This window comes from Erwinia sp. E_sp_B01_1 (assembly GCF_036865545.1).
Taxonomy (GTDB): domain Bacteria; phylum Pseudomonadota; class Gammaproteobacteria; order Enterobacterales; family Enterobacteriaceae; genus Erwinia.
Genome location: NZ_CP142208.1, coordinates 4,485,245 through 4,542,915, shown reverse-complemented (window position 1 = coordinate 4,542,915; position 57,671 = coordinate 4,485,245). Strand labels below are relative to the sequence as shown.

The 57,671-nt window shown below is 52.7% G+C and carries 43 protein-coding genes, 5 tRNA genes, 3 rRNA genes and 1 pseudogene (2 of these 52 running past the window's edge); 42 read left to right on the top strand and 10 right to left on the bottom strand.

What is annotated here, in order from left to right; genetic code table 11:
* Both recQ and rhtC read left to right on the top strand, forming a co-directional pair.
* A protein-coding gene (gene recQ / locus VRC33_RS21070; RefSeq protein WP_338559149.1) for an ATP-dependent DNA helicase RecQ crosses the window boundary here: on the top strand, positions 1-1,625 show its 3' portion. The gene continues 202 nt to the left of window position 1, outside the view; only the last 1,625 of its 1,827 coding nucleotides appear in the window; its start codon lies beyond the left edge, outside the window; the stop codon is at positions 1,623-1,625.
* Between the two features lie 36 nt (positions 1,626-1,661).
* Positions 1,662-2,288 (top strand): threonine export protein RhtC, encoded by a 627-nt coding sequence (gene rhtC / locus VRC33_RS21065; RefSeq protein ID WP_338559146.1) that lies wholly within the window; start codon positions 1,662-1,664, stop codon positions 2,286-2,288.
* A 43-nt stretch (positions 2,289-2,331) separates the two neighbouring features.
* On the opposite strand, the gene rhtB is transcribed toward rhtC, so the two are convergent.
* Positions 2,332-2,955, bottom strand: a complete 624-nt coding sequence (rhtB, locus tag VRC33_RS21060; protein ID WP_338559144.1) for a homoserine/homoserine lactone efflux protein — start codon at positions 2,953-2,955, stop codon at positions 2,332-2,334.
* 115 nt (positions 2,956-3,070) lie between these two features.
* Here rhtB and pldB point away from each other — a divergent pair.
* Positions 3,071-4,062 (top strand): annotated as a pseudogene (gene pldB, locus VRC33_RS21055) (lysophospholipase L2).
* 63 nt (positions 4,063-4,125) lie between these two features.
* The gene (yigL, locus tag VRC33_RS21050) at positions 4,126-4,926 is read left to right on the top strand and encodes a sugar/pyridoxal phosphate phosphatase YigL (RefSeq protein ID WP_338559142.1); all 801 of its coding nucleotides are present in this window, start codon (positions 4,126-4,128) and stop codon (positions 4,924-4,926) included.
* A 92-nt stretch (positions 4,927-5,018) separates the two neighbouring features.
* On the opposite strand, the gene glpT is transcribed toward yigL, so the two are convergent.
* Positions 5,019-6,368: a glycerol-3-phosphate transporter gene (gene glpT, locus VRC33_RS21045; protein WP_338559140.1), complete on the bottom strand. Its 1,350-nt coding sequence runs from the start codon at positions 6,366-6,368 to the stop codon at positions 5,019-5,021.
* A 387-nt stretch (positions 6,369-6,755) separates the two neighbouring features.
* Between glpT and VRC33_RS21040 the strand changes: the two genes are divergently transcribed.
* On the top strand, positions 6,756-7,607 hold the full coding sequence (locus tag VRC33_RS21040; RefSeq protein WP_338559138.1) for a carboxylate/amino acid/amine transporter: 852 nt from the start codon (positions 6,756-6,758) through the stop codon (positions 7,605-7,607).
* A 43-nt stretch (positions 7,608-7,650) separates the two neighbouring features.
* Here the strand turns inward: VRC33_RS21040 and VRC33_RS21035 are convergent, their stop codons facing one another.
* Positions 7,651-8,121: a DUF1456 family protein gene (locus tag VRC33_RS21035; RefSeq protein ID WP_338559136.1), complete on the bottom strand. Its 471-nt coding sequence runs from the start codon at positions 8,119-8,121 to the stop codon at positions 7,651-7,653.
* 98 nt (positions 8,122-8,219) lie between these two features.
* Positions 8,220-9,161, bottom strand: coding sequence for an HTH-type transcriptional regulator MetR (gene metR, locus VRC33_RS21030; protein WP_338559133.1), 942 nt, complete (start codon positions 9,159-9,161; stop codon positions 8,220-8,222).
* Positions 9,162-9,296: 135 nt separating this feature from the next.
* Between metR and metE the strand changes: the two genes are divergently transcribed.
* The gene (gene metE, locus VRC33_RS21025) at positions 9,297-11,567 is read left to right on the top strand and encodes a 5-methyltetrahydropteroyltriglutamate--homocysteine S-methyltransferase (RefSeq protein ID WP_338559131.1); all 2,271 of its coding nucleotides are present in this window, start codon (positions 9,297-9,299) and stop codon (positions 11,565-11,567) included.
* A gap of 95 nt (positions 11,568-11,662) precedes the next feature.
* On the opposite strand, the gene VRC33_RS21020 is transcribed toward metE, so the two are convergent.
* Positions 11,663-12,490, bottom strand: coding sequence for a dienelactone hydrolase family protein (locus tag VRC33_RS21020; RefSeq protein ID WP_338559129.1), 828 nt, complete (start codon positions 12,488-12,490; stop codon positions 11,663-11,665).
* A 289-nt stretch (positions 12,491-12,779) separates the two neighbouring features.
* Here VRC33_RS21020 and udp point away from each other — a divergent pair, with 289 nt between their 5' ends.
* The 9 genes from udp (at position 12,780) to tatD (ending at position 21,037) form a co-directional block, all read left to right on the top strand.
* Entirely contained in the window at positions 12,780-13,541 is a 762-nt protein-coding gene (gene udp, locus VRC33_RS21015) for a uridine phosphorylase (protein ID WP_338559126.1), read from the top strand.
* A gap of 188 nt (positions 13,542-13,729) precedes the next feature.
* Positions 13,730-15,265, top strand: a complete 1,536-nt coding sequence (gene rmuC / locus VRC33_RS21010) for a DNA recombination protein RmuC (RefSeq protein ID WP_338559124.1) — start codon at positions 13,730-13,732, stop codon at positions 15,263-15,265.
* Positions 15,266-15,340: 75 nt separating this feature from the next.
* Positions 15,341-16,096, top strand: a complete 756-nt coding sequence (ubiE, locus tag VRC33_RS21005; protein WP_338559122.1) for a bifunctional demethylmenaquinone methyltransferase/2-methoxy-6-polyprenyl-1,4-benzoquinol methylase UbiE — start codon at positions 15,341-15,343, stop codon at positions 16,094-16,096.
* Positions 16,097-16,108: 12 nt separating this feature from the next.
* Positions 16,109-16,714: an SCP2 domain-containing protein gene (locus tag VRC33_RS21000; protein WP_338559120.1), complete on the top strand. Its 606-nt coding sequence runs from the start codon at positions 16,109-16,111 to the stop codon at positions 16,712-16,714.
* Entirely contained in the window at positions 16,711-18,348 is a 1,638-nt protein-coding gene (gene ubiB / locus VRC33_RS20995) for a ubiquinone biosynthesis regulatory protein kinase UbiB (RefSeq protein WP_338559118.1), read from the top strand. The genes VRC33_RS21000 and ubiB overlap by 4 nt, the downstream gene beginning before the upstream one ends.
* A 121-nt stretch (positions 18,349-18,469) precedes the next feature.
* Positions 18,470-18,715: a Sec-independent protein translocase subunit TatA gene (tatA, locus tag VRC33_RS20990; RefSeq protein ID WP_338559116.1), complete on the top strand. Its 246-nt coding sequence runs from the start codon at positions 18,470-18,472 to the stop codon at positions 18,713-18,715.
* Positions 18,716-18,718: 3 nt separating this feature from the next.
* Complete coding sequence (gene tatB, locus VRC33_RS20985) at positions 18,719-19,414, top strand: Sec-independent protein translocase protein TatB (RefSeq protein ID WP_338559113.1); 696 nt, start codon at positions 18,719-18,721, stop codon at positions 19,412-19,414.
* A gap of 2 nt (positions 19,415-19,416) precedes the next feature.
* The gene (gene tatC, locus VRC33_RS20980) at positions 19,417-20,175 is read left to right on the top strand and encodes a Sec-independent protein translocase subunit TatC (protein WP_338559110.1); all 759 of its coding nucleotides are present in this window, start codon (positions 19,417-19,419) and stop codon (positions 20,173-20,175) included.
* Positions 20,176-20,251: 76 nt separating this feature from the next.
* On the top strand, positions 20,252-21,037 hold the full coding sequence (tatD, locus tag VRC33_RS20975; RefSeq protein WP_338564379.1) for a 3'-5' ssDNA/RNA exonuclease TatD: 786 nt from the start codon (positions 20,252-20,254) through the stop codon (positions 21,035-21,037).
* Between the two features lie 31 nt (positions 21,038-21,068).
* Here the strand turns inward: tatD and rfaH are convergent, their stop codons facing one another.
* Positions 21,069-21,557 carry a transcription/translation regulatory transformer protein RfaH gene (gene rfaH, locus VRC33_RS20970; RefSeq protein WP_338559108.1) on the bottom strand — a complete coding sequence of 163 codons (489 nt, stop codon included), beginning with the start codon at positions 21,555-21,557 and terminating at the stop codon, positions 21,069-21,071.
* A gap of 186 nt (positions 21,558-21,743) precedes the next feature.
* Here rfaH and ubiD point away from each other — a divergent pair, with 186 nt between their 5' ends.
* Together ubiD and fre are read left to right on the top strand one after the other, a co-directional pair.
* Positions 21,744-23,246, top strand: a complete 1,503-nt coding sequence (ubiD, locus tag VRC33_RS20965) for a 4-hydroxy-3-polyprenylbenzoate decarboxylase (RefSeq protein WP_338559106.1) — start codon at positions 21,744-21,746, stop codon at positions 23,244-23,246.
* A 25-nt stretch (positions 23,247-23,271) separates the two neighbouring features.
* Positions 23,272-23,973: an NAD(P)H-flavin reductase gene (gene fre, locus VRC33_RS20960; RefSeq protein ID WP_338559104.1), complete on the top strand. Its 702-nt coding sequence runs from the start codon at positions 23,272-23,274 to the stop codon at positions 23,971-23,973.
* Positions 23,974-24,066: 93 nt separating this feature from the next.
* Here the strand turns inward: fre and fadA are convergent, their stop codons facing one another.
* Together fadA and fadB are read right to left on the bottom strand one after the other, a co-directional pair.
* Positions 24,067-25,230, bottom strand: coding sequence for an acetyl-CoA C-acyltransferase FadA (gene fadA / locus VRC33_RS20955; RefSeq protein ID WP_338559102.1), 1,164 nt, complete (start codon positions 25,228-25,230; stop codon positions 24,067-24,069).
* A gap of 10 nt (positions 25,231-25,240) precedes the next feature.
* Positions 25,241-27,427 carry a fatty acid oxidation complex subunit alpha FadB gene (fadB, locus tag VRC33_RS20950; RefSeq protein WP_338564378.1) on the bottom strand — a complete coding sequence of 729 codons (2,187 nt, stop codon included), beginning with the start codon at positions 27,425-27,427 and terminating at the stop codon, positions 25,241-25,243.
* A gap of 187 nt (positions 27,428-27,614) precedes the next feature.
* Here fadB and pepQ point away from each other — a divergent pair, with 187 nt between their 5' ends.
* From pepQ to birA, 10 genes are all read left to right on the top strand, one after another.
* Positions 27,615-28,946 (top strand): Xaa-Pro dipeptidase, encoded by a 1,332-nt coding sequence (pepQ, locus tag VRC33_RS20945; RefSeq protein ID WP_338559100.1) that lies wholly within the window; start codon positions 27,615-27,617, stop codon positions 28,944-28,946.
* On the top strand, positions 28,946-29,557 hold the full coding sequence (locus VRC33_RS20940) for an IMPACT family protein (protein WP_338559098.1): 612 nt from the start codon (positions 28,946-28,948) through the stop codon (positions 29,555-29,557). Before pepQ ends, VRC33_RS20940 begins: the two co-directional genes overlap by 1 nt.
* A gap of 28 nt (positions 29,558-29,585) precedes the next feature.
* On the top strand, positions 29,586-31,037 hold the full coding sequence (gene trkH, locus VRC33_RS20935) for a Trk system potassium transporter TrkH (protein ID WP_338559096.1): 1,452 nt from the start codon (positions 29,586-29,588) through the stop codon (positions 31,035-31,037).
* Between the two features lie 18 nt (positions 31,038-31,055).
* Positions 31,056-31,592 (top strand): menaquinone-dependent protoporphyrinogen IX dehydrogenase, encoded by a 537-nt coding sequence (hemG, locus tag VRC33_RS20930; RefSeq protein ID WP_338559093.1) that lies wholly within the window; start codon positions 31,056-31,058, stop codon positions 31,590-31,592.
* A gap of 408 nt (positions 31,593-32,000) precedes the next feature.
* A 16S ribosomal RNA gene (locus VRC33_RS20925) occupies positions 32,001-33,543 on the top strand.
* A 72-nt stretch (positions 33,544-33,615) separates the two neighbouring features.
* Positions 33,616-33,691, top strand: a tRNA-Glu gene (locus VRC33_RS20920).
* Between the two features lie 226 nt (positions 33,692-33,917).
* Positions 33,918-36,824: ribosomal RNA gene (locus VRC33_RS20915) — 23S ribosomal RNA — on the top strand.
* Positions 36,825-36,935: 111 nt separating this feature from the next.
* A 5S ribosomal RNA gene (gene rrf, locus VRC33_RS20910) occupies positions 36,936-37,051 on the top strand.
* Together the 16S, 23S and 5S rRNA genes with 1 tRNA gene alongside form the textbook arrangement of a ribosomal RNA operon.
* A gap of 418 nt (positions 37,052-37,469) precedes the next feature.
* A complete protein-coding gene (gene murB / locus VRC33_RS20905) occupies positions 37,470-38,507 on the top strand; it encodes a UDP-N-acetylmuramate dehydrogenase (protein ID WP_338559090.1) in 1,038 nt (345 codons plus the stop codon).
* Entirely contained in the window at positions 38,504-39,466 is a 963-nt protein-coding gene (gene birA, locus VRC33_RS20900; RefSeq protein WP_338559087.1) for a bifunctional biotin--[acetyl-CoA-carboxylase] ligase/biotin operon repressor BirA, read from the top strand. Before murB ends, birA begins: the two co-directional genes overlap by 4 nt.
* 26 nt (positions 39,467-39,492) lie before the next feature.
* Here the strand turns inward: birA and coaA are convergent, their stop codons facing one another.
* Positions 39,493-40,443: a type I pantothenate kinase gene (coaA, locus tag VRC33_RS20895; RefSeq protein ID WP_338559085.1), complete on the bottom strand. Its 951-nt coding sequence runs from the start codon at positions 40,441-40,443 to the stop codon at positions 39,493-39,495.
* Between the two features lie 456 nt (positions 40,444-40,899).
* Here coaA and VRC33_RS20890 point away from each other — a divergent pair.
* From VRC33_RS20890 to uraH, 14 genes are all read left to right on the top strand, one after another.
* A tRNA-Thr gene (locus VRC33_RS20890) sits at positions 40,900-40,975 on the top strand.
* Between the two features lie 26 nt (positions 40,976-41,001).
* A tRNA-Tyr gene (locus VRC33_RS20885) sits at positions 41,002-41,086 on the top strand.
* A gap of 160 nt (positions 41,087-41,246) precedes the next feature.
* Positions 41,247-41,321 (top strand) — tRNA-Gly (locus VRC33_RS20880).
* Positions 41,322-41,327: 6 nt separating this feature from the next.
* Positions 41,328-41,403, top strand: a tRNA-Thr gene (locus VRC33_RS20875).
* 113 nt (positions 41,404-41,516) lie between these two features.
* Positions 41,517-42,701: an elongation factor Tu gene (gene tuf, locus VRC33_RS20870; protein ID WP_338559083.1), complete on the top strand. Its 1,185-nt coding sequence runs from the start codon at positions 41,517-41,519 to the stop codon at positions 42,699-42,701.
* 230 nt (positions 42,702-42,931) lie between these two features.
* A complete protein-coding gene (gene secE / locus VRC33_RS20865) occupies positions 42,932-43,315 on the top strand; it encodes a preprotein translocase subunit SecE (protein ID WP_338559081.1) in 384 nt (127 codons plus the stop codon).
* 1 nt (position 43,316) lies between these two features.
* Complete coding sequence (gene nusG, locus VRC33_RS20860; RefSeq protein ID WP_062749168.1) at positions 43,317-43,862, top strand: transcription termination/antitermination protein NusG; 546 nt, start codon at positions 43,317-43,319, stop codon at positions 43,860-43,862.
* Positions 43,863-44,058: 196 nt separating this feature from the next.
* Complete coding sequence (gene rplK / locus VRC33_RS20855; RefSeq protein WP_338559080.1) at positions 44,059-44,487, top strand: 50S ribosomal protein L11; 429 nt, start codon at positions 44,059-44,061, stop codon at positions 44,485-44,487.
* 3 nt (positions 44,488-44,490) lie between these two features.
* Positions 44,491-45,195 carry a 50S ribosomal protein L1 gene (gene rplA, locus VRC33_RS20850; RefSeq protein WP_338559078.1) on the top strand — a complete coding sequence of 235 codons (705 nt, stop codon included), beginning with the start codon at positions 44,491-44,493 and terminating at the stop codon, positions 45,193-45,195.
* 292 nt (positions 45,196-45,487) lie between these two features.
* Positions 45,488-45,991 carry a 50S ribosomal protein L10 gene (rplJ, locus tag VRC33_RS20845; protein ID WP_338559076.1) on the top strand — a complete coding sequence of 168 codons (504 nt, stop codon included), beginning with the start codon at positions 45,488-45,490 and terminating at the stop codon, positions 45,989-45,991.
* A gap of 71 nt (positions 45,992-46,062) precedes the next feature.
* Entirely contained in the window at positions 46,063-46,428 is a 366-nt protein-coding gene (rplL, locus tag VRC33_RS20840; RefSeq protein ID WP_024966036.1) for a 50S ribosomal protein L7/L12, read from the top strand.
* Positions 46,429-46,754: 326 nt separating this feature from the next.
* Positions 46,755-50,783, top strand: a complete 4,029-nt coding sequence (gene rpoB, locus VRC33_RS20835) for a DNA-directed RNA polymerase subunit beta (RefSeq protein WP_338559071.1) — start codon at positions 46,755-46,757, stop codon at positions 50,781-50,783.
* Positions 50,784-50,858: 75 nt separating this feature from the next.
* Positions 50,859-55,079 carry a DNA-directed RNA polymerase subunit beta' gene (rpoC, locus tag VRC33_RS20830; protein ID WP_338559069.1) on the top strand — a complete coding sequence of 1,407 codons (4,221 nt, stop codon included), beginning with the start codon at positions 50,859-50,861 and terminating at the stop codon, positions 55,077-55,079.
* Positions 55,080-55,257: 178 nt separating this feature from the next.
* Positions 55,258-55,662, top strand: a complete 405-nt coding sequence (uraH, locus tag VRC33_RS20825; RefSeq protein WP_338564377.1) for a hydroxyisourate hydrolase — start codon at positions 55,258-55,260, stop codon at positions 55,660-55,662.
* Positions 55,663-55,839: 177 nt separating this feature from the next.
* Here the strand turns inward: uraH and VRC33_RS20820 are convergent, their stop codons facing one another.
* A complete protein-coding gene (locus VRC33_RS20820) occupies positions 55,840-56,031 on the bottom strand; it encodes a DUF1127 domain-containing protein (RefSeq protein WP_338559066.1) in 192 nt (63 codons plus the stop codon).
* Positions 56,032-56,202: 171 nt separating this feature from the next.
* Here VRC33_RS20820 and VRC33_RS20815 point away from each other — a divergent pair, with 171 nt between their 5' ends.
* On the top strand, positions 56,203-57,671 hold the 5' portion of the coding sequence (locus VRC33_RS20815) for a PLP-dependent aminotransferase family protein (protein WP_338559064.1). The gene runs 13 nt beyond the window's last position; 1,469 of the gene's 1,482 nt are visible here — the first part of the coding sequence; it begins with the start codon at positions 56,203-56,205; the stop codon falls past the right edge of the window.

The window sequence follows — 57,671 nt, the reverse complement described above, 5'->3', positions numbered from 1 at the left end:
CGTTAGTGGTCTCTCCGCTGATTTCCCTGATGAAAGATCAGGTTGATCAGCTGCTGGCCAATGGCGTGGCCGCGGCCTGCCTGAACTCTACTCAGACCCGTGATGAACAGCAGGAAGTGATGGCGGGTTGCCGGACCGGACGGATACGGCTGCTGTATATCGCCCCCGAACGCCTGATGATGGACAATTTCCTCGATAACCTGCTGCACTGGAATCCGGCGATGCTGGCGGTGGATGAAGCCCACTGTATTTCTCAGTGGGGCCATGACTTCCGTCCAGAATATGGGGCGCTGGGGCAACTGCGCCATCGTCTTCCTGATGTCCCCGTAATGGCGCTGACGGCAACAGCAGATGAAACGACGCGTAATGACATTGCCCGTCTGCTGCAACTAAACGATCCGCTGATTCAGATCAGCAGCTTTGACCGCCCGAATATCCGCTACACCCTGGTAGAAAAGTTTAAACCTACCGACCAGCTGATCCGCTACGTGCAGGAGCAGCGAGGCAAATGTGGCATCATTTACTGTAACAGCCGCGCGAAAGTTGAAGACACCGCCGCCCGGTTGCAAAGCCGCGGGCTGAGCGTGGGTGCCTACCACGCCGGGATGGACAATGCCCATCGCGCGCAGGTACAGGAAGCTTTCCAGCGTGACGATTTGCAAATTGTCGTGGCAACAGTCGCCTTTGGGATGGGTATCAACAAGCCTAACGTGCGCTTCGTTGTCCACTTTGATATCCCGCGCAACATTGAATCCTATTATCAGGAAACGGGGCGTGCCGGGCGTGATGGCCTGCCTGCAGAAGCCCTGATGCTTTACGACCCGGCAGATATGGCCTGGTTACGTCGCTGTCTGGATGAGAAGGCACCGGGTCCGCTGCAGGATATCGAACGGCATAAATTGAATGCGATGGGGGCCTTTGCCGAAGCGCAGACCTGCCGCCGTCTGGTATTGCTGAACTACTTTGGTGAAGGACGTCAGCAGCCTTGCGACAACTGCGATATCTGCCTGGACCCGCCCCGCCGTTATGACGGACTGGTCGAAGCGCAAAAAGCGCTGTCAGGCATTTATCGTGTCGGGCAACGTTTCGGGATGGGCTACATTGTTGAGGTGCTGAGAGGCGCGAACAATCAGCGTATCCGCGATATGCAGCACGATAAATTACCGATCTACGGCATTGGTAAAGATCAGAGTCATGAACACTGGGTCAGCGTTCTTCGCCAGTTAATCCACCTTGGGCTGGTGACGCAAAACATCGCCATGCACTCTGCTTTACAGCTTACGGAAGCGGCCAGGCCAGTCTTACGGGGTGAAACGCCGCTGATGCTGGCGGTACCCAGGCTGGTTACCGTCAAGCCACGCAGTAACAGCCAGAAATCCTTCGGCGGCAATTACGATCGTAAGCTGTTCGCAAAATTACGCAAATTACGTAAGGCGATTGCAGATGAAAATAATGTCCCGCCCTATGTGGTATTCAACGACGCAACGCTGATCGAAATGGCTGAACAGATGCCGATCACCGCTTCAGAGATGCTCAGCATCAATGGCGTAGGCCAGAGAAAGCTGGAGCGTTTTGGCAAAGCCTTCCTGGTGATGATCAAAGAACACGTTGATGATGACGAATAGATTTTCCCCCAACATTCTCATAGCAAGGAACCCAATATGTTGATGTTATTTCTGACGGTGGCGATGGTGCATTTCATTGCCCTGATGAGTCCGGGCCCGGACTTCTTTTTTGTGTCGCAAACGGCGGTCAGCCGTTCACGCAAGGAGGCGATGATGGGTGTGGTAGGGATTACCCTCGGCATTGTTATCTGGGCAGGCGTGGCATTACTGGGATTGAATCTGCTGTTGCAGAAAATGGCCTGGCTGCACCAGATCATCATGGTCGGAGGGGGACTTTACCTGCTGTGGATGGGCTGGCAGATGCTGCGTTCCGCCCGTCGGCAGCACAAGCAGGCCAGCCAGCAGGACGCTTCACCGGTAGCGCTGCCTGAAAAAGGCCGCAGCTTTCTGAAAGGTTTCCTGACTAACCTCTCTAATCCGAAAGCTGTTATCTACTTCGGCAGTGTGTTTTCACTGTTTGTGGGTGATGACGTAGGCGCTGGCGCGCGCTGGGGATTATTTATCCTGATCGTCAGTGAAACCTTTATCTGGTTCACTCTGGTTGCCAGCATTTTTGCTCTGCCGAAGATTCGTCAGGGCTATCAACGTTTAGCAAAATGGATTGATGGTTTTGCCGGCGTTCTGTTTGCCGGATTCGGCATTCATCTGATTCTTTCACGCTAAACGTCCAGGCCGGGTATAACGCCCGGCCTGACTGTTTCCAGGTTCAGGCAATTCGGCGCGCTGAAGCCAGTAACGCCCCCACAGCCACAAACATCCCGCCAAATATCCGGTTAAGCAATTTCATCTGTCGCGGCCCTTTAATCCAGCCAGCAATACGTGTTGCCAGCGTCGCATAGCCAATCATCACGATAATATCGACGACAACCGTGGTCACGCCCAGTACCAGATACTGAGCCGTCTGCGGCTGATGTGGAATGATAAACTGCGGGAACAGGGCAGCCAGAAAGACAATGCTCTTTGGATTGGTGAGGTTGACCAGGATGGCACGCCTGAACAGTTTCCTGCGGGGCATCGCTTTCGCCACCGCCTGCAAATCGATACCCCCGCCGGAACGCCATTGCTGGATCCCGAGCCAGACCAGATAAGCCGCACCCGCCCATTTCAGTATTTCGAAAGCCAGTACAGACTGCGAGAACAGCGCACCAAGCCCGATACCAACCAGTACAATGTGCACCGAAAGCCCGACCTGGAGGCCAGAAATAGAGGCAACCGCACCGCGATAGCCATGGCTGATGCCGGTACTCATAGTATTTATCGCGCCGGAACCGGGGGAAAGACTTAAGATGCTGGTGGTTAAAAGATAAGCCAGCCACCACTCGATGGTCATGGGTAACGCTCCCTGAATGTACAGAAGTATGACACAATACGGCATTGTTTGAGGTTGCGCTACGGGATGACATCAGGTCGTCTGAAGCCGTAAGACGGAATAAGGGCAGAAGCCGATGAAGAGTCTTAAAAACGGCTGGCCAACGCGTGAAAAAGCGTTTGCTGCTTTTGCTACCGGCCCGCTGCTGGATTTCTGGAAGCATCGGGAAGAGGGCGAATTTACCGGCGTGGAAAACGTCCCGATTCGCTATGTTCGCTTCATCTCAGCGCAACACGACAAGGTTATTCTGCTCTGTCCGGGGCGGATTGAAAGCTATGTGAAGTACCCTGAGCTGGCTTACGATCTTTTTCACTGCGGCTACGATGTGGTGATCATCGATCACCGCGGGCAGGGGCGATCGGGCCGCCTGCTGAAGGATTCTCATCGCGGGCATGTGGAAGCCTTTGACCACTATGTGGATGACCTTGAAACGCTCTATCAAAAAGAGATTGCCAGCCGGAGCTATCGCCACCGTTATGCGCTTGCCCATTCGATGGGCGGTGCGATCCTGGCCCTGATGCTGGCAAGGCAGCCAGACGCTTTTGATGCCGTGGTGATGGCCTCGCCGATGTTTGGTATTTTCCTGCCGATGCCTGCGTGGATGGCCAACCGGATTCTGGAGTGGGCTGAAAAGCGGCCAACCCTGCGTGATGGTTATGCAATGGGCACCGGAAAGTGGCGGGCACGCCCGTTCGGCATCAACGAACTGACCCACAGCCGGGAGCGTTACCGGAGAAATCTGCGTTTCTACGCAGACGACCCAGGATTACGCGTTGGCGGCCCCACCTACCATTGGGTGCGGGAAGGGGTGATGGCTGGCCAGAGCGCCCTCAGCAAAGCGAAAGAAATTTCCACGCCGCTGCTGGTGTTACAAGCCGGTGCAGACAAGGTGGTGGATAACCGGGCCCAGGATCTTTTCTGCCAGGCCATGACCACCGCGGGGCAGCCCTGTGAGGGGGGAAACCGCTGGTTATCAACGGCGCGCGTCATGAGATCTTATTTGAAAAAGACAGTATGCGGGCCGAAGCGCTGGATGCCATCGTGGCCTTTTTCTCCAGACATTCGTAATTTTACACCGCTCTCATTAGTGGGCCAGCCAGGCTGCCCGATAACAGACTAACCAGAGGTTTTATGTACGCTATTGTTGCTTCCGATCTTGATGGCACCCTGCTGTCGCCCGATCACCGCTTATCTCCTTTTGCCCGTGAAACGCTGCCGCTGCTGACTGAAAAAGGGGTGCATTTTATCTTCGCCACCGGCCGTCATTACATTGATGTGGCCCAGATGCGTGACAGTCTGGGGATTGATGCATTTATGATCACCTCTAACGGTGCCAGGGTACACAACACGGCGGGTGAACTGGTGTTCAGCCACAACCTGGACGAAGATATTGCTGAGGAATTGTTTGCGCTCCACCACAGCCATGAGGATATCTTCACCAACGTCTACCGTGATGAGGAGTGGTTCCTGAACCGTAACCGCCCAGAAGAGATGGATTTCTTCCGTGAATCTGACTTCAATTATCAGCTTTACGAGCCGGGTTCGCTGGCAACGGATGGCATCAGCAAGGTGTTCTTCACCTGTGGTAAACCTGAGCTGCTGATCCCGCTGGAAGAGGCGCTGATTGCGCGCTGGGGTGACAGGGTCAATGTCAGTTTCTCTCTGCCAACCTGCCTGGAAGTGATGGCGGGTGGCGTATCTAAAGGCCATGCGCTGGATGCTGTATCAAAGACGCTGGGCTATGCCCTGAAGGACTGCATCTCCTTTGGGGATGGCATGAATGACAAGGAGATGCTGAGCATGGCCGGTAAAGGCTGCATCATGAGCAACTCCCATCAGCGGCTGAAAGACCTGCTGCCGGAGCTGGAAGTAATAGGCAGTAATGCGGATAACGCGGTGCCCAATTACCTGCGTAAGCTCTATAACGTTTAACCGAAAATTTTCCGCCCCGGCCAGCGGGGGCGGAAAGCATTTACGGATGCAGGAAGTGAACCGTCTTAAGGGAGAAAGGGCGCTTTCTCCTGTTATTCAGCCTGCTTCAGCTGCTGTTTGTGTTTGTTCTCGCTCAGCATGGTCAGCACCAGCAGCAACACAGCCAGTACGCACCCACCGATCATGATGATAAAGCCGCCGTCCCAGCCGAAGTAATCCACGGTGTAGCCGACGATGGCGCTGGCCGCGACAGAGCCGCCCAGATAACCAAACAGTCCGGTAAATCCTGCTGCTGTTCCTGCTGCTTTTTTCGGTGCCAGCTCTAAAGCATGTAAACCGATCAACATCACCGGACCATAAATCAGGAAGCCGATCACAATCATACAGGCCATGTCCACGTTAGGATTACCGGCCGGATTCATCCAGTAAACCACGGTAGCAATGGTTACCAGCACCATAAAGAACACGCCGGTGGCCCCACGATTACCTTTAAAGACCCTGTCGGACATCCAGCCACAAAGCAGCGTGCCGGGAATGCCAGCATATTCGTAAAAGAAATAGGCCCAGGAGGACTTATCCAGCGCGAAATGCTTTACTTCTTTCAGGTAAGTGGGTGACCAGTCGAGAATGCCGTAACGCAGCAGATAAACAAACACGTTAGCCAGCGCGATGTACCACAGCAATTTGTTAGGCAGGACGTATTGCATAAAGATTTGCTTAGCGGTCAGCTCCTCTTCATGTTTCTCATCATAGTCCGGTGGGTAATCGTTTTTGTATTCTTCAATCGGCGGCAGGCCACAGGACTGCGGGGTATCGCGCATCAGTGCGAAGGCGAAAACAGCAACCACAATGGCACCAAAGGCCGGCATATAAAGCGCCGCTTTCCAGTCGTTAAACCATGCCATCCCCAGCAGGAACAGTAACGGAGGTATGCCCCCGCCCACGTTGTGCGCGCAGTTCCACACGGAAACCACCCCGCCACGCTCTTTCTGCGACCACCAGTGCACCATAGTCCGGCCACAGGGCGGCCAGCCCATACCCTGGAACCAGCCGCATAAGAACAGCAGCACAAACATCACCATAATGCTGGAGGTTGCCCAGGGAACAAATCCCATAAAGAGCATTACGGCCGCGGCCAGGATCAATCCGGCTGGCAGAAAAACTCTGGGGTTTGAGCGATCGGAGACCGATCCCATAATAAATTTGGAAAAGCCGTAGGCGATGGAGATACCGGAGAGCGCAAACCCCAGGTCGCCTCGGGAAAAGCCCTGTTCAATCAGGTAAGGCATGGCAAGCGCAAAGTTTTTGCGGACCAGATAATAGGCAGCGTAACCGAAGAAAATCCCCAGGAAGATTTGCCAGCGTAGTTTGCGGTAGAGCGGATCTACCCTGTCAGCCTCAACGCGAGGCTGGTGAGGTGCTGGCTTAAAAATACTTAACATATGAGCCTCCAATGGCGCAGGTTATTCTCGTTTTGGGCGCCAGTGGGCGCTTATGACAAAAGGATCTGCCTTGAATCCGGCATAATGTTCCATTTCGCGCAAAGAATAGGCGGAAATCGCGCATCAGACTGTGAAGGTGGGCTCAAATGTTACATTTTTATGACAAAATATCTGTTTGTGTGTACGGCATCGCCTGAAAGAGGCTGCGTTCAGTGGACAGCCAGGAAAATTTGAGGGAAATCTCCAAATTCGTGGTTTTTCGTTTTCGAACATCTCTGTCCTCACTAAATTACGCTGCTTTTAAAAGCAGTTGTAAACCAAATAATTACCTTGGTTACGGGTAATTTCGCTACAATGTGCGCACTTTTTACAGCAGAGTCTGACATTGTGACGTTACTGATTGTCACCACAATTTTGTGGGCATTTTCATTCAGCCTGATTGGCGAATACCTGGCAGGACAGGTTGATAGTGTGTTTTCCGTACTGGTAAGGCTGTTGCTGGCAGCGGTAGTGTTCCTGCCGTTTCTGCGCTGGCGTGGCTATCGTGCTTCCACGCTCCTGATGTACATGGGCGTGGGCGCGCTACAGCTCGGTGTCATGTATCTCGTCAGCTTCCAGGCTTATCTCTACCTCAGCGTGTCGGAGTTCCTGCTGTTTACGGTGATGACCCCGCTCTATGTCACGCTGATCTACGACCTGCTGAAAGGCCGTGGCGTGCGGTGGAGCTATGCTCTCAGCGCCCTGCTGGCGGTAGGCGGTGCAGCCATTATCCGGTATGACAAAGTCAGCGATCACTTCTGGTTTGGCTTATTGCTGGTACAGATAGCCAACATCATTTTTGCCATTGGCATGGTGGGCTACAAAAGGCTGCAGGAAATCCGGCCCGTGCCGCAGCATACTGCCTTTTCCTGGTTCTATCTGGGTGCGGCGGCGATCGCCACGCTTGCCTGGTTCTTGTGGGGTAATCCGCAGAAACTTCCAACAACTTCGCTGCAGTGGGGCATATTGATCTGGCTGGGCGTAGCGGCATCCGGGCTGGGCTATTTCATGTGGAACTACGGCGCAACGCAGGTGGATGCAGGGACGCTGGGGATCATGAACAATATGCATGTGCCTGCCGGGCTGTTGGTGAATCTGGCCATCTGGCAGCAGCAGCCGCACTGGCCGAGTTTTATTATCGGTGCCGCAGTGATTCTGGCTTCGCTGTTAGTGCATAAGAAATGGATTGTCGGGAAATAGTGCTCAGATGAAAAGGGCCAGCGCAATGCTGGCCCTCTTTATATCAGGCTTTGGCAGGACGAATACGCTGCGTCAATCCCTTCAGGAAGTTACGCAGGATCTGGTCGCCACACTCACGGTAATTTTTGTGGCCCGGCTTACGGAAGATCGCGCCAATTTCAGACTGACCCACGGCAAAATCGGCCAGCTTAAGGATGTCGAGAATATCGGTGGTTTTCAGATCAAAGGCCACACGCAATTTCTTCATCATGATGTTGTTAGTCATTTTACGTTCAATGGAAGGGGCCGGTGCCTCTTCGCTCTTGCCACGGCGCTGGAAAATCAGGCCATTCAGGAAGTAGCCCATAATCACATCCGGACAGGCACGGAAGCCCTCTTCATCTTCTTTCTTCAAAAAGCTGTGCACTTCCGCTTCGGCGACTTCAGTCTCTGCCAGCGCCAGAATAGCCACAACCTGAGCATCGCTCAGATTCAGCATGTAGCGCACGCTGCGCAGCACGTCGTTATTAGTCATAAAACTCTCATCAGGGATCAAAGGCTGTTGGGCGCATTATAGAGAGAAATGACGACAGAAACAGGAAAACCCACCAGCGATTGAGGCTGGCGGGTAAATCAGAAGGGCGCCAGAGGAACAGGTAAAGGTGTCCCAGGCTGAGAAGCATCCCGCACCCGTGGCAGATGATCGCAGGCGTGCTGACGGGCCGATCGGATAAAGGCTTCGGTGACGGGCTGACGCTGCTCCCCATCGCGCACGGCGGCATACAACCGGCTCCAGAGGCCATCACCCAGCGTTTTAGTCACCACCAGGCCCTGATGTTCAAAGCTTTCCACCACCCAGTGCGGCAGTGCGGCGATGCCCATCCCGGCAGAAACCATCTGGATCAGCAGCAGCGTATTGTCGACGCTTTTCAGGGCAGGGCTGACGCCCGCTGGCTGCAAGAAGTGGCGCCAGATATCCAGACGTTGACGCTGCACCGGATAAATCATCAGCACTTCATGGGCCAGGTCTTCAGGTGAAATATGGTCAGCCTGCGCCAGTGGATGATCCGGAGCCAGCACCAGCCTCACTTCAAAATCAAACATCGGCGAATAAAACAGTCCGCTGCGCGGCAGGATATCGGAGGTCAGAACCAGATCCAGCTCCCCCTGTTGCAGTGCGGGTTGCGGGTCAAAAGTCACGCCGGATTTGAAATCCATCACCACCTGCGGCCAGCTCTGGCGAAAATTATTCAACGCCGGTGTCAGCCACTGGATGCAGCTGTGACATTCAATAGCGATCCGCAGCGTAGTCTGATGCGGTTCGTGGCAGGCCTGCAAAGCATGCTGGATCTGAGGCAGAACCTGCTCAGCCAGTTGAAGCAGAATTTCACCCTGCGGCGTAAAGCGCAGCGGCTGGCTTTTACGCACAAATAAACGAAAGCCCAGACGCTGTTCCAGGTCGCTGAACTGATGGGATAACGCCGACTGCGTTTGATGGAGTTGGGCGGCTGCGGCTGCCAGCGAACCCGTTGTTCGCAGCGCCTGCAGCGTCCGCAGGTGTTTGAGTTCGATCATGAGAGTCCTTCACATCGACAATGAACAATTTGCGCTTGTGGTGACTACAGTACCTGCGGATTATAGATGTGTAAACATCTGGACGTCTAAAAGCCTGATTGCAACGACAACGGGCAGCCACTGAGGAAAGAACTGATGACTATTCTGAACCATACTCTCGGATTCCCCCGCGTCGGTCTGCGTCGCGAATTGAAAAAAGCGCAGGAAAGCTACTGGGCTGGCAACAGCTCTCAGGAAGAGTTACTGGCCGTAGGCCGCGAACTGCGCGCCCGCCACTGGCAGCAGCAGAAACAGGCAGGCGTTGACGTGGTCCCGGTTGGTGACTTCGCCTGGTACGATCATGTTCTGACCACCAGCCTGTTATTAGGCAACGTGCCCGCCCGCCACCAAAATAAGGATGGCTCTGTTGACCTGGATACCTTATTCCGTCTTGGTCGTGGCCGCGCACCAACAGGTGAGCCAGCCGCCGCCGCCGAGATGACCAAATGGTTTAATACCAACTATCACTACATGGTGCCTGAATTCACCAAAGGCCAGCAGTTCAAACTCAGCTGGACCCAGATTCTGGAAGAAGTGGACGAAGCGCTGGCAGCAGGCCACAAAGTAAAACCTGTGCTGTTAGGCCCGGTAACTTACCTGTGGTTGGGCAAAGTTAAGGGTGAGCAGTTTAACCGTCTGAGCCTGTTGCAGGACATTCTGCCTGTCTACCAGCAGGTGCTGGCCGAGCTGGCGAAGCGCGATGTCGAATGGGTGCAAATTGATGAGCCCGCTCTGGTGCTGGAGCTGCCGCAGGAGTGGCTGAACGCGTTTAAACCCGCGTATGAAGCCCTGCAGGGGCAAACTAATTTGCTGCTGACCACCTATTTCGAAAGTGCTGGCACTAATATCGACACTATTCGTGAACTCCCGGTCCAGGGCCTGCATGTTGATCTGGTACATGGGAAAGATAATATCGCCGGGCTGAACGCCAAAATCCCTGCTGACTGGTTGCTCTCCGTTGGCGTGATCAATGGCCGTAACGTCTGGCGTGCTGACCTGAGCAGCTGGTTTGAACGTCTCCAGCCGCTGGTGAGTCAGCGTAAACAGTTGTGGATTGGCTCTTCCTGTTCACTGCTGCACAGTCCGATCGATCTGAGCACCGAAACGCGCCTGGATGAAGAGGTGAAAAGCTGGTTTGCCTTCGCGCTGCAAAAATGTGCCGAGCTGTCATTGCTGAGCAATGCGCTTAACAATAATGACCCACAGTCGCTGGAGGCCTGGAGTGCGCCAGTCCGTGCACGCCGTGATTCAAAACGTGTCCATAACGCGGCTGTTAGCCAGCGTCTGGCAGGCATCACGGCTAAAGAGAGCCAGCGTGACAACAGTTATGCTGTCCGTGCTGAAGCTCAGCGTAAGCGCTTCCAGCTACCTGCATGGCCAACCACGACTATCGGTTCCTTCCCGCAAACAACTGAAATCCGTGGCCTGCGCCTGGACTTTAAACAGGGGCGTCTGGATGGCAGCCATTATCGCACTGGTATCGCTGAACATATTAAACAGGCCATCGTAGAGCAGGAGCGTCTGGGCCTGGACGTGCTGGTCCACGGCGAAGCGGAACGTAACGATATGGTGGAATATTTCGGTGAAAACCTGGACGGGTTTGCCTTCACCCAGAATGGCTGGGTACAAAGCTATGGTTCACGCTGCGTTAAGCCCCCGGTGATTATTGGTGATATCAGCCGTCCTGAAGCGATCACCGTTGAGTGGGCGAAATACGCCCAGTCTCTGACCGAAAAACCGGTAAAAGGCATGCTGACCGGGCCGGTCACTATCCTGTGCTGGTCTTTCCCTCGCGAGGACGTTACCCGCGAAACCATCGCTAAACAGATTGCGCTGGCACTGCGTGATGAAGTGGAAGATCTGGAGAAAGCCGGTATCGGTATTATTCAGATTGATGAGCCAGCCCTGCGTGAAGGTCTGCCACTTCGCCAGTCCGACTGGGCTGCCTATCTGGAGTGGGCTGTTGATGCCTTCCGCCTGAATGCCGCTGTGGCGCAGGATGAGACCCAGATCCACACCCATATGTGTTACTGCGAATTTAACGACATCATGGATTCCATTGCGGCGCTGGATGCAGACGTCATCACCATTGAAACTTCACGGTCGGATATGGAGCTGCTGGAGTCATTTGAAGAGTTTGAATACCCGAATGACATTGGTCCGGGCGTCTACGACATTCACTCACCCAACGTCCCGAGCGTGGAGTGGATGGAAGAGCTGCTGTTGAAGGCGGCAAAACGTATTCCGGTCGAGCGTCTGTGGGTTAATCCGGATTGTGGTCTGAAAACACGTGGCTGGCCGGAAACCCGTCAGGCGCTGGCTAACATGGTGAAAGCCGCGCAGAATCTGCGTAAGGCCGAAGCCTGATTATCCTGCTGAGATGAAATGGGGGCGCATGGCGCCCCTTTTTTTATGAATTAATCAGGCAGGGAGGGGCACGTGAGCTTCAATGCTCAGCAGCGTTATTTCACGCCGTTCTGCTGAAACCATGAAAGCATCCGCTGCCAGCCATCTTTGGCTGACTCCTGGTGATAGCTGGGACGATAATCAGCGTTGAAAGCGTGTCCGGCATCGGGATAAACCACGATTTCGGATTTTGAATTTGCCGCGCGCAGCGCCTGGCGCATAGTTTCCACGCTCTCCTGGGGAATGCTGTCATCCTTTCCGCCATAAAGCCCTAATACCGGGGCAGTCAAATCTACAGCGACATCTACCGGCTGCTTCTGCTGTTTCAGGGTCTTTTCGCCTACCAGTTTGCCATACCAGGCTACGGCAGCTTTAAGCTGAGGGTTGTGTGCTGCATACAGCCAGGTGATGCGGCCTCCCCAGCAAAAACCGGTGATCCCCATGTTGCGCATATCGCCGCCATGACGGGAAGCCCAGTTAGCAACATGATCCAAATCGGCAAGCACCTGAGAGTCTGGCACGGTGCTGACTAACTCTTTAAAAAGCGTAGGGATGTCGTGGTATTCAGAAGGATCACCCTGACGGAAGTACAGCTCTGGTGCAATGGCCAGGTAACCTTCATTTGCCAGACGGCGGCAGATATCGCGGATATGCTCATGGACGCCGAAAATCTCCTGCACCACCAGAATCACCGGAAGCGGGCCACTGGCATGGCGTGGTTTGGCATGAAAAGCAGGCATATTTTCGCCCTGCGTCGGGATCGAGGTTTCACCTGACTGAATTTCAGCGCTGTCGGTAATGATTGTGGTTGATGCGGTAGGTGAGACCGCAGGAGTGAACCCATTATTGCTCATTTTTTGAGTTATATTTTCTTCGGTTTTCATTGTTCTCTCCATGTATGCATTAGCGTAATCAGCTAACTATAGCCAGGATTACGTTCAGGTCAGGGGACCGTTCAGCGCTCATCATTAACACTGCCGCTGCTCAGGCCACAGGGCAAGTTGTAGCAACGGCACAGAAAACAGTGTTTAAATGTGACTCATATCACTTCTTAAATGTTAACTGTTGCAACTTTCATTAATGAGAGTGATTCAATTCACATAAATTTCGGCGACTTTGCATTACTGTGAGCACCAATGATCTTATCCCCCTTTTCCGTTACAGGAGTTTGAAATGGCACACTCAGACGTTTTTCACTTGGGTTTAACAAAAGCGGATTTGCAGGGCGCAACCCTGGCGATTGTGCCGGGCGACCCTGAACGGGTGAAAAAAATTGCCGCCCTGATGGACAATCCTGTCCACCTGGCCTCGCACCGGGAATTCACTACCTGGCGCGCAGAAATTGAGGGAAAAACCGTTATCGTTTGTTCCACCGGTATTGGGGGTCCTTCAACGTCTATTGCTGTGGAAGAGCTCGCACAACTGGGCGTACGGACATTCCTGCGCGTTGGGACCACCGGCGCCATTCAACCTGACATCAACGTGGGTGATGTCCTGGTGACTACAGGATCGGTCCGTCTTGATGGTGCGAGCCTGCATTTTGCGCCGCTGGAGTTCCCAGCCGTGGCTGACTTTACCTGCACGACGGCACTGGTAGAAGCGGCTAAAGCAGCCGGTGCAACCACGCATATTGGCATCACCGCCTCGTCCGATACCTTCTATCCGGGTCAGGAACGTTATGACACCTTCTCAGGCCGTGTGGTCAAGCGTTACCAGGATTCTATGAAGGAATGGCAGCAAATGGGCGTGCTGAACTACGAGATGGAGTCCGCCACCCTGTTAACCATGTGTGCAAGCCAGGGGCTGCGTGCAGGTATGGTTGCTGGTGTAATTGTCAACCGTACCCAGCAGGAAATACCTGACGCTGAAACCATGAAAAGAACCGAAAGCGATGCCGTGCGCATCGTGGTGGACGCTGCCCGTCGTTTAATCTGATCGGCTTGATGCAGAGGGGAGTTCCCCTCTGTTTTTCTTCCTCCCCCCGAAAGTTGATATTCTTCGGTCCGCCTCCAGAATTTGCTACAAATCCCTTCATCACGGCCCAGCTTCCTGCTTTTTATCTGGACATTCATACAGTGCGCCTCTACCTTTTCCCGTAGATAAGTTCGTGCGGGAGAACAACGGTGGATGCAACAATCAGTTATGGCGTTTGTCTTGGCCTGGCTGGCCTGTTAGCGGGGTGGGTGATTGCCTGGTTTCGCGGGCAGCAGGTCTCTTCAAAACAGGAGACCGAACGGCAACTGCTGCTCCAGGCAGCCGAACAACTGCGCCAGGAACGGGACAGACTTCAGCTTCAGACAGAGAGCCAGCAAACAGCCCAGAGGCAAAATGAACTCGAACTGCGCCAGCTACATGGCACCTTGTCAGCGGCCCAGGAGAAGCTCCACCATCTTGACCACTGGCGCAACGAAACCGAACAGCTGACGCGCGAGTTACGGAATCAGTTGGAAATCAACAGCTCGCAGGAAGCGGAATTGCGTGAGGTGACTATTCGTCTTGAAGAGACGCGGATGGCGGCAGATGAGAAGCAGCGCCTGCTGGTCAACAGTGAACAGCGGCTGAATGCCCAGTTTGAAAATCTGGCTAACCGGATTTTTGAAAACAGTGGCCGCCGGGTCGACGAGCAGAATAAGCAGAGCCTTAACAGCCTGATTTCTCCTCTTCGCGAACAGCTTGAAGGGTTCCGCCGACAGGTGCAGGAAGGCTTTGGTCAGGAAGCCCGTGAACGGCACACGCTTTCCCACGAAATTCGCAATCTTCAGCAGCTTAATGCGCAAATGGCCCAGGAAGCGATCAACCTGACTAAAGCCCTGAAAGGCGATAATAAAACCCAGGGCAACTGGGGCGAAGTGGTGCTCAGCCGGGTGCTGGAGGCGTCCGGGCTGCGTGAGGGGCATGAGTATGAAACGCAGGTGAACATTCAGCTCGAACAAAGCGGGCGGATGCAACCTGATGTGATTGTGCGCCTGCCGCAGGGCAAGGATGTGGTTATCGATGCCAAAATGACACTGGTGGCTTATGAGCGCTACTTCAATGGCGAAGATGAGGCTGACAGGGAAGTGGCCATCAGCGAACATATTGCTGCCATTCGGGGGCACCTGCGCCTGCTGAGCCGAAAAGATTATCAACAATTGCCCGGTTTACGCTCGCTGGATTATGTGTTGATGTTTATCCCGGTTGAACCGGCATTCCTGTTAGCTATCGATCGCCAGCCAGAGCTGATCAACGAAGCCCTGAACCTGAACATCATGTTAGTGAGTCCAACCACGCTGCTGGTAGCCCTGAGAACCATTAATAATCTCTGGCGCTATGAACATCAGAGCCGTCATGCGCAACGTATCGCCGATCGGGCTGCGAAGCTCTACGACAAGATGCGGTTATTTGTGGACGATATGTCCGCAATGGGCCAGAGCCTGGATAAGGCGCAGGAGAGCTACCGTTTTGCGATGAAAAAACTCTCTGAAGGTCGCGGTAATCTGATAGCCCAGACAGAAAGCTTCCGCCAGCTGGGTGTGGAAGTGAAGCGACCTATTAACCCGCGGCTGGTGGAGCAGGCGATGCCGGATTTCCCTGAAAATCCCGGCGATGAAGAGCAGGACGATCCGCAAAGCCCGTTTGGATTGAGTCCGGATAACAGGGCCGCACGCGTCAATGAATAAGCACCGGGCTGCGTGCCTGACCTGCGGGACTCTGGTACACTTGGCAGATAATTGATTGCAGAGCAGGCAAAACAAATGGCAGATGAATCAAAGGACACCACCCATTTCGGCTTTCGTACCGTAGCAAAAAGCGATAAGGCTGAAATGGTGGCAGATGTTTTCCATTCCGTTGCGGCCAAATACGATCTGATGAACGATCTGATGTCATTTGGCATCCACCGCGTATGGAAGCGTTTTACTATCGACTGCAGCGGCGTGCGCCGCGGACAGCGAGTGCTGGATCTGGCTGGTGGTACCGGCGACCTGACGGCTAAATTCTCACGCCTTGTTGGCGAGACTGGCGAAGTAGTGCTGGCTGATATCAACAGTTCCATGCTGAAAGTTGGACGTGAAAAATTACGTAACAACGGCATTATCGGCAACGTCAACTATGTTCAGGCGAATGCAGAAGCTCTGCCATTCCCGGACAACCATTTTGACTGCATTACCATCGCCTTTGGCCTGCGTAACGTCACGGAAAAAGAGAAAGCGCTGGCCTCTATGTTCCGCGTATTAAAGCCAGGCGGCCGTCTGCTGATTCTGGAATTCTCTAAGCCTCAGCTGGAGCCGTTAAGCAAAGCTTACGACGCTTACTCCTTCCATATCCTGCCACGCATCGGTGAACTGGTAGCGAAAGACTCTGAAAGCTACCGCTACCTGGCTGAATCCATCCGTATGCATCCCGATCAGGATACCCTGAAGCAGATGATGGAAGAGGTAGGTTTTGAAAATACCACCTACCACAACCTTACTGGTGGCATCGTTGCACTGCACCGTGGATTCAAGTTTTAAACAGGAAAGCGAATGACTTTAACGCCGCTGTTAACTGCGGGGCTGGAAACGGCGCTAAATCAAATCCTCTATCGCGATCGTGGCCTGAAAGCCGCACGTCAGCGCCTTAACGGTAAAAGCCTGGCTATTGTGCTGGCTGAACTTAAACATCCGCTGATTTTTATCTTCAGCGAACGCCAGGTTGACGTGCTGGGTGAGTGGAGTGACACACCCGACTGTACGGTAAAAACGCAGATTGCCACGCTGCGCAAATTGCGTGACCGTCAGCAACTGACCAGCCTGATCCGCAGTGGTGAACTGGAAGTTGAAGGGGATTTGCAGGTTGTGCAGCATTTCTCAGCCCTTATCGATCTTGCCGAGCTGGATCCTGCTGAATACCTCGCGCCCTGGACCGGGGATGTGGTAGCACAGGGGATCAGCCAGCTGGCCCGCCGCAGTGCGCGGTTTATTCGCGGAGATGTGCAACGTAAGCAGGATTACCTTGGCCAGGCCCTCACTGAAGAGTGGCGTCTTGCGCCCGGTGGGCTCGAGGCGGCCTGGTTTGCTGAGGAAGTGGATGCGTTGTCGAGAGATCTTGCCCTAATAGAAACCCGCCTGACGAACCTGGAGGCCAAATGAGCTTCGGAGAACTTCGCCGCCTCTATTTTATCATCCGCATATTTCTCACCTATGGCCTGGATGAACTGGTTCCCAAAACCCGCCTGACCCTTCTGTTCCGTCTGTGGCGTAAATGTCTGTTCTGGATGCCAGGCCGGCATAAGGATCTCCTGCTGGGTGAACGGCTTCGTCTGTCGCTGGAGCAGCTGGGACCGGTCTGGATCAAGTTTGGTCAGATGATGTCTACCCGTCGCGATCTGTTTCCCCCGCAAATTGCTGACCAGCTGGCTATGCTGCAGGACCGTGTTGCGCCTTTCGACGGCGTACTGGCCAAACAGCAGATTGAATTATCGTTAGGCTGCCCGGTTGAAACGCTGTTTGATCACTTTGAGATCAAACCTCTGGCTTCGGCTTCCATCGCTCAGGTGCATACTGCCACGCTGAAAGAGAATGGCCGGGAAGTGGTAATCAAAGTTATCCGTCCTGACATCCTGCCGGTGATCAAAGCGGATATGAAGCTGATCAATCGTATGGCCCGCTGGGTACCTCGTCTGTTACCTGATGGCCGCCGTCTGCGTCCTCAGGAAGTGGTGGCGGACTACGAAAAGACGCTGATTGACGAGCTGAACCTGCTGCGTGAAGCAGCTAACGCTATCCAGTTACGCCGTAATTTCGACAAGAGCAAAATGCTCTATGTGCCTGAAATATTCTCGGATTATGGCAGTGAAACCATGCTGGTCATGGAGCGCATCTACGGCATCCCGATTTCTGACGTGGTCGCGCTTGAACAGCATGGCGTGAACATGAAACTGCTGGCTGAACGTGGCGTGCAGGTCTTTTTCACCCAGGTGTTCCGGGACAGCTTCTTCCATGCGGATATGCACCCGGGCAATATCTTCGTCAGTTATGACCATCCCGAAGATCCGCAATACATTGGTATAGACTGCGGAATAGTGGGATCGCTGAATAAAGAAGATAAGCGTTATCTGGCGGAAAATTTCATTGCGTTCTTTAATCGCGACTACCGTAAAGTTGCGGAATTGCACGTTGATTCCGGCTGGGTTCCACCGGATACCAACGTGGAAGATTTTGAATTTGCCATCCGTACGGTTTGTGAACCTATCTTTGAAAAGCCGCTGGCAGAAATCTCCTTTGGTCATGTGCTGCTGAACCTGTTCAACACCGCAAGGCGTTTCAATATGGAAGTTCAGCCGCAGTTGGTTCTTCTGCAGAAAACATTGCTGTATGTTGAAGGCGTAGGCCGACAGCTCTATCCGCAGCTGGACCTGTGGAAAACTGCCAAGCCCTTCCTTGAAGACTGGATTAAAGATCAGATTGGCATTCCTGCCATTGTGCGGGCCTTAAAAGAGAAAGCGCCTTTCTGGGCCGAAAAAATGCCAGAGTTACCTGAACTCTTTTACGACAGCCTTCGCCAGCACAAACACTTGCAGCACAGTGTGGATAAGCTGAGCAAAGACCTGAGAGGAGAGCGGGTCAGGCAGCATCAGTCCCGTTACCTGTTCGGCGTAGGGGCTACGATGCTGCTTAGCGGCACCGCAATCCTGTTGATAAAGCCAGAGTGGGAACTGATCTCGGCCGGAATGATAGCGGCTGGGGTAGTAAGCTGGCTGATTGGCTGGCGTAAAACCGGCTGATTGTCATGATAGGTAAACAGGGTGTTATCCTGCGCTGGCGAGTGTTTGCTCATCGTCAGCGCCATACAAGCTGTTATATACTGCAAGACTGGCATCACAACTCACTTTCAGAGGCAAAATCATGGGCGGTATCAGTATCTGGCAATTGTTAATTATTGCCGTAATTGTTGTTCTTCTGTTTGGCACCAACAAACTGCGTTCACTGGGATCCGATCTGGGTTCGTCGATCAAAGGCTTTAAAAAGGCCATGGGCGATGACCACGATAAAGAGAAAGATCATGCCAATGATGCTGACTTCAATGCCAAACTGGCGGACAAAGAGCATACAGAAGCGAAGAAAGAAGACGTCAAAAACGACAAGGTATAAACCGTGTTCGACATAGGCTTTAGTGAACTGATATTAGTGTTCGTTATCGGGCTGGTCGTGCTGGGGCCGCAGCGTTTACCGGTAGCGGTCAGAACGGTCGTTGGCTGGATCCGCGCTCTGCGCTCGCTGGCTACCAATGTGCAGAATGAACTGGCACAGGAACTCAAGCTACAGGAGCTCCAGGACAGCCTGAAAAAGGTTGAAGAGGCCAGTAAAAACAGCCTTTCGCCTGAACTGAAAGCCTCGATGGACGAGCTGAAACAATCAGCAGAATCTATGAAGCGTTCTTACCTGGGCGAGAATGAACAAGCGGACGACGAAGCGAACACTATCCACAACCCCTTAGTGAAAAATCCTGAAGATTCTCATGAGGGCGTGACGCCAGCAGAAGCCGATCACCAGGCCTCTGCCCCCGCGAAGGCACCTGAAGTGGCGACTGAGCCAGCTCAGGCAACGGCCAGCTCCGGATCGACGGCTATTGCCATGTCTGTTGTGGCTCCAGAGTCTGTCAGTGCTGAACCGGTATCCGTAGCTCAAGAGCCGACACCCCCTGCCAGCGTTGAGCCGAAGAGCGTAGCGACGTCAGCACCGACAGCATCCAGCCCTGTAGTGAAACCGACGGCAACGACTGGCGGTGAAGCGTCAGTTCTGTCCAGTCGTGCTCCTGCCTCCACCACTTTACCGAGCGATGAGCGATAAACATGGCTGTTGAAGATACCCAACCGCTTATCAGTCATTTGATTGAACTCCGTAAGCGCTTATTGAACTGTATTATTGCTGTCGTCGGCATCTTTCTATGTCTGGCCTATTTTTCCAATGACATCTATCAGTTGATTTCAGCCCCGCTGATCAAACAGATGCCAGCGGGGGCCAGCATGATTGCCACTGACGTGGCTTCTCCGTTTTTCACACCCATAAAGCTGACCATGATTGTCTCGGTATTCCTTGCGGTACCGGTGATCCTCTATCAGATTTGGGCGTTTATTGCCCCCGCGCTCTATCGCCATGAGCGCAAGCTGGTTATGCCCTTACTGTTTTCCAGTTCATTCCTATTTTATGTGGGGATGGCTTTCGCCTACTTTATTGTCTTTCCGCTGGCGTTTGGCTTCTTCGCCCAGACCGCGCCGCAGGGCGTATTGATTGCCACTGACATCAACAACTATCTCGACTTCGTGATGGCCCTGTTTATGGCTTTTGGCGTCTCCTTCGAAGTGCCGATTGCCATCGTGCTGATCTGCTGGACTGGCGTGACAACACCGGAAGACCTGAAGAAAAAGCGCCCTTATGTTCTGGTCGGTGCCTTTGTGGTGGGGATGCTGTTAACTCCGCCAGATGTCTTCTCTCAGACCCTTCTGGCTATTCCCATGTACTGCCTGTTTGAAGTTGGGGTGTTTTTCGCCCGCTTCTATGTGGGTAAACGTCGCCAGGATATGGATCAGGAAGAACACGGCCCGGAATAGCGAAAAGCAGATCCAGTGCTTCCCTTACATAAGTAAATCAACCGCCCGAAAGGGCGGTTGCTGTATGGAAAATCCTATGTTCGATATTGGCGTCAACCTGACCAGCACGCAGTTCGCAAAAGATCGCGATCAGGTCGTTAAACGTGCAAAAGAAGCAGGCGTGACCGGTTTACTGATTACCGGCACCAATGCGCTGGAAAGCCAGCAGGCCCAGAGTCTGGCGGCACGCCGTCCGGGCTATTGCTGGTCTACTGCCGGTGTGCACCCTCACCATGCGAGTGAATGGTCAGGCGAGACGGCAGCAACGCTTAAGCGCCTGGCTGAGAGTAATGAAGTGGTAGCAATAGGCGAGTGCGGGCTGGATTTCAACCGCAACATTTCAGAGCCTGAGCAGCAGGTCTATGCCTTTAATGCCCAGCTTGAGCTGGCCGCAGAACTCGGGATGCCGGTGTTTTTGCACTGTCGTGATGCCTGCGAACGTCTGCTCTCCGTACTGACTCCCTGGTTGCCAAAATTACCTGGCGCGGTGGTGCATTGCTTCACCGGTAACCGTGAAGAACTGGAAGCCTGTCTGGCGGCAGGGCTTTATATAGGAATTACCGGTTGGGTATGTGATGAACGCCGTGGCGTGGAATTGCGTGAATTGATGCCGTTGATTCCGGCAGAGAGGCTGTTACTGGAAACAGATGCTCCCTATTTGTTACCCCGTGATATGCGCCCAAGACCGCCTTCAAGACGCAATGAGCCCTGTTTCCTGCCGCATATCGTGCAGGCCGTGGCTGGATTAAGAGGGGAAGAGGCCGAAGTGCTTGCCCGCCAGTGCGATCGCAATGCGCGTCAGCTGTTTCGCCTGCCGGAGTGATCTGGCGGGGTCAGGCTCGCGCGCAAACGGGTCAGAGCTTGTGGAACTGTTTATTATCGAGGCTGCGGGTAATCTGCTTGTTGAGCAAATTCAGCAGCAACATGGAACGTGCTTCACCATCCGGCTCGGTGAAAATGGCTTTTAACCCCTCAAAAGCCCCGCCGGTAATTAATACCCGGTCACCAGGCTGTGGCAGTTCCGGATCCACCATTTGCATTGGCGTATCGGTCTGCAATGCGGCGATCACATCCTGAGGGACGTTTGCTGGCAGGCTACCAAAACGGACAAAATGGCTGACACCGCGCGTAGCGCTAATGGTTGTGGTATGAATCGCTTCCGGATCGAATTCAATAAACAGGTAATTGGGGAAGAGAGGTTCGTCCACCTGGGTGCGTTTACCGCGAACCAATTTCTCTAGAGCAATCATCGGGCTGAGACAATGCACCGCCTGACGCTCAAGATGTTCTTTCGCGCGAAGCAGTTGGCCACGTTTGCAATAAAGTAAATACCAGGCTTCCATAACGTCACTTTTTGATTACAGGGCCGCTAAGAATAACAAACTCATCGTCAGAGTTATAGCGGGATCCCGCGGAGAGTCGGCTCTGAGGTGAATTCAGGTAACAGGAACCTGTAGCTACGAAAAACTAAGCATAGCGTAACAATCCTCCCTATAATGGCCGATTCACTGACAGTTTGATGAGAAGTCATGAAATACCACGACTTACGCGATTTCCTTGCGCTGCTTGAACAACGCGGGGAACTAAAACGCATTAAGCAAGAGATCGACCCCGATCTCGAAATGACCGAAATTGCCGACCGCACCCTGCGGGCTGGCGGTCCTGCCTTGCTGTTCGAAAATCCTAAAGGCTATGACATGCCCGTGCTGTGCAACCTGTTTGGTACTCCGGACAGGGTTGCCATGGGGATGGGCCAGAAAGATGTTTCAGCGCTACGTGATGTTGGCCGCCTGTTAGCTTTTTTGAAAGAGCCTGAGCCTCCCCGCGGTTTTCGTGATTTCTTCGATAAAATGCCGCAGTGGAAGCAAGTGCTGAACATGCCGACCAAACGTCTGCGGGATGCCCCTTGCCAGCAACAGATTTGGCAAGGTGATGACGTCGATCTGCATAAAATCCCGGTGATGAAATGCTGGCCAGAAGATGCAGCGCCGTTGATTACCTGGGGTCTGACTGTCACCAGAGGGCCGCATAAAGAGCGCCAGAACCTCGGGATTTATCGTCAGCAGGTTATAGCGAAAAATAAGCTGATTATGCGCTGGCTTTCCCATCGCGGCGGAGCACTGGATTTTCAGGAATGGGGACAGCAGCATCCCGGTGAAAGATTCCCGGTATCCGTGGCCCTGGGTGCCGATCCGGCCACCATTCTGGGTGCTGTGACACCCGTTCCGGATACGCTTTCCGAATATGCTTTTGCCGGTTTACTGCGCGGCACTAAAACGGAAGTGGTGAAATGCGTGTCCAACGATCTGGAAGTGCCAGCCAGCGCTGAAATTGTGCTGGAAGGCTATATCGAAGCGGGAGAAATGGCACCGGAAGGGCCTTACGGTGACCACACGGGTTACTATAATGAAGTAGATAACTTCCCGGTCTTCACCGTAACGCATATCACGCAACGCCGTGACGCCATTTATCATTCAACCTACACCGGGCGTCCACCTGATGAGCCAGCTGTTCTGGGCGTGGCACTGAACGAAGTTTTCGTGCCTATTCTGCAGAAACAGTTCCCGGAAATTGTCGATTTCTATCTCCCGCCTGAAGGTTGCTCATATCGTCTGGCGGTAGTGACGATGAAAAAACAGTATGCGGGACACGCCAAGCGAGTAATGATGGGTGTCTGGTCTTTCCTGCGCCAGTTTATGTACACGAAATTTGTTATCGTCTGTGATGATGATGTAAATGCCCGTGACTGGAACGATGTCATCTGGGCGATCACTACCCGAATGGATCCGGCAAGAGACACGGTGTTAGTAGAAAATACGCCGATAGATTATCTCGACTTCGCCTCACCGGTTTCTGGTTTGGGCTCGAAGATGGGGTTGGATGCCACCAATAAGTGGCCAGGTGAAACCACACGCGAGTGGGGACGCCCTATCCGTAAAGATCCGGCAGTGACGGCCCGTATTGACGCAATATGGGATGAGTTAGGCATCTTCAGTGAGATGCCCACGCGCAACCAAGCGCCCGGCAAATAATTGCCTGACCCGACAGAGGGAACGCATGACTACCTTAAGCTGTAAAGTGACCTCAGTAGAGGCGATTACCGATACTGTGTACCGAGTGAGAATGGTGCCGGAGGCTGATTTCAGCTTCCGCGCAGGCCAGTACTTGATGGTAGTGATGGACGAGCGCGATAAGCGTCCATTCTCCCTGGCCTCCACGCCAATGGAAAAAGATATCATTGAGCTGCACATTGGCGCTTCCGATCTGAATTTGTATGCCATGGCGGTAATGGAGCGTATTCAACAACAGCGCAAAATTACCGTAGATATCCCCCATGGGGATGCCTGGCTGCGCGAAGAGGGCGATCGTCCGCTGGTGTTGATCGCGGGCGGAACAGGCTTCTCTTATGCCCGTTCAATCCTGCTGACCGCACTCGCACAGCAACCCAATCGCGATATCGCCCTGTACTGGGGCGGACGCGAGCTCAAGCACCTTTACGATCTGGAAGAGCTGGAAGCGCTGGCGGTGAAGCATCCAAATCTGAAAATCATTCCGGTAGTAGAGCAGCCAGAAGCGGGTTGGGAAGGGCGTAATGGCACAGTGCTGACCGCCGTGATGAACGATTACAGTAGCCTGGCCGGGCATGATATCTATATTGCTGGCCGCTTTGAGATGGCGAAAATTGCCCGCGAGCGTTTTTGTGCTGAGCGTGGTGCGAAGGAAGAACAGATGTTTGGCGATGCTTTCGCCTTTATCTGAGGATTCAGGGGGCAGGAACCGCTGCCCCTTATCCGTAAAAAGCCCGCCCCTGACAGGCGGGAACAAAGACAATATTACTGCCAGATCAACGTATCAGGCCCGTTCAAAGACGGTAGCAATGCCCTGACCCAGACCAATACACATGGTCGCCAGGCCAAATTGCGCATCCCGCCTTTCCATCAGATTCAGTAGTGTGGTGCTGATTCGGGCGCCTGAACATCCCAGCGGATGCCCTAACGCAATCGCTCCCCCATTAAGATTCACTTTCTCGTCCATTACCTCCAGCAGCCCCAGATCTTTAATGCAGGGCAGCGTCTGCGCAGCAAAAGCCTCATTCAGCTCGAACAGATCGATATCCGCCATGCTCAGCCCCGCTCTTTTCAGGGCCAGTTGCGTAGCCGGAACCGGCCCGTATCCCATAATGGAAGGATCGCAGCCCACCACGGCCATTGAGCGGACATAAGCACGTGGAGATAAGCCCAGCTCGCGGGCGCGGGATTCGCTCATCACCAGCATTGCCGCTGCACCGTCAGAGAGCGCCGATGAGCTTCCTGCCGTCACCGTGCCATTCACCGGATCGAAAGCAGGCCGTAAAGCCGCCAGGCCTGATGCGGTAGTTTCCGGACGTATCACTTCATCAAAATCGTAGCGCCGCAGAATTCCGTCGGCATCATGGCCGTTAGTTGGGACAATTTCGCTGGCAAAGTGGCCAGCCTGCGTTGCTGCCCAGGCCCGCTGGTGGGAGCGGGCGGCGAATTCATCCTGCCTTTCCCGACCGATCTGGTGTATCCGCGCCAGCATCTCTGCGGTCAGACCCATCATGCCAGCCGCTTTGGCCACGGTCTTACTCAGGCCCGGATGAAAATCCACGCCGTGACTCATCGGGACATGGCCCATATGTTCCACGCCGCCGATCAGGCAGGCAGTGGCATCTCCCACCATAATAGCGCGTGAAGCATCGTGCAGCGCCTGCATGGAAGAACCGCAAAGACGGTTCACGGTAGTGGCCGGCACGCTGTGGGGGATTTCGGCCAGCAAAGCCGCGTTACGCCCGATGTTAAAGCCCTGTTCAAGGGTTTGTTGCACGCAGCCCCAGTAAATATCGTCCAGCATTGCTGCTTCCAGCGCAGGATTGCGGCTCAACAGGCTGCGCATCAAATGCGCCGACAGATCTTCCGCACGGACATGACGATAAGCCCCGCCTTTTGAGCGACCCATCGGCGTGCGGACTGCATCAACAATGACTACTTTTTCCATTTTGCTTTCCTCACGCCGTCTTTAAAAAGGCGTCGCTGACAGGCGCTGCCAGTGGATACCAGGTTTGGTGGTCGTTGGCTTTCTCCATCAGCCCGGTTGAAGGCTGGTAAAGTGCGCCCAGATGGCTGAACGGTTCTGCCTCACTGACAAACCGGGCATTGCCTTGCGTATCGAGATAACGGAATGCGCCGCCGTGAAAAGCGGGGAAGCCCAGGCCATACACCAGCGCCATATCGGCTTCAGCTGGAGAAGCAATAATTCCCTCTTCAAGACAGCGCACCACTTCATTAATCATTGGGATCATCATGCGGGAGACAATCTCGTTGTCAGTGAAGATGCGTTTTGGCTGGCAGACGCTTTGCAGCAAATCATCAACTACGGGGTCGGCCACTTTTTTCTGCTTTCCTTTACTGTCTGTCTCCCAGCGGTAAAAGCCCTGCTGGTTTTTCTGACCGAAGCGTTTTGCGTCAAACAGCACATCTATTGCGTCCCGGTAATCTTTGCTCATCCGGGAAGGGAAACCTTCAGCCATCAACCGTTGGGCATGGTGCGCCGTATCAATGCCCACCACGTCCAGCAGCCAGGCCGGGCCCATTGGCCAGCCAAACTCTTTTTCCATCACTTTATCGATCTGGCGGAAATCAGCGCCATCGCGCAGAAGCAGACTGAAACCAGCAAAATAGGGAAACAGCACGCGGTTAACGAAGAAGCCGGGGCAGTCATTCACAATGATGGGGGTTTTGCCCATTTTACTCGCCCAGGCCACTACGGTTGCCAGCGTGGATTCCGCTGTTTTTTCCCCGCGAATCACTTCGACTAAAGGCATGCGGTGTACCGGGTTAAAGAAATGCATGCCGCAGAAGTTTTCCGGACGTTTCAGCGCTTTCGCCAGCTGGCTGATGGGGATGGTCGAGGTGTTAGAAGCCAGAATGGCCGAGGCACTGAGATAATGTTCAGTTTCTGCCAGCACGGCCGCCTTGACGCTGGGATTCTCTACAACGGCTTCTACTACAATCTCTGCCCGTTCAAAACCAGCGTATGCCAGCGTTGGATGGATCGTGCCAATCACCCCGGCCAGCTTCATGCCGTCGATTTTTCCACGTTCCAGCTGCCTGTTGAGCAATTTAGCGGCTTCTTTCATCCCCAGCTCAAGCGAAGCCGGATTAATGTCCTTCATTATTACCGGCACGCCTTTCGACGCAGACTGATAAGCAATACCTCCGCCCATTATCCCCGCGCCCAGTACGGCAGCCTGTTTTGGCGTCTCAACGTCACGGGCCATTTTTTTCGCTTTGGCTTTAACAGCCTGATCGTTCAGGAAGATGCCTACCAGCGCACGGGCTTCATCGGATCGCGCCAGAGAGATAAATGCCTGAGTTTCCAGCTTCAGCGCCTCATCGCGCGCCATTCTGGCCGTAGCTTCAATGGTTTTTACCGCTGTCATTGGTGCGGGATAGTGCCTGCCGACAGTTTGCAGCACCATGCTCTTCGCGATGCTGAAACTCATAGTGGCTTCGATTTTACTCAGCTTAAGGGGCGCCAGTTTAGGTTGTCGGCGGGCACGCCAGTCCTGTTTGCCTGAAATCGCTTCACGCAGAATGGCGAGGGCCGCCTGCTGAAGTTTTTCGACCGGGACAACGGCATCTACCAGACCTGAAGCCAGCGCGCGTGGTGCATCAACGTCTTTACCGGCGGCGATAATTTCCAGCGCGCTGTCCGCACCTAACAGGCGGGGCAGGCGGACCGATCCCCCAAAGCCGGGCATAATTCCCAGCGAGGTTTCCGGAAGGCCAATTCGGGCATCCGGCGTGGCAATGCGAAAGTCAGTAGCGAGAACACACTCACAGCCGCCGCCCAGCGCATAACCCTGAATGGCAGATAAAGTCGGCACGGGCAGATCTTCCAGGCGGCTGAAAATGCCGTTGGCAAAGCCCAGCCACTGTTCCAGCTTTTCAGCCGGAGCGGCAAACAGAGAAAGGAACTCGGTAATATCTGCGCCAACAATAAAAGCAGGTTTGCGCGAACTGAGTAACAGCGCTTTCAGCTCTGGCTGTTGCTCCAGAACCGAAATGGCTTCGCCCAGACTGGCTACCGTCCCGGTGTCCAGTTTGTTTACCGAGCCGGGCGCATCAAAAGCCAGTTCGGCGATGCCATCTTCCAGCCAGTCCAGGGTTAGCGTGTCGCCTTGATAGAGCATGGTGATCTCCTGAAGCCGCAATAGGGGGATCTGGTCATACCAGATGATCGAGAGTGTGGAAGGGTTGTTAAATATTTGCAAACAAGAGTTTGCTTATTTGCAAACGAGATCACAGGCGTGGCAAAACGGCATCGGCTATTGGGCTGTGATAAGATGCGCACAATTTCACGATATTGGAGACGGAGTTATGGAATCGTTAGTTACCCTCTATCAGGACCATCTGAAAACACTACAGGCGCGGGCACAGCAGGTATTAGCCCGCTCTAAGCTGGATGCGATGTTGATCCATTCAGGAGAACTGATGACCGTTTTCCTTGACGATCACTCCTATCCTTTTAAAGTGAATCCGCAATTCAAAGCCTGGCTACCGGTAACGTCAGTACCGAACTGCTGGCTGTGGGTTGATGGCGTCAACAAACCCCGACTCTGGTTCTACTCTCCGGTGGATTACTGGCACAAGGTTGAGCCCTTACCGCAAAGTTTCTGGACCGACGAAATTGATATCGTGGCCTTGAAAAATGCGGACGAGATAGCCCAGTTATTACCTGCTCAACGCGAAAATGTGGCCTACATCGGCCCGGTTCCTGCACGGGCTACCCAGTTGGGGATCGCGGCTGAACGCATCAACCCGAAAGCCACCCTGGACTTCCTGCACTATCATCGCTCTCTGAAAACGGATTATGAGCTTTACTGCATGCGTGAGGCGCAGAAAACGGCGGTGATCGGTCATCGTGCGGCGAAAGAAGCTTTCCTCTCAGGCATGAGCGAGTTTGATATTAACGTTGCCTATCTCAGTGCTACAGGCCACCGCGACACCGATGTGCCTTACGGCAACATCATTGCGCTGAATGAACACGCAGCGGTTCTGCATTACACCAGTCTTGATCATCTGCCACCTGAGCAGTCACGCAGTTTCCTGATTGATGCAGGTACGGAGTACAACGGCTATGCGGCCGATTTAACCCGCACTTACGCAGCTCAAAGTGAAAGTGATTACGCTCAGCTTATTCGGGATATGAATGAAGAAGAGCTGGCGCTGATCGCCACGCTGAAAGCAGGCGTGCGCTATACCGAATACCATCAGCAAATGCATCAGCGCATTGCCAGACTGTTGCTTAAGCATCAGTTGGTGAAAGGATTGAGTGAAGAGGCGCTGGTGGCAGAGGATTTGACCGGGCCCTTTATGCCGCATGGCCTTGGCCATCCGCTTGGGTTGCAGGTCCATGATGTCGCTGGTTTTATGCAGGACGATAACGGTACCCATCTTGCCGCGCCTGGGCAATATCCTTATCTGCGCTGCACGCGGATCCTGGAGCCCCGGATGGTGGTCACGATCGAACCTGGCCTCTATTTCATTGAATCTCTGCTGGCCCCCTGGCGTGAGGGCAAGTTCAGCCACCATTTCGACTGGGATCGTATTGACGCATTTAAGCCGTATGGCGGCATCCGCATCGAGGATAATGTGATTATTCGCGAGCAGGGTGTGGAAAATATGACGCGCGACCTGAAGCTGGACTGATGAACGCTTATGACATCCCCGCTGAGCTGTTCAGTGTCAGTGAGGAGATCAAAAAAAGCCGCTTTATTACGTTGCTGGCCCATACGGACGGCGTGGAAGCGGCTCGTGCTTTTGTTAAGCAGGTGAAAGGAGAGCATCCAGCCGCCCGGCATCATTGCTGGGCCTGGGTTGCCGGTGCTCCCTCAGATTCGCAGCAGTTAGGGTTTTCCGATGACGGAGAACCTTCCGGCACGGCAGGTAAGCCAATGCTGGCTCAGCTGATGGGAAATAATATCGGCGAAATCACGGCGGTAGTGGTTCGCTATTATGGCGGTATTCAGCTGGGGACGGGCGGTTTAGTTAAGGCTTATGGCGGCGGTGTTCAACAGGCGCTGAAACAGTTGCCGCGCCAGCAAAAAGTGCCTGTACTGACCTTCACGCTCTCTTGCGACTATGCTCAGCTGTCAGAGATAGAAAGAATGACGGGCCGTTTTCACGGGCAGCTTTTACACAGCGAATTTTCAGAGTGTGTTTCATTAACGCTGGCCTTGCCCCATGCACAGGTGGCGGGGTTCACGCAAAATCTCACAGACTTTAGCAGAGGGGCGCTGACGCTGGCCCCGCTCGACTAACTTCCATTGTCAGGAAAGGAACGGCTACATGCATTATCGTGCCATTACCCGCATCGTCGGGTTGCTGGTCATTTTGTTCTCGGGGACGATGATCGTGCCGGGTCTGGTAGCCCTGATCTACCGTGATGGCGCCGGGCGTGCTTTTACCCAGACCTTCTTTATGGCGCTGCTGATAGGTTCGCTACTGTGGTGGCCAAACCGTAAACAGAAGAAAGAGCTGAAACCACGGGAAGGCTTCCTGATCGTGGTGCTGTTCTGGACCGTGCTGGGCAGCGTCGGGGCCATGCCGTTTATCTTTGCTGAACATCCCAACCTGTCAGTGACAGATGCGTTCTTTGAATCCTTCTCCGGCCTGACGACCACAGGTGCAACCACGCTGGTGGGGCTGGACTCTTTACCTAAGGCAATCCTGTTTTACCGGCAAATGCTGCAATGGCTGGGCGGGATGGGGATCATTGTGCTGGCGGTGGCTATCCTCCCTATTCTGGGCGTCGGGGGAATGCAGCTCTATCGGGCTGAAATGCCGGGTCCGTTGAAGGACAACAAGATGCGGCCACGTATTGCTGAGACGGCAAAAACGCTGTGGCTGATTTATGTATTACTGACGGTGATTTGTGCGCTGGCGCTCTGGCTTGCAGGGATGCCGCTGTTTGATGCCATCAGCCACAGCTTCTCGACTATCGCGATTGGTGGTTTCTCCACGCACGATGCAAGCATCGGCTATTTCAACAGCCCGACAATCAATACTATTATTGCTGTCTTCCTGTTGATCTCCGGCTGTAACTACGGCCTGCACTTCTCCATGCTCAGCGGGCGTAACCTCAGGGTCTACTGGCGTGACCCTGAATTCAGAATGTTTATTGGCGTGCAGTTTACGCTGGTGATCATTTGTACGCTGGTACTGTGGTTCCATGATGTTTATCAGAGTGGCATGCAGACGCTGAATCAGGCCTTTTTCCAGGTGGTCTCTATGGCTACTACCGCAGGCTTTACTACGGACAGTATTGCGCGCTGGCCACTTTTCCTTCCTGTACTTCTATTGTGCTCCGCTTTTATTGGCGGGTGTGCTGGTTCGACCGGCGGGGGACTGAAGGTCATCCGCATTCTTCTGCTGTTCAAACAAGGTTCGCGCGAGCTGAAGCGTCTGGTCCACCCCAATGCTGTTTACACTATTAAGCTTGGTCAACGTGCGCTACCGGAACGTATCCTGGAAGCGGTGTGGGGATTCTTCTCCGCTTATGCGCTGGTATTCCTGCTCAGCATGCTGGCTATTATTGCCACCGGCGTGGATGACTTCTCTGCATTCGCGGCCGTGGCGGCAACCCTGAACAATCTGGGGCCAGGCCTTGGAGTAGTGGCCGATAACTTCACTACCATGAATGATACGGCTAAATGGATTTTAATTCTGACCATGCTATTTGGTCGTCTTGAGGTCTTTACGCTGTTAGTCCTGTTTACGCCAACCTTCTGGCGTGAGTAACCGAAACGAGTATTGATTATGAAAGCGTTGATTCTGTTTTCCAGCCGCGAGGGTCAGACCCGGGAAATTGCAGCTTATATAGCTAATGAACTTAAAGAGCAGCAGGAGTGTGATGTGCTGAACATCCTTCATGCTACTTCTGTTGACTGGGCTAAGTATGACCGTGTGTTGATCGGCGCCTCTGTTCGTTACGGGCACTTCCATCCAGCGCTGGCCAAATTCGTTAAGCAAAACCAGGCACAGCTGCAGCAAAGAGTCAGCGGTTTCTTCTCAGTAAACCTGACTGCACGCAAACCTGAGAAGCGGACGCCACAAACCAATGCTTATACCCGCAAGTTTCTGCTGCAGTCTCCGTGGCAGCCAGATTGTTGCGCCGTATTTGCCGGTGCGCTTCGTTATCCACGCTATGGCTTCTTTGATCGCATCATGATCCAGCTGATTATGCGAATGACAGGCGGTGAAACGGATGCCACGAAAGAAGTAGAGTATACAGATTGGGTTCAGGTAGGCAGGTTTGCCCATGAATTTGCTGGATTAACAGGCAAAATGTCGTAAAAAAAGGCGCTTTGATGAAAAATGACGCTGTCAGTCATTTTTCTGCAATAAACACTTGTCACTCGTTGAGAACTCCCTATAATGCGCCTCCATCAACACGGAACAACGGCTTAACAGTCACCGGGTTGAGAGGTTCAGGAAGCTGAACCGCCGGAGAAAAACTTCTGAAAAAGACGTTGACTCTGAAGGAGGATAGCGTAGTATACGCCACCTCGCAGTAAGTCGCCACGGCGCTTACCGCACCGCTCTTTAACAATTTATCAGACAATCTGTGTGGGCACTCGCAGGATTGATATCAGCGTCTTTGGACGCAAAAAATATCAAGCCTTAAGAGTGAACACATAATGAAATTCATTATGACGTTTTACACTTGAGCATCGCTGCACTTGTTGCAGCAAATCGAACTTTTAATTGAAGAGTTTGATCATGGCTCAGATTGAACGCTGGCGGCAGGCCTAACACATGCAAGTCGAACGGTAGCACAGAAGAGCTTGCTCTTTGGGTGACGAGTGGCGGACGGGTGAGTAATGTCTGGGAAACTGCCTGATGGAGGGGGATAACTACTGGAAACGGTAGCTAATACCGCATAACGTCTTCGGACCAAAGTGGGGGACCTTCGGGCCTCACGCCATCGGATGTGCCCAGATGGGATTAGCTAGTAGGTGGGGTAATGGCTCACCTAGGCGACGATCCCTAGCTGGTCTGAGAGGATGACCAGCCACACTGGAACTGAGACACGGTCCAGACTCCTACGGGAGGCAGCAGTGGGGAATATTGCACAATGGGCGCAAGCCTGATGCAGCCATGCCGCGTGTATGAAGAAGGCCTTCGGGTTGTAAAGTACTTTCAGCGGGGAGGAAGGCGATAAGGTTAATAACCTTGTCGATTGACGTTACCCGCAAAAGAAGCACCGGCTAACTCCGTGCCAGCAGCCGCGGTAATACGGAGGGTGCAAGCGTTAATCGGAATTACTGGGCGTAAAGCGCACGCAGGCGGTCTGTCAAGTCAGATGTGAAATCCCCGGGCTTAACCTGGGAACTGCATTTGAAACTGGCAGGCTAGAGTCTTGTAGAGGGGGGTAGAATTCCAGGTGTAGCGGTGAAATGCGTAGAGATCTGGAGGAATACCGGTGGCGAAGGCGGCCCCCTGGACAAAGACTGACGCTCAGGTGCGAAAGCGTGGGGAGCAAACAGGATTAGATACCCTGGTAGTCCACGCCGTAAACGATGTCGACTTGGAGGTTGTGCCCTTGAGGCGTGGCTTCCGGAGCTAACGCGTTAAGTCGACCGCCTGGGGAGTACGGCCGCAAGGTTAAAACTCAAATGAATTGACGGGGGCCCGCACAAGCGGTGGAGCATGTGGTTTAATTCGATGCAACGCGAAGAACCTTACCTGGCCTTGACATCCACGGAATTCGGCAGAGATGCCTTAGTGCCTTCGGGAACCGTGAGACAGGTGCTGCATGGCTGTCGTCAGCTCGTGTTGTGAAATGTTGGGTTAAGTCCCGCAACGAGCGCAACCCTTATCCTTTGTTGCCAGCGAGTAATGTCGGGAACTCAAAGGAGACTGCCGGTGACAAACCGGAGGAAGGTGGGGATGACGTCAAGTCATCATGGCCCTTACGGCCAGGGCTACACACGTGCTACAATGGCGCATACAAAGAGAAGCGACCTCGCGAGAGCAAGCGGACCTCATAAAGTGCGTCGTAGTCCGGATCGGAGTCTGCAACTCGACTCCGTGAAGTCGGAATCGCTAGTAATCGTAGATCAGAATGCTACGGTGAATACGTTCCCGGGCCTTGTACACACCGCCCGTCACACCATGGGAGTGGGTTGCAAAAGAAGTAGGTAGCTTAACCTTCGGGAGGGCGCTTACCACTTTGTGATTCATGACTGGGGTGAAGTCGTAACAAGGTAACCGTAGGGGAACCTGCGGTTGGATCACCTCCTTACCTGAAGATACTTTCCCGCGTAGTGTCCACACAGATTGTCTGATAGAAGTAATGAGCAAAGAACGAACCAGAGTCCCCATCGTCTAGAGGCCCAGGACACTGCCCTTTCACGGCTGTAACAGGGGTTCGAATCCCCTTGGGGACGCCATCTCCTGATAATGAGTGAAAGACATTATCAACCAGTATCTCAAAACTGATTATGCCGCAAGGCGAGTCACGTTTGAGATATTTGCTCTTTAACAATCCGGAACAAGCTGAAAATTGAAACGACGCGTCGTTTTCATTCTCCGTAATAAGAATGAAATTTACGATGCGGTCGAGTCTCTCAAATGCTCGCAACAGCTCGTGTCCTCCGGGACGCTTGTGGGTTGTGAGGTTAAGTGACTAAGCGTACACGGTGGATGCCTAGGCAGTCAGAGGCGATGAAGGGCGTGCTAATCTGCGATAAGCGTCGGTAAGGTGATATGAACCGTTATAACCGACGATACCCGAATGGGGAAACCCGGTGCACTTTGGTGCATCATTGCATGGTGAATACATAGCCATGCAAGGCGAACCTGGGGAACTGAAACATCTAAGTACCCAGAGGAAAAGAAATCAACCGAGATTCCCCCAGTAGCGGCGAGCGAACGGGGAACAGCCCAGAACCTGAATCAGTTTGTGCATCAGTGGAAGCGTCTGGAAAGTCGCAGGGTACAGGGTGATACTCCCGTACACGAAGATGTGCTTACTGTGAGTTCGATGAGTAGGGCGGGACACGTGACATCCTGTCTGAATATGGGGGGACCATCCTCCAAGGCTAAATACTCCTGACTGACCGATAGTGAACCAGTACCGTGAGGGAAAGGCGAAAAGAACCCCGGCGAGGGGAGTGAAACAGAACCTGAAACCGTGTACGTACAAGCAGTGGGAGCACCTTCGTGGTGTGACTGCGTACCTTTTGTATAATGGGTCAGCGACTTATATTCTGTAGCAAGGTTAACCGTATAGGGGAGCCGCAGGGAAACCGAGTCTTAACTGGGCGTTAAGTTGCAGGGTATAGACCCGAAACCCGGTGATCTAGCCATGGGCAGGTTGAAGGTTGGGTAACACTAACTGGAGGACCGAACCGACTAATGTTGAAAAATTAGCGGATGACTTGTGGCTGGGGGTGAAAGGCCAATCAAACCGGGAGATAGCTGGTTCTCCCCGAAAGCTATTTAGGTAGCGCCTCGTGAACTCATCTCCGGGGGTAGAGCACTGTTTCGGCTAGGGGGCCATCCCGGCTTACCAACCCGATGCAAACTGCGAATACCGGAGAATGTTATCACGGGAGACACACGGCGGGTGCTAACGTCCGTCGTGAAGAGGGAAACAACCCAGACCGCCAGCTAAGGTCCCAAAGTCATGGTTAAGTGGGAAACGATGTGGGAAGGCACAGACAGCCAGGATGTTGGCTTAGAAGCAGCCATCATTTAAAGAAAGCGTAATAGCTCACTGGTCGAGTCGGCCTGCGCGGAAGATGTAACGGGGCTAAACCATGCACCGAAGCTGCGGCAGCGACGCGTAAGCGTTGTTGGGTAGGGGAGCGTTCTGTAAGCCGTCGAAGGTGGACTGTGAGGTCTGCTGGAGGTATCAGAAGTGCGAATGCTGACATAAGTAACGATAAAGCGGGTGAAAAGCCCGCTCGCCGGAAGACCAAGGGTTCCTGTCCAACGTTAATCGGGGCAGGGTGAGTCGACCCCTAAGGCGAGGCCGAAAGGCGTAGTCGATGGGAAACAGGTTAATATTCCTGTACTCGGTGTTACTGCGAAGGGGGGACGGAGAAGGCTATGTTGGCCGGGCGACGGTTGTCCCGGTTTAAGCGTGTAGGCTTGAGTTCCAGGCAAATCCGGAACTCTTTAAGGCTGAGGCGTGATGACGAGGCACTACGGTGCTGAAGTAACAAATGCCCTGCTTCCAGGAAAAGCCTCTAAGCATCAGGTAACACAGAATCGTACCCCAAACCGACACAGGTGGTCAGGTAGAGAATACCAAGGCGCTTGAGAGAACTCGGGTGAAGGAACTAGGCAAAATGGTGCCGTAACTTCGGGAGAAGGCACGCTGGCGCGTAGGTGAAGGGACTTGCTCCCGGAGCTGAAGCCAGTCGAAGATACCAGCTGGCTGCAACTGTTTATTAAAAACACAGCACTGTGCAAACACGAAAGTGGACGTATACGGTGTGACGCCTGCCCGGTGCCGGAAGGTTAATTGATGGGGTTATCCGCAAGGAGAAGCTCTTGATCGAAGCCCCGGTAAACGGCGGCCGTAACTATAACGGTCCTAAGGTAGCGAAATTCCTTGTCGGGTAAGTTCCGACCTGCACGAATGGCGTAATGATGGCCAGGCTGTCTCCACCCGAGACTCAGTGAAATTGAACTCGCTGTGAAGATGCAGTGTACCCGCGGCAAGACGGAAAGACCCCGTGAACCTTTACTACAGCTTGACACTGAACATTGAGCCTTGATGTGTAGGATAGGTGGGAGGCTTTGAAGCGTGGACGCCAGTCTGCGTGGAGCCAACCTTGAAATACCACCCTTTAACGTTTGATGTTCTAACCTGGCGCCGTGATCCGGCGTGGGGACAGTGTCTGGTGGGTAGTTTGACTGGGGCGGTCTCCTCCTAAAGAGTAACGGAGGAGCACGAAGGTTAGCTAATCACGGTCGGACATCGTGAGGTTAGTGCAATGGCATAAGCTAGCTTGACTGCGAGAGTGACGGCTCGAGCAGGTGCGAAAGCAGGTCATAGTGATCCGGTGGTTCTGAATGGAAGGGCCATCGCTCAACGGATAAAAGGTACTCCGGGGATAACAGGCTGATACCGCCCAAGAGTTCATATCGACGGCGGTGTTTGGCACCTCGATGTCGGCTCATCACATCCTGGGGCTGAAGTAGGTCCCAAGGGTACGGCTGTTCGCCGTTTAAAGTGGTACGCGAGCTGGGTTTAGAACGTCGTGAGACAGTTCGGTCCCTATCTGCCGTGGGCGCTGGAAGATTGAGAGGGGTTGCTCCTAGTACGAGAGGACCGGAGTGAACGCACCACTGGTGTTCGGGTTGTCATGCCAATGGCATTGCCCGGTAGCTAAGTGCGGAAAAGATAAGCGCTGAAAGCATCTAAGCGCGAAACTTGCCTCGAGATGAATCTTCCCTGGGCCTTTAAGGCCCCTGAAGGGACGTTGAAGACTACGACGTTGATAGGCCGGGTGTGTAAGCGCAGCGATGCGTTGAGCTAACCGGTACTAATGACCCGTGAGGCTTAACCTTACAACACCAGAAGCGTTCTGGTGAGCGTCTGAGAGACGCAACGATTTTCAGCCTGTTCGATAACGGATTGATTTGCGTGGCCTGCGAGGGCGGCGTGAACAACAGAATTTGCCTGGCGGCTTTAGCGCGGTGGTCCCACCTGACCCCATGCCGAACTCAGAAGTGAAACGCCGTAGCGCCGATGGTAGTGTGGGGTCTCCCCATGCGAGAGTAGGGAACTGCCAGGCATCAAATCAAGCACTGACCCCGACCGCAAGGCCGGGGTTTTTTGCGTCTGCGCGCGATGAAAAACCGGCCAGTATTGCCCGAGATTCAGGTCCGGGCCCGGCGAAGACCGGCGTGACCGGTGAAAAAGTGCAAAGAAAAAGGCCCCGCGCTGACGCGCCGGGCCTTTTGTCGTTTTGAACCCGCTGAAACGTGATGAACTCAGCGGGCAGAACGCGTGAAGTGTTCATGTTTTAACCACTTTTTACCAGTCAGGGTACTTGCCGCTGCTGTTAAGCCCGAAATGACCTGTGAAAAAACGGCATCAGCTTGAGTAAGTGGGGCAAAGATCGTGCTTAAAGTCTGCAACTGTTAAATCACTCAGCGGCCGGGGTTTTGATCGGGTAAACTACCGGCAGATGAATTCCTAAAGGCCGTAATATGTCCAGCCAGACCCATTCTTTAAAACCCTTCAACACCTTCAATCTTAACGTCAATGCTAAGCAGATTATCATTGCTGAAACGGCTCACGAGATCGCCCATGCCTGGCAGGAAAGTCTGAAAAAGCATCAGCCAGTGCTGCTGATTGGTGAAGGAAGCAATATTCTGTTCCTTGAAGACTTCGAGGGCACAGCCATTATTAACCGGCTGAAGGGAATTCGGGTTAAAGAGGGCGATAGTGCCTGGCATTTGCATATCGGTGCCGGAGAAAACTGGCACAATCTGGTGAAATATACCCTGGAAAATAACTACCCAGGACTGGAAAATCTGGCGATGATCCCAGGTTGCGTAGGTTCTGCCCCTATCCAGAACATTGGTGCTTACGGTGTGGAGCTGAAAAACGTCTGCGAATACGTCGATTTGCTCAATCTCTCATCGGGAGAGATACAGCGCCTGTCTGCGGAGGAGTGTCACTTTGGCTATCGTGACAGCGTGTTTAAGCATCGTTATCAGCAGGGTTATGCCATCGTTGCAGTAGGCCTGGTGCTGAATAAACAATGGCTCCCGGTAATGACCTACGGTGAACTGAGTAAGTTTTCCCCTGAATCAGTCACGCCAAAGCAAATTTATGACTCTGTCTGCGCAACACGCAGCAGTAAACTGCCCGATCCTGCCAGGGTAGGAAATGCAGGCAGCTTTTTCAAAAACCCGGTGGTCAGTGCTGAATTAGCAGCATCTGTCCGCAAAATATTTCCTGATATGCCCTTTTATCCGCAGACAGAAGGAAGTGTAAAACTTGCTGCCGGATGGCTGATTGACCGCTGTGACCTCAAGGGGTACAGCATTGGTGGGGCAGCGGTACATCTTCAACAGGCGCTGGTGCTGATCAATAAAGATCAGGCTACCGGCATGGATATCGTGGCGTTAGCGCATGAAGTGCGTCAACGCGTGGGTATGAAATTTAACGTGTGGCTTGAGCCTGAGGTGCGTTTCGTTGGCGCTCAGGGCGAAAAAGATGCCGTTGGAGTCATTACATGAAAGGTAATACAGTCCCCTTAACGCTGATAAGTCTTCTGGCTGATGGCGAATTCCATTCTGGCGAACAGCTGGGTGAACAACTTGGTATGAGCCGTGCGGCCATAAATAAACATATTCAGACCCTGAAAGACTGGGGCATTGACGTGTTTACCGTAACAGGCAAAGGATATAGTCTGCCCTCGCCGATGCAACTGCTGGATGAAGCAAAAATCATGGATCAGTTAGAGGACGGGCGCCTGGCTGTGATACCTGTGATCGACTCTACCAACCAGTATCTGTTAGAGAGAATGGATACACTGCAATCTGGTGATGCCTGTGTAGCCGAATATCAGCAGGCCGGAAGAGGGCGACGTGGCCGGCAATGGTTCTCTCCCTTTGGTTCTAATCTTTATCTTTCCATGTACTGGCGTCTTGAGCAGGGGCCAATGGCAGCAATGGGGCTGAGCCTCGTGATAGGCATTGTGATTGCAGAGGTATTGCGATCATTGGGGGCCAGTCAGGTAAGAGTGAAGTGGCCAAACGATCTCTATCTTAACGATCGTAAACTGGCCGGGATCCTGGTTGAACTGACAGGAAAAACTGGCGATGCTGCCCAGTTGGTTATTGGCGCAGGCATCAACCTTGCCATGCGTTCACCCGATGCAGATATCGTTAACCAGGGCTGGATAAACCTGCAGGAAGCTGGCGTAAATGTCGATCGAAATACGCTTGCAGCACAACTGGTTAATAATATGCGAACCTCCCTTCCGCTTTTCGAGCGGGAAGGACTGGCCCCCTTTATTGAGCGCTGGAGCGAATTAGATAATTTTATTAACCGGCGGGTAAAATTACTGATTGGCGACCGGGAAATTTTAGGGATTGCCCGGGGAATCGATCAGCAAGGGGGATTAATTCTGGAACAGGACGGGGTCAGGAAATCCTGGGTTGGCGGTGAAATATCATTACGCCCACAAGATTAAATGAAGAGGGGCACTGAGCCCCTTTTTTACTTCCGCAATCTCACTAAATCGACCGCATGATTGATGCTTTTGGTCATTATCAGGCTGGCGCGCTCCCGGGTTGGGAGTATATTTTCCTTTAAATTCCTGAGGTTAATCTCTTCCCAAAGCTGTGAGGCAATCCCTACCGCTTCCTTTTCAGAAAGTTTAGCGTAATTGTGGAAATAAGAATCCGGATCGGTAAATGCGCCCTGACGGAATTTCTGGAACCGGTTGATATACCATTTCTGCAGCAGCTCAAGGGGCGCATCAACATAAATTGAGAAGTCTACAAAGTCAGAAACAAATACGCGATGAGGATCGTGAGGATAATCCATTCCGCTTTGTAAAACGTTAAGACCTTCAAGAATTAAGATGTCGGGCTGCTTTACAACCTTATCCCCTCGCGGAATAACATCATAAATAAGATGCGAATAGACGGGGGCCGTTACCTGAGAGGCACCGGATTTTAAATCTGATACAAAATTTACCAGGCGATGCATGTCATAGGATTGCGGGAACCCCTTCTTCTTCATCAGGCCGCGCTCTTTTAACACCTCATTAGGATGTAAAAAGCCATCGGTGGTAATCAACTCTACCCGACGATGTTCAGGCCAGCGGCTCAACAGAGCCTGTAAGACACGTGCAGTAGTGCTTTTACCTACGGCAACGCTACCCGCAATACTGATGATATAGGGAATTCGCTGGCCATTGGTCCCAAGAAATTGCTCAAGTACCGCCTGACGTCGCAGATTGGAATTAATATAAAAGTTAAGCAGACGCGAGAGGGGCAGATAGATCTCTGCAACTTCCTCCAGAGATAAATCTTCGTTTATCCCTTTTAACTGGGCAATTTCCTGTTCACTCAATGTCATGGGCACCGAATCGCGCAGTGCAGCCCATTGAGCACGATCAAATTGCAGATAGGGCGTGGTCAACAAGGATTCTTTTTTACTCATATGCCTGCTTCTGCCAGCAAGAATTCGCCTTTCGTGATTTTGACTCATCCGGAAGGAAGGGGAGTAAACCCGCCTTATCCCGTTCACGTAACTAAGGTAAATTTCAGAAAACAATGCACAGGAGGTTACCACCTGATGGGGAGTAACCAGAAGAAAAAATAAAATCTGCGAGCGCAAACGCAACGGCACCCACACTTATTGAATAATTCGCTGGCAATGATCTGGCGACTCTGATTACAAAACCTTTGCAGAGTTCTCTCTTTCCGTTGCTGACGTCAAAAAATCAGTGAGCAGGGGGGCGGTGAAAAAACGCAAAAACGGTGGTTCTTTGAACGAATTTACTGTGGTAAGGCGATTATTTGCGCACGATTGCACAAATAGTAAGCATAAGAACAATTATCGCAATTTTTTTGTTGCATCAGGCGCCCGGTCTTCCTAGAATGCGCACCACTTGATGCCGGCTTAGCTCAGTTGGTAGAGCAACTGACTTGTAATCAGTAGGTCACCAGTTCGATTCCGGTAGCCGGCACCATCAAGTACCTAGTAACAAGTACCCCAGGTGGGGTTCCCGAGCGGCCAAAGGGAGCAGACTGTAAATCTGCCGTCATCGACTTCGAAGGTTCGAATCCTTCCCCCACCACCATTTCGACCCTGAAGGTTAAGGTTGAAATAACATGAAGATTTTCGACTGAGCTCAAGCGCAGTCTGGGTCATCAAGCGTATGCGGGTTGACTCGAATAGCAAGAGGGCATCTTCTTGTTGTTCAAAAGCTACAGACAGAACAGGTAGCCGAGTTCCAGGATGCGGGCATCGTATAATGGCTATTACCTCAGCCTTCCAAGCTGATGATGCGGGTTCGATTCCCGCTGCCCGCTCCAAGCCGTGCTGATATGGCTCAGTTGGTAGAGCGCACCCTTGGTAAGGGTGAGGTCCCCAGTTCGACTCTGGGTATCAGCACCACTTCTAAATCTCCCTCCCTGATTCTTTCTCTGTACAGTTAAATTCAACATTCAGGCTTTGCCTGGTTGATGTGGTGATATCACCGATTTATCCGTGTCTTAGAGGGACAAGCGATGTCTAAAGAAAAATTTGAACGTTCCAAACCGCACGTCAACGTTGGTACTATCGGCCACGTTGACCACGGTAAAACAACCCTGACTGCTGCTATCACTACCGTTCTGGCTAAAACCTACGGTGGTTCTGCTCGTGCGTTCGACCAGATCGATAACGCGCCAGAAGAAAAAGCTCGTGGTATCACCATCAACACTTCTCACGTTGAATATGACACCCCAACCCGCCACTACGCGCACGTTGACTGCCCGGGCCACGCCGACTATGTGAAAAACATGATCACCGGTGCTGCTCAGATGGACGGCGCTATCCTGGTTGTAGCTGCGACTGACGGCCCTATGCCTCAGACCCGTGAGCACATCCTGCTGGGTCGTCAGGTTGGCGTTCCTTTCATCATCGTGTTCATGAACAAATGTGACATGGTTGATGACGAAGAGCTGCTGGAGCTGGTTGAGATGGAAGTTCGTGAACTTCTGTCTGCTTACGACTTCCCTGGTGATGACCTGCCAATCGTTCGCGGTTCTGCACTGAAAGCACTGCAGGGCGAAGCTGAGTGGGAAGAGAAAATCATTGAGCTGGCTGGCCACCTGGATAACTACATTCCAGAACCAGAGCGCGCCATCGACAAGCCTTTCCTGCTGCCAATCGAAGACGTGTTCTCAATCTCTGGCCGTGGTACCGTTGTTACCGGTCGTGTAGAGCGCGGCATCGTCAAGGTTGGTGAAGAAGTTGAAATCGTTGGTATCAAAGATACTGCTAAATCAACTTGTACCGGCGTTGAAATGTTCCGTAAGCTGCTGGACGAAGGTCGTGCAGGCGAGAACTGTGGTGTTCTGCTGCGTGGTATCAAGCGTGAAGATATCCAGCGTGGCCAGGTTCTGGCTAAGCCAGGTTCAATCAAGCCACACACCAAATTTGAGTCAGAAGTTTACATTCTGTCCAAAGACGAAGGCGGCCGTCATACTCCGTTCTTCAAAGGCTACCGTCCTCAGTTCTACTTCCGTACTACTGACGTGACCGGTACCATCGAACTGCCAGAAGGCGTTGAGATGGTAATGCCAGGTGACAACATTCAGATGGTTGTTACCCTGATCCACCCAATCGCGATGGATGACGGTCTGCGTTTCGCAATCCGTGAAGGCGGCCGTACTGTTGGTGCAGGTGTTGTTGCTAAAGTTATCGCGTAATCGCTGATAATATTTGACGCAACACACATGAAAAGGGCATCATTTGATGCCCTTTTTGCACGCTGTAACATAGAACCTGGCTCATCAGTGATTTTAAACCCATAATCATTGCTGAGGCAGGCTCTGTAGCACGGCGTTATATGCCGAGTTTCGCCTTACAGCCTCATTCGGTTCGGTTGCCTCGTTTTACGGGGCAAAATAGTTTCTGATTTATTGTGGCAGGTTGGTTTATGAGTGCTAATACCGAAGCTCAAGGAAACGGGCGTGGCCTGGAAGCAGTAAAGTGGTTAGTCGTGGCGTTGCTGCTGATTGTGGCTATCGTAGGCAACTACTATTACCGTGAAGTCACGCTGCCATTGCGCGCGCTGGCCGTCGTTATCCTGATCGCAGCAGCAGGTGGCATTGCGCTGCTGACAACAAAAGGTAAGGCAACACTGGCATTTGCCCGTGAAGCGCGCACCGAAGTTCGCAAGGTCATTTGGCCGACTCGTCAGGAAACGTTGCACACCACGTTAATCGTTGCCGCGGTAACTGCCGTGATGTCACTGATTTTGTGGGGACTGGATGGTATTCTGGTCCGTCTGGTATCGTTTATCACTGGCCTGAGGTTCTGAGATGTCTGAAGCTCCAAAAAAACGCTGGTACGTCGTTCAGGCGTTTTCCGGTTTCGAAGGCCGTGTAGCTCAGTCGCTGCGCGAGCATATCAAATTACATAACATGGAAGAGCTGTTTGGCGATGTCATGGTTCCAACCGAAGAAGTGGTTGAAATTCGTGGCGGCCAGCGTCGTAAAAGCGAGCGCAAGTTCTTCCCAGGTTATGTCCTGGTCCAAATGGTCATGAATGATGCGAGCTGGCACCTGGTGCGTAGCGTGCCTCGTGTCATGGGCTTCATTGGTGGTACTTCCGATCGTCCGGCACCTATTAGCGATAAAGAAGTCGATGCGATCATGAACCGCCTGCAGCAGGCTGGTGATAAGCCACGTCCTAAAACCATGTTCGAACCGGGTGAAATGGTTCGGGTCAGCGATGGTCCGTTTGCTGACTTCAACGGTGTGGTTGAAGAAGTGGATTATGAGAAAAGCCGCCTGAAAGTTTCGGTTTCAATCTTTGGGCGTGCAACGCCGGTTGAGCTGGACTTTGGACAGGTTGAAAAAGGCTGACCATCATGTCTGCCGGTCAGATTTCAGAGGAAGTTTTCCTGCCTGAAATTTGACCCCTGCAGTAGATTACTGGTTGCCAGAGGCGCGAAATTGCAATACAATTTCGCGCCTTTTGTTTTTATGCGCTGTATCAGCGTGTGAATATTAATCACGGGGAGCTCTTCACGGAGCGTATGAACCCAATAGAGGAATTATCATGGCTAAGAAAGTACAAGCCTACGTCAAGCTGCAGGTTGCAGCAGGTATGGCAAACCCAAGTCCACCAGTAGGTCCGGCTCTGGGTCAGCAGGGTGTTAACATCATGGAATTCTGTAAAGCGTTTAACGCCAAAACAGAATCCCTGGAAAAAGGCCTGCCTACTCCAGTAGTGATTACCGTTTACTCTGACCGTTCTTTCACCTTCGTTACCAAAACGCCTCCAGCACCAATCCTGCTGAAGAAAGCGGCTGGTATCAAGTCTGGTTCCGGCAAGCCGAACAAAGACAAAGTAGGTAAAGTAACGCGTGCTCAGGTACGTGAAATCGCAGAAACCAAAGCTGCGGACATGACTGGTGCTGATGTTGAAGCGATGGCTCGCTCAATTGAAGGTACTGCTCGTTCCATGGGCCTGGTAGTAGAGGACTAAGAAATGGCTAAGCTGACCAAGCGCATGAGCGTAATCCGCGACAAAGTTGATGTAACTAAACAGTATGACATCAACGAAGCTGTTGCTCTGCTGAAAGAACTGGCTACTGCCAAGTTCGTTGAAAGCGTTGACGTAGCGGTAAACCTGGGCATTGATGCCCGTAAATCCGATCAGAACGTTCGCGGTGCAACTGTACTGCCACACGGTACTGGCCGTTCTGTTCGCGTTGCCGTATTTGCCCAGGGCGCAAACGCTGAAGCTGCTAAAGCTGCAGGCGCTGAGCTGGTAGGTATGGAAGATCTGGCTGACCAGATCAAAAAAGGCGAAATGAACTTCGACGTTGTTATCGCATCTCCTGATGCAATGCGCGTTGTCGGCCAGCTGGGTCAGGTACTGGGCCCACGCGGTCTGATGCCTAACCCGAAAGTGGGTACTGTAACGCCTAACGTTGCTGAAGCGGTTAAGAACGCTAAAGCGGGCCAGGTTCGTTATCGTAACGACAAAAACGGCATCATCCATACCACTATCGGTAAGGTTGATTTCGATACAGATAAATTGAAAGAAAACCTGGAATCCCTGCTGGTTGCGCTGAAAAAAGCAAAACCTTCTCAGGCGAAAGGCGTTTTCATCAAGAAAGTTAGCCTCTCCACCACTATGGGTGCAGGCGTGGCAATCGATCAGGCTGGCCTGAACGCTGTCGCTAACTAATCTGCTTTACGCGGGCGAAAGTTTCTACTAGAATCTTACGCCCGTTGTTCCGTTAACTACGGAACCAGAATTTTCGGTTGGAGCCTGGCCTTATCCAGGCCTCCGTCCAAGACCGCAGGTGTTTCGTAAGAAGCTTAATCTCCTGCGTAGACGGTGACAGAACCTGAAGAATATTTTTATAGTCTTTGCTGGATTCTGCTCACCGTATTAAAGCGCCTCTCTTCGGTAACGAGGTCAGGTGAAGTGAGTTCCGGAGAAATTCATCTCCGGCAAAATCCAGGAGCAAAAGCTAATGGCCTTAAATCTTCAAGACAAACAAGCGATTGTTGCTGAAGTCAGCGAAGTAGCCAAAGGCGCGCTGTCTGCGGTAGTTGCGGATTCTCGTGGCGTACCAGTAGGCAAAATGACTGAACTGCGTAAAGCAGGTCGTGAAGCTGGCGTTTACATGCGTGTTGTTCGTAACACCTTGCTGCGCCGCGTCGTTGAAGGAACTCAGTTTGAGGTCCTGAAAGACACGTTCGTCGGTCCAACCTTGATTGCATATTCTATGGAACACCCGGGCGCTGCTGCTCGTCTGTTCAAAGAGTTCGCGAAAGCGAATGCAAAATTTGAGGTTAAAGCTGCGGCCTTTGAAGGCGAGTTAATCAGTGCGGCTCAGATCGACCGCCTGGCAACTCTGCCAACTTACGATGAAGCAATCGCACGCCTGATGGCAACCATGAAAGAAGCCGCTGCCGGCAAACTGGTTCGCACTCTGGCTGCAGTCCGTGATCAGAAAGAAGCTGAAGCTGCATAAGCTTAAGATTCACTTATTACGTACTCTTGCTAACGTATTTACACTAAAACTGAATTTCAGGAACATTTTAAATGTCAATCACTAAAGAACAAATCATCGAAGGCGTTGCTGCCCTGTCTGTAATGGAAATCGTTGAACTGATCTCCGCTATGGAAGAAAAATTCGGCGTTTCAGCTGCTGCTGCTGTTGCAGGTCCTGCCGCTGCTGCTGAAGCTGTTGAAGAAAAAACTGAGTTCGACGTTGTACTGAAAGCTATCGGCGCTAACAAAGTTGCCGTGATCAAAGCAGTACGTGGCGCAACTGGTCTGGGCCTGAAAGAAGCCAAAGACCTGGTTGAGTCTGCACCTGCTGCCCTGAAAGAAGGCATCAGCAAAGACGACGCTGAAGCTCTGAAGAAAGCACTGGAAGAAGCTGGCGCAGAAGTTGAAGTTAAATAAGCCAACCTTTCAGGTTGCAGCCTAAGTATTTTTAGGCTGATGGCTGGTGACTTTTTAGTCACCAGCCTTTTTGCGCTCTAAAGCGTCAATGGCATTTCACACTGTTTAGTCATTGATTTGCTTAATATCTTTCTCTATCGATGACTTAATATATTGCTCTCCTGCGAAGCCTCTCTGCTTTGCAACGGCAACGAAATGATTTAAGCGTGATAGAAACAGGTATTACGGAAGGGGAGTCTTCTTTCCGCGTCACAAAATAGTGTTGCATGAACTGTCCCCTCTGGACGGACAGCGAGGTTCTACCTTTCAGCGAGCTGAGGAACCCTATGGTTTACTCCTATACCGAGAAAAAACGTATTCGTAAGGATTTTGGAAAGCGCCCCCAGGTGCTCGACATTCCTTATCTCCTTTCTATCCAGCTTGACTCGTTCCAGAAGTTCATCGAGCAAGATCCGGAAGGTCAACATGGTTTGGAAGCGGCATTCCGTTCCGTTTTCCCGATCCAAAGCTATAGCGGTAATTCTGAGCTGCAGTACGTCAGCTACCGTTTAGGCGAACCTGTATTTGATGTGAAAGAGTGTCAGATTCGTGGCGTCACGTTCTCTGCACCCCTGCGCGTTAAACTGCGCCTGGTGATCTACGAGCGCGAAGCGCCGGAAGGCACCGTTAAAGACATCAAAGAACAAGAAGTTTACATGGGTGAAATTCCACTCATGACCGATAACGGTACCTTTGTCATCAATGGTACGGAAAGGGTTATCGTTTCTCAGCTGCATCGTAGTCCTGGTGTCTTCTTCGACAGCGATAAGGGTAAAACCCACTCTTCGGGTAAAGTGCTTTATAACGCACGTATCATCCCTTACCGCGGTTCATGGTTGGACTTTGAGTTCGACCCGAAAGACAACCTGTTCGTTCGTATTGACCGTCGCCGTAAATTGCCTGCGACCATCATTCTGCGTGCACTGAACTACACCACAGAGCAGATCCTTGACCTGTTCTTTGACAAGATCGTGTATGAAATCCGCGACAACAAGCTGCAGATGGAACTGGTTCCTGAGCGCCTGCGTGGAGAGACTGCCTCTTTCGATATCGAATCCAACGGTACTGTGTACGTTGAGAAAGGCCGTCGTATCACTGCACGTCATATTCGTCAGCTTGAAAAAGATGGCATTCAGCACATCGAAGTTCCTGTTGAATATATCGCTGGTAAAGTCGTTGCTAAAGACTACATCGACGAAAGCACCGGTGAGCTGATCGTTGCTGCCAACATGGAGCTGTCGCTGGATCTGCTGGCCAAGCTGAGCCAGTCTGGTCACAAGCGTATCGAAACGCTGTTTACCAACGACCTGGATCACGGTGCGTACATCTCTGAGACTGTACGTGTCGACCCAACCAACGATCGCCTGAGCGCGCTGGTTGAGATCTACCGCATGATGCGTCCTGGTGAGCCACCAACGCGTGAAGCGGCTGAAAACCTGTTCGAGAACCTGTTCTTCTCTGAAGACCGCTACGATCTCTCTGCGGTTGGTCGTATGAAGTTCAACCGTTCTCTGCTGCGTGACGAGATCGAAGGTTCCGGTATCCTGAGCAAAGACGACATCATTCAGGTGATGCGTAAACTGATCGGTATCCGTAACGGTATTGGTGAAGTGGATGATATCGACCACCTCGGCAACCGTCGTATTCGTTCCGTTGGCGAAATGGCAGAAAACCAGTTCCGTGTGGGTCTGGTCCGTGTTGAGCGTGCGGTGAAAGAGCGTCTGTCTCTGGGCGATCTGGATACCCTGATGCCTCAGGACATGATCAACGCCAAGCCAATTTCTGCAGCAGTGAAAGAGTTCTTTGGTTCCAGCCAGCTGTCCCAGTTTATGGACCAGAACAACCCACTGTCTGAGATTACGCACAAACGTCGTATCTCTGCACTTGGCCCGGGCGGTCTGACGCGTGAGCGTGCAGGCTTTGAAGTTCGAGACGTTCACCCGACTCACTACGGTCGTGTGTGCCCAATCGAAACGCCTGAAGGTCCAAACATCGGTCTGATTAACTCCTTGTCCGTGTACGCACAGACCAATGAGTACGGTTTCCTGGAAACCCCATACCGTCGCGTTCGCGAAGGCGTGGTGACCGACGAAATTCATTACCTCTCTGCAATTGAAGAGGGTAACTACGTTATCGCTCAGGCGAACACCAACCTCGACGACGAAGGTCACTTCGTAGACGATCTGGTGACCTGCCGTAGCAAAGGCGAATCGAGTCTGTTCAGCCGCGATCAGGTTGACTACATGGACGTTTCCACTCAACAGATCGTTTCTGTTGGTGCGTCACTGATTCCGTTCCTGGAGCACGATGACGCCAACCGCGCATTGATGGGTGCAAACATGCAACGTCAGGCGGTTCCAACTCTGCGTGCTGATAAGCCGCTGGTTGGTACCGGTATGGAACGCGCGGTAGCGGTTGACTCCGGTGTTACAGCCGTAGCGAAACGTGGTGGTACTGTTCAGTACGTGGATGCATCCCGTATCGTTATCAAAGTTAACGAAGACGAAATGTACCCGGGCGAAGCCGGTATCGACATTTACAACCTGACCAAATACACCCGTTCTAACCAGAACACCTGCATCAATCAGATGCCATGCGTGAATCTGGGTGAGCCAATTGAACGTGGTGATGTGCTGGCTGATGGTCCTTCAACGGATCTCGGCGAACTGGCACTGGGTCAGAACATGCGCGTCGCGTTCATGCCGTGGAACGGCTACAACTTCGAAGACTCCATCTTAGTCTCCGAGCGTGTGGTACAGGAAGATCGCTTCACTACCATCCACATTCAGGAACTGGCATGTGTGTCTCGTGACACCAAGCTGGGGCCAGAAGAGATCACTGCTGACATCCCTAACGTGGGTGAAGCTGCGCTCTCCAAACTGGATGAATCCGGTATCGTGTATATCGGTGCTGAAGTGACCGGCGGTGACATTCTGGTTGGTAAGGTAACGCCGAAAGGTGAAACCCAGCTGACGCCAGAAGAGAAGCTGCTGCGTGCGATCTTCGGTGAGAAAGCGTCTGACGTTAAAGACTCTTCTCTGCGTGTACCGAACGGCGTGTCTGGTACCATTATCGACGTGCAGGTCTTCACCCGCGATGGCGTGGAAAAAGACAAGCGCGCGCTGGAAATCGAAGAGATGCAGCTGAAGCAGGCGAAAAAAGACCTGTCTGAAGAATTGCAGATCCTCGAAGCTGGCCTGTTCAGCCGTATCCAATACCTGCTGGTTGCTGGCGGTGTTGAAGCGGAGAAACTGGATAAGCTGCCACGCGAGCGCTGGTTGGAACTCGGCCTGACCGACGAAGAGAAGCAAAACCAGCTGGAACAGCTGGCAGAGCAGTATGACGAGCTGAAGCACGAGTTTGAGAAGAAACTCGAAGCGAAGCGCCGCAAAATCACTCAGGGCGATGACCTGGCACCTGGCGTGCTGAAAATCGTGAAAGTGTATCTGGCCGTTAAGCGTCAGATCCAGCCTGGTGACAAAATGGCAGGTCGTCACGGGAACAAAGGTGTTATCTCCAAGATCAACCCGATCGAAGATATGCCTTACGATGAATACGGCACGCCGGTTGACATCGTACTGAACCCGCTGGGCGTACCTTCACGTATGAACATTGGACAGATTCTTGAAACCCACCTGGGTATGGCTGCGAAGGGCATTGGCGAGAAAATTAACGCCATGCTTAAGAAGCAGGAAGAAGTGTCCAAACTGCGTGAGTTCATTCAGCGCGCGTACGATCTGGGCACCGATTTGCGTCAGAGAGTCGATCTCAACACCTTCTCCGATGACGAAGTGCTGCGTCTGGCAGAAAACCTGAAAAAGGGTATGCCAATTGCCACACCAGTGTTTGACGGCGCGAAAGAGAGCGAAATCAAAGAGCTGTTACAGCTCGGCGGCCTGCCTTCTTCTGGTCAGATCACCCTGTTTGATGGTCGTACAGGCGAGCAGTTCGAACGTCAGGTTACCGTTGGCTATATGTACATGCTCAAACTCAACCACTTAGTGGATGACAAGATGCATGCGCGTTCTACCGGATCTTACAGCCTCGTTACTCAGCAGCCGCTGGGTGGTAAGGCGCAGTTCGGTGGACAGCGCTTCGGTGAGATGGAAGTGTGGGCACTGGAAGCATATGGTGCCGCTTATACCCTGCAGGAAATGCTGACTGTGAAGTCTGATGACGTTAATGGCCGTACCAAGATGTATAAAAACATCGTTGACGGTAACCATCAGATGGAACCAGGCATGCCGGAATCCTTCAACGTACTGTTGAAAGAGATCCGCTCGCTGGGTATTAACATCGAGCTTGAAGACGAGTAAGCACTCGAATTTGTACTGGTTACAGCACGCCCGTCTGGGCGTGCTGAGAAGTCTCACTCCGACGGGAGCTAATCCGTGAAAGACTTACTTAAGTTTCTGAAAGCGCAAACTAAGACTGAAGAGTTTAGTGCGATCAAAATTGCTCTGGCTTCGCCAGACATGATCCGTTCATGGTCGTTTGGTGAAGTTAAAAAGCCAGAGACCATTAACTACCGTACGTTCAAACCTGAACGTGACGGGCTTTTCTGTGCGCGTATTTTCGGGCCGGTAAAAGACTATGAGTGCTTGTGCGGTAAGTACAAGCGCCTGAAGCACCGTGGTGTTATCTGCGAGAAGTGTGGCGTTGAAGTTACACAGACCAAAGTTCGCCGTGAGCGCATGGGCCACATTGAGCTGGCATCACCTACTGCGCACATCTGGTTCCTGAAATCGCTGCCTTCGCGCATCGGTTTGCTGCTGGATATGCCACTGCGTGACATCGAACGCGTGCTTTACTTCGAATCTTATGTCGTTGTTGAAGGCGGCATGACCAACCTTGAGCGTCGTCAGATCCTGACTGAAGAGCAGTATCTGGACGCGCTGGAAGAGTTTGGTGATGAGTTCGATGCCAAAATGGGTGCGGAAGCTATTCAGGCCCTGTTGAAAAACATGGACCTGGAGCAGGAATGCGAGCAGCTGCGTGAAGAGCTGACCGAAACCAACTCCGAAACCAAACGCAAAAAACTGACCAAGCGTATCAAGCTGCTGGAAGCGTTCGTTCAGTCTGGTAACAAGCCAGAGTGGATGATCCTGACCGTGCTGCCTGTACTGCCACCGGATCTGCGTCCGCTGGTACCGCTGGACGGCGGTCGTTTCGCCACGTCGGATCTGAACGATCTTTATCGTCGCGTAATCAACCGTAACAACCGTCTGAAACGCCTGCTGGATCTGGCTGCGCCAGATATCATCGTACGTAACGAAAAACGTATGCTGCAGGAAGCGGTAGATGCGCTGCTGGATAACGGCCGTCGCGGTCGTGCGATCACCGGTTCTAACAAGCGTCCTCTGAAATCTTTGGCCGACATGATCAAAGGTAAGCAGGGTCGTTTCCGTCAGAACTTGCTGGGTAAACGTGTCGACTACTCTGGTCGTTCCGTTATCACCGTAGGTCCATACCTGCGTCTGCACCAGTGTGGTCTGCCGAAGAAAATGGCACTGGAGCTGTTCAAACCGTTCATCTACGGCAAGCTGGAACTGCGTGGTCTTGCTACCACCATCAAAGCCGCCAAGAAAATGGTTGAGCGTGAAGAAGCTGTAGTCTGGGATATCCTGGACGAAGTGATCCGCGAACACCCGGTCCTGCTGAACCGTGCACCAACTCTGCACCGTCTGGGCATCCAGGCATTTGAGCCAGTACTGATCGAAGGTAAAGCTATCCAGCTGCACCCGCTGGTCTGTGCGGCTTATAACGCCGACTTCGATGGTGACCAGATGGCTGTTCACGTACCGCTGACGCTGGAAGCCCAGCTGGAAGCGCGTGCGTTGATGATGTCTACCAACAACATCCTGTCTCCAGCGAACGGTGAGCCAATCATCGTTCCTTCTCAGGACGTTGTACTGGGTCTGTACTACATGACCCGCGACTGTGTTAACGCCAAAGGCGAAGGCATGGTGCTGACTGGCCCTAAAGAAGCGGAGCGTGTTTATCGCGCCGGTCTGGCCTCTCTGCACGCTCGTGTGAAAGTGCGTATCACCGAGCACGAAAAGAACGAGCAGGATGAGTGGGTTACTAAAACCAGCATCATCGATACCACCATTGGTCGCGCCATCCTGTGGATGATCGTACCAAAAGGTCTGCCGTACTCTATCGTCAACCAGGCGCTGGGCAAGAAAGCTATCTCCAAAATGCTGAACACCTGTTACCGCATTCTGGGCCTGAAGCCGACCGTTATCTTTGCTGACCAGACCATGTACACCGGCTTTGCCTATGCAGCACGCTCCGGCGCGTCTGTAGGTATCGACGACATGGTTATCCCAGAGAAGAAAGTGGAAATCATCACCGAAGCGGAAGCGGAAGTGGCTGAGATTCAGGAGCAGTTCCAGTCTGGTCTGGTTACCGCTGGCGAACGCTATAACAAAGTGATCGATATCTGGGCTGCGGCCAACGAACGCGTTGCTAAAGCGATGATGGAAAACCTCTCTACTGAAGTCGTGATCAACCGCGATGGCGAAGAAGAGCGTCAGGTTTCCTTCAACAGCATCTTTATGATGGCCGACTCCGGTGCGCGTGGTTCTGCTGCACAGATTCGTCAGCTGGCCGGTATGCGTGGTCTGATGGCTAAGCCAGATGGCTCAATCATCGAGACGCCAATTACCGCGAACTTCCGTGAAGGTCTGAACGTACTCCAGTACTTCATCTCTACTCACGGTGCTCGTAAAGGTCTTGCGGATACCGCACTGAAAACCGCGAACTCCGGTTACCTGACCCGTCGTCTGGTTGACGTGGCACAGGATCTGGTAGTGACCGAGGACGATTGTGGTACCCACGAAGGTATCATGATGACCCCGGTTATCGAGGGTGGCGATGTTAAAGAGCCACTGCGCGAACGTGTTCTGGGTCGTGTGACTGCTGAAGACGTGCTGAAGCCAGGTACCGCTGATATCCTGTTGCCGCGTAACACGCTGCTGCACGAACAGCAGTGTGACCTGTTGGAAGAGCACTCTGTTGACAGCCTGAAAGTTCGCTCTGTAGTAGGTTGTGAAACCGACTTCGGCGTGTGTGCACACTGTTACGGACGCGATCTGGCACGTGGTCACATCATCAACAAAGGTGAGGCCATCGGCGTTATCGCTGCTCAGTCCATCGGTGAGCCGGGTACCCAGCTGACGATGCGTACGTTCCACATCGGTGGTGCGGCATCTCGTGCGGCTGCTGAATCCAGCATCCAGGTGAAGAACAAAGGTACGCTGAAGCTGATCAACGCCAAGTCGGTTACTAACTCCGCTGGCAAGCTGGTGGTGACTTCACGTAACACCGAACTGAAGATGATCGACGAATTTGGTCGTACCAAAGAGAGCTATAAAGTTCCTTACGGTTCTACCATGGCGAAAGGTGACGGCGAGCAGGTTGCAGCGGGCGAGACCGTAGCAAACTGGGATCCGCATACCATGCCGGTTATCACCGAAGTGAGCGGTTTCATTCGCTTCACTGACATGATTGACGGCCAGACCATTACCCGTCAGACGGATGACCTTACCGGTCTCTCCTCTCTGGTGATCCTGGACAGTGCGGAACGTACTGCCGGTGGTAAAGATCTGCGTCCAGCGCTGAAAATTGTTGATGCCAACGGCAACGATGTGATGATCCCAGGCTCCGATATGCCTGCTCAGTACTTCCTGCCAGGTAAAGCGATTGTGCAGCTGGAAGATGGCATCAAGATCAGTTCTGGTGACACCCTGGCTCGTGTACCTCAGGAATCTGGCGGTACCAAGGACATCACCGGTGGTCTGCCACGCGTTGCTGACCTGTTCGAAGCCCGTCGTCCGAAAGAGCCGGCAATCCTGGCTGAAATCAGCGGCATCATTTCCTTCGGTAAAGAGACCAAAGGAAAACGTCGTCTGGTTATCACCCCGATTGATGGCAGCGATCATTACGAAGAGATGATTCCGAAATGGCGTCAGCTGAACGTGTTCGAAGGTGAACGTGTTGAGCGTGGTGACGTGGTTTCCGATGGCCCTGAGTCTCCACATGACATTCTGCGTCTGCGTGGCGTGCATGCGGTGACCCGTTACATCACTAACGAAGTGCAGGAAGTTTACCGTCTGCAAGGCGTTAAGATTAACGATAAGCACATCGAAGTCATCGTTCGTCAGATGCTGCGTAAAGCGACCATTGCAAGTGCAGGCAGCGCCGACTTCCTGGATGGTGAGCAGGTTGAGTTCTCACGCGTTAAAATTGCTAACCGTGAGCTCGAAGCCAACGGCAAAATCGCAGCGACTTTCGCTCGCGATCTGCTGGGTATCACCAAAGCTTCTCTGGCAACCGAGTCCTTCATCTCGGCAGCATCGTTCCAGGAAACGACGCGCGTACTGACCGAAGCAGCCGTTGCGGGCAAACGCGACGAACTGCGCGGCCTGAAAGAGAACGTTATTGTGGGCCGTCTGATCCCAGCCGGTACCGGATACGCTTATCATCAGGATCGTATGCGTCGCCGTGCTGTTGGCGAAACGCCAGTGGCACCTCAGGTGACTGCGGACGAAGCGTCTGCCAGCCTGGCAGAACTGCTGAACGCTGGTCTGGGTGGCAAAAACGACTAATCCTCGTTTCTGTCCCTGACGTTAAAAACCGCTCTCCGGAGCGGTTTTTTTATGCCTGTAATCCGGCTCGTCTGGGAAATTTCAGATTTGAAAGTCATTATGCTTACATTGCTAATAAAAAGGGTATTGTTTTGCTAGCAATCACTCACTAAGGATATTTATGACTCTGGTAAAAACAATGCTGCTGGCTTCTCTGGCCCTGGCCCCGTTGATCTCAAATGCAGCGGACCAGGCTACGGTGAAAAACCCGGTCAGCGTGCATGTACTGAATCTGCAGACAGGCGTCCCTACAGCAGGGATTGAGGTTGACCTTGAGCAACAGCAAAAAGGGCAATGGATAAAACTGGCCTCGGGGACTACCGATCGGAATGGTCGTATTGCGGCATTGTTCCCGGCAGATAAACAACTGGCCCAGGGAGACTATAAGGTGGTCTTCAAAACGGGAGACTATTTTAAGAAGGTTAAACAGCCAACATTTTTCCCTGAGATCCCGGTGATCTTCCATGTTGAAGAGAGCGGCGAACATTTACATATCCCGCTGTTACTGAGCCAGTATGGGTATTCCACTTATCGGGGCAACTGATCTCAGGAGGTAAACATCCACTGGCAAAGTAGCGCTGATAAAAAAACCGCCCTTAAAGGCGGTTTTGTGTCATTTATGCAGGATAAAAATTGAGGTAACCCGGCTGGATTACCTCTGGTAATGGGGAGCCTGACTGTTGCCCAATGCCCAACGTCGAATCCCCAATGCCACACCACATTACTTATACCGGCGAATATCTTCACAGGTTAATCCGATATCTTTTAACTGCGTGTCGCTCAATCCGGAGAGGATTTTGCGGGTCTGGCTACGGAGCCGCCAGGCTTTCCATAACCGGTAAGGCAATCTGAACATCAGCTTAAAAGGCGATGCTGCGAAGGGCCGCGCAGCGCGGTTTTCTTGAAATTCCATCCTGCTCTCCTCATCTGGTTTTAACGCTATTTTGACCAGCAACGCAAAAGCAATACAGATGCAAAATTCACCTTTATTTAACATACAGATTGCGGGATAGTGAGTCTGAATGGTGACAGGAAACCGAATCTGTACTGGTTTTTTGTATAAAAATGGGTGGGAGGAGATACGATGACGCGATATCAACATCTGGCTGATCTACTGGCTGAGCGCATTCAACAGGGTTTGTACCAGTGTGGTGAACGGCTGCCCTCGGTAAGGATCCTGAGCGCTGAGCATGGCGTCAGCATCAGTACGGTTCAGCAGGCTTATCATTTGCTGGAAGAGCGTCAGCTCATCACTCCTCAGCCCCGTTCCGGCTATTTTGTGACTCCGCGTAAAGCAGAACCTCCAGTGCCAGCCCTGACCCGCCCGGCACAGCGTCCGGTTGAAATTACCCAGTGGGATGCCGTGCTGGAACTTCTGAATGCCAGGCAGGAAAAAGATATTTTTCAGCTTGGCAGCGGCATGCCCGATCTCGAACAACCCACCCTCAAACCGCTGTGGAAAATTATGAGTCGCCTCGGGCACCGGCAGGATGCGCGGTTGCTGAGTTACGACAATATCTACGGTGTGCCTGAATTACGTGAACAGATTGCCCGACTTTCTGTGGATGGTGGATGCCATCTGACGCCTGATGACATAGTGATCACCACCGGCTGTCATGAAGCGTTATCCGTCTCAATTCGTGCTGTGTGCCAGCCAGGCGAAATCGTGGCGGTAGAGTCCCCGACTTTCCACGGCATTATGCAAACGCTGCGGGGTTTTGGAATCCGGGCCATTGAGATCCCTACCGACTCCCAGACAGGCATCAGCCTTGAAGCACTGGAGCTGGCCTTTGAACAGTGGCCGGTAAAAGCGGTGGTGGTGGTGCCAAACTGCAATAATCCATTGGGGTTTATCATGCCGGAATCCCGTAAGCGTGCATTGCTTGCGCTGGCACAACGATTTGATGTGGCGATCGTTGAAGACGATGTCTATGGTGAACTGGCTTATGACTATCCCCGTCCAGTCACCATCAAGTCGTTTGATGATGAGGGACGTGTATTGCTGTGCAGCTCTTTTTCCAAAACTGTCGCTCCCGGATTACGGGTTGGCTGGGTAGTGCCAGGGCGTTATTTAGATCGCGTTTTGCATATGAAATACATCGTGACCGGCTCAACCGCGACGCAAACACAGATGGCAATAGCCGAATTTGTTCGTCAGGGGCATTACCCTGCGCATCTCCGCCGTATGCGTCAGCAATACCAGCGTAATCTGGAAGTTTTCACGCATTGGGTCAGGCATTATTTCCCCTGTGGTATTTGTGTCACCCGGCCACAGGGCGGGTTTTTGATGTGGATTGAGCTTCCGGAAGCCTTTGATGCAGTGCGCCTCAATAAGGAACTACGGGAGGCTAAGCTGCAGGTCGCCGTAGGGTCTTTGTTCTCCGCCTCGGGTAAATATCGCAACTGTTTACGTCTGAGTTATGCCCAACCTTTTAATGAAAAAACCGACAAAGCTTTAGAAATCCTTGGTGCGGCAGTAGAGCGTGCTATGGAACGCTGCGGATTGACTCTCCCTTCTTCAGTTCCTTCGCTGGAACAAGAAGGCAGGGTCAG

Bases quoted from the DNA above. Each gene is read 5' to 3' on its own strand.
- tuf (WP_338559083.1), top strand. From the start codon at position 41,517: ATGTCTAAAGAAAAATTTGAACGTTCCAAACCGCACGTCAACGTTGGT.
- rplK (WP_338559080.1), top strand. From the start codon at position 44,059: ATGGCTAAGAAAGTACAAGCCTACGTCAAGCTGCAGGTTGCAGCAGGT.
- tatD (WP_338564379.1), top strand. From the start codon at position 20,252: ATGTTCGATATTGGCGTCAACCTGACCAGCACGCAGTTCGCAAAAGAT.
- coaA (WP_338559085.1), bottom strand. From the start codon at position 40,443: ATGAGTAAAAAAGAATCCTTGTTGACCACGCCCTATCTGCAATTTGAT.
- fre (WP_338559104.1), top strand. From the start codon at position 23,272: ATGACTACCTTAAGCTGTAAAGTGACCTCAGTAGAGGCGATTACCGAT.
- birA (WP_338559087.1), top strand. From the start codon at position 38,504: ATGAAAGGTAATACAGTCCCCTTAACGCTGATAAGTCTTCTGGCTGAT.
- rpoB (WP_338559071.1), top strand. From the start codon at position 46,755: ATGGTTTACTCCTATACCGAGAAAAAACGTATTCGTAAGGATTTTGGA.
- rhtB (WP_338559144.1), bottom strand. From the start codon at position 2,955: ATGACCATCGAGTGGTGGCTGGCTTATCTTTTAACCACCAGCATCTTA.
- udp (WP_338559126.1), top strand. From the start codon at position 12,780: ATGGCACACTCAGACGTTTTTCACTTGGGTTTAACAAAAGCGGATTTG.
- murB (WP_338559090.1), top strand. From the start codon at position 37,470: ATGTCCAGCCAGACCCATTCTTTAAAACCCTTCAACACCTTCAATCTT.
- tatC (WP_338559110.1), top strand. From the start codon at position 19,417: ATGGCTGTTGAAGATACCCAACCGCTTATCAGTCATTTGATTGAACTC.
- VRC33_RS21035 (WP_338559136.1), bottom strand. From the start codon at position 8,121: ATGACTAATAACGACGTGCTGCGCAGCGTGCGCTACATGCTGAATCTG.
- yigL (WP_338559142.1), top strand. From the start codon at position 4,126: ATGTACGCTATTGTTGCTTCCGATCTTGATGGCACCCTGCTGTCGCCC.
- VRC33_RS21020 (WP_338559129.1), bottom strand. From the start codon at position 12,490: ATGAAAACCGAAGAAAATATAACTCAAAAAATGAGCAATAATGGGTTC.
- rplL (WP_024966036.1), top strand. From the start codon at position 46,063: ATGTCAATCACTAAAGAACAAATCATCGAAGGCGTTGCTGCCCTGTCT.
- rfaH (WP_338559108.1), bottom strand. From the start codon at position 21,557: ATGGAAGCCTGGTATTTACTTTATTGCAAACGTGGCCAACTGCTTCGC.
- uraH (WP_338564377.1), top strand. From the start codon at position 55,258: ATGCTGCTGGCTTCTCTGGCCCTGGCCCCGTTGATCTCAAATGCAGCG.
- VRC33_RS20940 (WP_338559098.1), top strand. From the start codon at position 28,946: ATGAACGCTTATGACATCCCCGCTGAGCTGTTCAGTGTCAGTGAGGAG.
- rhtC (WP_338559146.1), top strand. From the start codon at position 1,662: ATGTTGATGTTATTTCTGACGGTGGCGATGGTGCATTTCATTGCCCTG.
- fadB (WP_338564378.1), bottom strand. From the start codon at position 27,427: ATGCTCTATCAAGGCGACACGCTAACCCTGGACTGGCTGGAAGATGGC.
- metR (WP_338559133.1), bottom strand. From the start codon at position 9,161: ATGATCGAACTCAAACACCTGCGGACGCTGCAGGCGCTGCGAACAACG.
- VRC33_RS20820 (WP_338559066.1), bottom strand. From the start codon at position 56,031: ATGGAATTTCAAGAAAACCGCGCTGCGCGGCCCTTCGCAGCATCGCCT.
- fadA (WP_338559102.1), bottom strand. From the start codon at position 25,230: ATGGAAAAAGTAGTCATTGTTGATGCAGTCCGCACGCCGATGGGTCGC.
- VRC33_RS21000 (WP_338559120.1), top strand. From the start codon at position 16,109: ATGACTTTAACGCCGCTGTTAACTGCGGGGCTGGAAACGGCGCTAAAT.
- trkH (WP_338559096.1), top strand. From the start codon at position 29,586: ATGCATTATCGTGCCATTACCCGCATCGTCGGGTTGCTGGTCATTTTG.
- ubiD (WP_338559106.1), top strand. From the start codon at position 21,744: ATGAAATACCACGACTTACGCGATTTCCTTGCGCTGCTTGAACAACGC.
- hemG (WP_338559093.1), top strand. From the start codon at position 31,056: ATGAAAGCGTTGATTCTGTTTTCCAGCCGCGAGGGTCAGACCCGGGAA.
- rplJ (WP_338559076.1), top strand. From the start codon at position 45,488: ATGGCCTTAAATCTTCAAGACAAACAAGCGATTGTTGCTGAAGTCAGC.
- ubiB (WP_338559118.1), top strand. From the start codon at position 16,711: ATGAGCTTCGGAGAACTTCGCCGCCTCTATTTTATCATCCGCATATTT.
- ubiE (WP_338559122.1), top strand. From the start codon at position 15,341: ATGGCAGATGAATCAAAGGACACCACCCATTTCGGCTTTCGTACCGTA.
- metE (WP_338559131.1), top strand. From the start codon at position 9,297: ATGACTATTCTGAACCATACTCTCGGATTCCCCCGCGTCGGTCTGCGT.
- nusG (WP_062749168.1), top strand. From the start codon at position 43,317: ATGTCTGAAGCTCCAAAAAAACGCTGGTACGTCGTTCAGGCGTTTTCC.
- tatA (WP_338559116.1), top strand. From the start codon at position 18,470: ATGGGCGGTATCAGTATCTGGCAATTGTTAATTATTGCCGTAATTGTT.
- rplA (WP_338559078.1), top strand. From the start codon at position 44,491: ATGGCTAAGCTGACCAAGCGCATGAGCGTAATCCGCGACAAAGTTGAT.
- secE (WP_338559081.1), top strand. From the start codon at position 42,932: ATGAGTGCTAATACCGAAGCTCAAGGAAACGGGCGTGGCCTGGAAGCA.
- pepQ (WP_338559100.1), top strand. From the start codon at position 27,615: ATGGAATCGTTAGTTACCCTCTATCAGGACCATCTGAAAACACTACAG.
- glpT (WP_338559140.1), bottom strand. From the start codon at position 6,368: ATGTTAAGTATTTTTAAGCCAGCACCTCACCAGCCTCGCGTTGAGGCT.